Genomic DNA, 57671 nt, shown 5'->3' with positions numbered 1-57671 from the left:
TCTTTTGTTCTGATGAGGGGTATAAATATTTAGAACAATTTTTAATCCTACAAGCGCAAATGGAATCAAAGAAAAATAAAATATTGATTACTTCAGACACAAAAAAAGAAAAATTACTAAGTGAAATTTATTCAGTATTTTTAAGACAACAAGAAGGTTTGATTTCATCTGAACAAGCAGCTGAAGAACTACAGATTAATGTGGGATCTTATTACAAATTTGCACAGCAATTAAATACCTAAAGTAAAAAAGTATAGAGGAGATGCATACAATGCTTACCTTCAGTGTTAATGACTGTTTAGATTACGAAACAAAAGAAGAAGTTCTAAGGAAAATTGATGAGAACAGAAATATTAAAACACCGGAAGTAATGTTAGCTTTAAGTGAAATGTATATAAAAAGTGTTGAAGGTAAATTAGAAAGTACTGAAAATATTGCAGCTTTTGGTAAAGCCATAGAAAGAAATAATCGACTTGCTAAGCAGAAAAGAGAGATTTCAATTCTTACAGAAGAGGATTTAAAACAAGGGTTCTCAGGTATTTCTGAAGCAGCTTTAGTTGCAGAGGTAGATTACACAAAAATTGAAGAAGATATAGACATAGTAGATGAAATTGTACAGTTTAGAGAAGTAGTGCAAAACCTTCTTATAATAGAAGGGGTAAATCTTAATAAAATTATTCAATTATCTTTAACCTGTGATTTTGTAGCCCAAGATAGACTTAAAGATATAATATCAAAGTTCGAACTTCATGAACTGGTTAAGGCTATCTTAAGAAATGTTGAAGCTGTTGAAATTCTGGGACTTAATAAACTTGTAAAACAAGAAGCAAAAACCAATCAAGAAATTTATGGTTTATACGATTTATCAGAACGAGAAATAACAGCAAAGTATGAAAATATGAGATGTGAGAATTACGCATAATCAATCGAACTCAAAATTTAAAACAATAGAGCTGAACTTTTCATAAAAACCAAAAATCAGATTGGGAGGAATAACAATGGAATTACAATCAATCAATATTTCAAACGCAGCATCTATCAAACAAAACATTCAAGATATTCGTAATATGGAAGTTTCAGAAAATTGGTCACTAAAGGAAAAAGATATGCATGTTCTAGCTGTAAATGGTACAGAAATCTTTTCTGGGATAGTAAGAACGAAACATCCAGACTTCCCTTATATTCTGTTTGTCGATGTAATGAATAGCGGTGATGTATTTTGGTACAATACAAAAAAATATGAAGAGCGTATTATAGATAATAAAATAGAACTTAAATTAAAAAATTGTGATAATTGGGTAACTGTATGCAAAGATAATAAGTTTATTCCACATTACGGAAGATATTTATTAAATGGGTATTCATACGTAGGTAAGGATTATTTAAGATATCCTGCAGTTAAATTTAATAGAATTGGAAGGCCAACATTTATTCCAAGAGTGCATCAATTAGTCTCATTGTTTGGTTTTGGAATTGAGACATTCAAATGCTTAGGAAAAAATAGAACACTTGAAATCAACCATATGAATCCAATTATAAAAGATGAGAAAATACAAACCCAAGGACTTGGTCAACTAGAAATCATAACAATTCAAGGAAATAGAGAGCATCGTGACATGTATCGCTATAGAAATATTCTAATTAAAAAACATGGGAAAATCGTATTCAATATTTAATGAATTTAATCTAAAAAAAGGGGTAAGGAGTTTAATTCCTTCCCTTTTTTGGAGGAGGAATTATAATGTTACAGCAAATTAGTAACGAACATTATAAAAAATTATTAACAATATATGAAGCAATTACAAAAACAACATCAAACAGTATACATACGACCAGACGGAGTTATAGGTTGGAAAGCCCTAGAAGATTACTACGAGCCTAATCAAATAAAACCCATAGGAACAAGATGGTATTTCGAATTTGAAGATGGCTTACAGTTTACATGGTTAGATGATAAAGAGTTAGGACTTTGTTAAAAGAGTTTTAATTTAAATTGATATAAAATATCTTAAATTTAATCTTATTGTTTAGATACTGTTTTGGATATTTATGTTAATATTTTAAATAGTAGATGAAAAGTTAAGTAAGGTATAACAAAAGGAGTTGGAATATTGAAGTCCGTTACTAGTAATGTAGATTTTACACATAATGAAGAAGTAATTCATGGTTTTATTCGTATTTATACACAAACAAATGGATATTCCCTGCATTTTACTTACAAAGGTATACCTGTAGGAATAACCTATGATGATGATGAAACAACATATACTATAGTTGGTCAAAAAAACTGTGAATTAATTGATTTATTGGGTGCTGAAAGATTTAAAACTTATCGAAAATATGAGGATGAATTAAAATCACTTGAGAAATATAATATCGTTGTTGCCGACCAAGTATATGGATTTTTCCATACAGAGATTAGTGGAGTTCATATATTAAGAATTAAAATGACAGATGGAACTTCATTAGATGGAGATGGATCAACAATATTCTATGAAGAGACTCGTAGAAGCAAATCTAAGTCCTTACATTACTTAAGAAGTAGAGTTTTGGAACATTATAAACAAACAGGTGCTACTCCAGAACCTGAATTTTTAAAAGCAGATGAAACAGAACTATATCAATCAATGAAAAAATGGTTAGAAGAAAACTCGAAATAGAAATTGGAAATGATTTAAAAGAACAACCAAAAGTCAAAATTCCAAACAAATTTGAAATATCAATTTACATTTTCAAAAGTGATATGGATGTACTATATGATTTTGTATGTATGGTCATTACATGGATAGAAGCCGAGAATAGATTAAAAAAGTATACAATTTTAAATGTTATATTACTGTTAGTAAGAAGAAAATTAACGAAGGAAGATTAAAAATTCCACTCATAAACCATTAACCTTCAAGAGATATTCATTGATGATACAGAATAATTAATGTCGTATTTCAAAGTTATAATTGCGAGATGCTAAAGCAGCATCTCGCAATTTTTTTATAAAATAAAAAGATGAGTTGATATATGTATAAAATTTCAGACTATTAATATAGATTAGCGAGTAAATAATTAGTGCCCATATCATAAATGACAATTTAAGAACGTACAAAAATGCTCGTTTAACCATGTACATTTTTGAACCCCAGTGTATATTACAACTTTACATGGAGGGGCGAGCATGATAGCCTTGTTGGGTCAGCCAGCTCTTGTAATTGCTGGCTTTTGGCTACCGAATCATGCGAGTAGAGGTCTCCATGTCAAGTTGTAATTATTCATGCACATGTATAGAGAAGCACAATTTAAGCGAAAGTGTACATGCTTAGACAAGCAAAAATGTACATTTTGATACGGACATTTATACCCATATCATAAAGTAGATTTTTAGACTGTAGAACTAAGAAGTTAAAGCTGTTTCACATTACTGTTGTTTATGTATTAGAAAACAAGTTTTAATAACTGTTGAAACAGTAGTTCTAGCAGAACAAAAGGATACTTATACAATCTATTTGTTTACAAAAAGCGTTACTTTAATCGGTAGTTTTATAAATTATTAAATCTAATTTTTAAGAGTGGGTTAAATCTATTTATATAATTTCAAGAAAACGTTACATAACATTTTAATTTTTATTAAACAATGTTAATAAATGAAATTATTTTATAAAAGATGAAATAAGTAAAGTTAGATTTATTAAAGAAGGCATTTTTAATATAAAACACTGTTACAGATTACATAATTTTTTATAATAAACCCAATATTCCAACCTTCTTTTATTAAAATTCCTTACAGAACCTTATCTTTATTTATAAAATAGTTAACAACTTTTTAATTCAATTTCAATACAGTTAATTCATCTTCAATAGTGTTATTATCAATAATTACTTAAGAGAATTATGATTATCTTCTTTTGATCCCTCTGTAAAATCTCAACTGGTCGATTATGCTGATTACTAGCGCTTTATACTAAATACCTCCAAGATAAATGCAATTTAGATAGAGACGTCTTTTAAATAACAAAGTAGCATTTAGAACCAGAGCAATCTTTCAAATTGAATCTATTCAGAAATGTTGATTAGTTTTCACTACGTATTTATCCACTTGAAAAAAGCATTTGAAATTCCCAACACTTAAACTAAAAATTATTTATTTTTTTCGAATTAAATTGAATCTAAAAATGACAAATTAATTTTAATTTAGCAGTAGCAACTAGATAAATTTTATAAAGCTGAGGATTTAATACGGGATTAATTTAGCTTTTCTAATCTTATTATTAGGTTTATGGCTTTCCTGTCCTTCTTCCTTCTTACTAAAATACTCTACATCCTAAAAAATATATGGGATTTCGGTAAATAAAAAGAAAGGCCAGATATGGGAGTTCCTTATTCCTAATTCTAATTAAATTAAATCCTCATATTTAGAAAAGGAGGCTTTTAGCAATGAGTTTAGATACTGAAGAAAAATCGCAAAATAGTAATAATGTTAAAAGCAAAAGAGTTTGGAAGAAAGTATATGATTTTATTACTTTATTAGACAGAAAGATAAAAACAGGGGAGTTAGTACTAGAAGAAAAGTTACTATTAAAATCTAAGATTCAAGCATACTTTGAAATTTACCGTTTCATTGAACTCTACCCACTCTGGTCAAAGACACCAAAATCTGCTGAAGAAAAACTAAAACTTTGGTTAAATCAATCATCTCGTAAAACTACGATATCAAAAAAAGAAAAAACTGCTATTCGAGTATCAAATTATCGCTTAAATGAAGAAATGACACAAAAAATTGGAGTTACGACTCTAGATGCTATTAATAATTGCGAGTCTCTTGATGAATTAAAAGAAATTATGGATAAATTCAGAAATTGTTCAGGTATTCGAAATCTTAAAAAGAGTTACCTCATAGATTTATTAGCTTTTTGTAAAAGTGGTTTGACTTCAAAGAGCAGTAATCAACATTACTTAGTAGAGTTGTTCTCTAAACTTGTACCAAATAATCAAGGTATACCACTAGTAAAATTATTTTACCTATACCAAGTGAATCAAGATAGATTTAGTAACCAATACGGTCAAGAAGATAAAGTTAAGAAATCATTATTAGAAGGGGTATTGTATGATATTGATGAAAAGTTCCGAACAGTCCAAGAAGCTTTCGAATTGTTTTTCAAAGAAGGACTTGAATTCGAGATTGTACTTGCAGCAGTCGAAACAACATTAAAAGAGCTTGAGGAGGGACAGTAACATGGTTTTTAAAGAACTAAAGGAATCTATTAGAAATATAAGTCTAACAATAGCATCTAACAACCTAGACTCGATGTATCTGGATTTAGAGGTAAAGAAACTAGAAGCATTACGACAGATTAAACAATATATCCAAAGTATGGATTGGTTATCTCAGAGTAGAACAAAAGAAAGAATTAGAATGTACTTAATATATGATTGTGACGCGGAAAGAACTGCTCAACACTACAAAATTAAACGCAATACAATGGATGTAGCAGTTAGCTATGCATCCAAAAAGTTAATAGAGCATATTGGTGAGAAAACAATTGAACAAATTACAAATGCTGTAGATGAAAATGAAATCGAAAAAGCGATTGAACGATTTAACATTGGCACACAAAAAATACAAGAAGAAAATTTTTTTCTTACAGGGGTAAAAAAATTATTTCCAAAACCAAAGAGAAATAAGTTCATGTTATTGGCTGAATGTGAACAAGAATTGATTTTATTATTGAGTCTATCAAATTTCACAATTGAACATCAAATATCTAAAGTCGATAAAGAGAAGTTATCCCACCTTCTTAGCTTTTTAGAAAGTAATTCCCCTTCACATGAAAAGGATGTGTTGAATTATTTATTAAGAGGAGAATTGGTAAATCGAGAAGAAGGGATAGTTAATATTAAATCTCAGGTAACCAAGGCATTAGAAGTATTGAACAGTGGGAATTTCTATAAGGAGGGGTAATAGTGTCGAGTGTAGAACAATTTCATTTTCTTGAAGATCAAATCCAACAACTAGATATAACTGAACTTTTAAGAGTTGCATCCCAGCCTTATTCAGATAGTAACTGGGTTCATCTAGTTTATTCAGCTGTTTGTTCGACACTTCACTCAGATATTGGTGAATTTTATGACAGTAGGTTCAACCAAACTAATAGTGAGGAACTAAATAAACATATAAAGGTTGTAAAATGTTGTTTTTCCCCCACTTCTTTTAAAAGTAGGGGAATAGTTATCGATTCAAAAGAATTTAGGTTTTTATTTAGAGATAGATTTTTAGAAGGTATTGGGGTGTATACAGTTTTTCTTGAAAAAGACTGTTATGAGATTACAAAGAGTCTAACCATAAAAAGGATTATAGAGCATTCAATAATAGCGAATCCTTGTAATAAGATATTTTTAGCACTTGTACCCCCATCCCAACAAAATTGGGAGTTAGTTCATATAGAGTTAAAGAAACCAACTATATATCCATCGCACCTACCACATTTTCTCAAAGCAAAAGCCCAAATTTTTAATAATCCACAAAGATTAATCCAATCAATAATTAGTGGTAGGAAAATAACTAGTATTGACCACATCGAATTTACAACAAGAATAGCATTGTAAAAATAAAGTCGTAACCTTTGATAAACTAAGCATTATTTTATGTTATTTTAATTAGACTTTATATAATTAACTGCCAGATAAATAACATAAATCGATACACCAGCAATATGTATTCAAAATTTAATATGTAGAAAATAGTTAGGAGTAGGTTGTTTAAAAAGCAACTTACTCTTTTAATTTTCTGATTAATTTTCAAAATCTATCAAATCCCTTTTATTTTTACACTATTTTGCTGAATAAGTTTATTACAAGTGTGAAGGGAGGCACACTGAATGGAACATAGTTATAAAGACTTTACAATAGGGGTTGAAATAGAATTCACAGGGGTGACTAGGGAAACAGCAGCAAAATTAGTAGAAGAATACTTTGAAACAACAAAAGTACATCTTGGTGGAAGTTATGATACTTATAGAATTTTCGATACAAAAGGGAGACCGTGGAAAATAGTAAGAGATTCGTCGATAATACCTCAAAATAACCAAAATGGTGAAATAGATGGAGAATTTCAATGTGAATTAGTCAGTCCAATTCTTAAATATGAAGATATTAAAACTCTTCAAAGATTATATACACACTTAAGATACAGAGGGGGTGTGTATTGCATAATAAAAGTGCAGACTAGTGCAACGAATTTGTACAGAGTCTAGCACTTTTTTAGTGCAAAAAAATAGACTTGCCAGCCACCCCAAGTCACTCTACTGTTAAAGTGTCGAATTTTACCAGTGGAGGTTTGAAAGGATGCTAGCAATGTCTGAAATTAATTGTATCAAAACTTTAAGAAATGAAAAAGGATTGTCTATTTCTAAAATTGCAGAAACTATGAATGTAAATTGGCGTACCGCCAAAAAGTATGGTGATGGCAATCAGTTACCTCAAGAAAAAAAGCATATTAAAAAAGGGATGATGTACGAAGAAAAATGGGGAGAAATCGTTATAGACTGGCTTGAAGAAGATCTCAAACTAAAGAAAAAACTACGTCGAACAAATAAAAAAATAGTTGCGGATTTAAAAAGGATGGGGTTTAAAGGATCGTATCGAACGGTCTGTAACTTTATTCAAGAATGGCGTGCGACAGAAGATGATGAAGTAAGTAAAGGGCATGAGCGATTACAACATCCAGAAGGTGAAGCGCAACTAGATTTTGGCGTAATGGAGGCTGTTCAAGACGGAGAGATTGTCGATGTTCATGTTTTAGTTATGACGTTCCCAGCTAGTAATACTGGTTTTGCGATACCGATGCCTGGAGAAAATTTGGAGTGTTTCCTAGGTGGGTTACAAGAGCTGTTTAAGCAAGCTGGTGGAGTGCCAATTAGTATTCGAATTGACAATTTAACACCTGCGGTCAAAAAAGTACGCAAAGGTGATACAGAAGCTGAATTAACAGAAGCATTTCGCCATTTCCAAAACTATTATGGCTTTAAAGTGCAAGTGTGCAATCCATCCAGAGGTAATGAAAAAGGAAATGTGGAAAATAAAGTAGGCTATGTACGATATAACTTCTTTAGCTTACCACCAGTCATAAAAGACTTTGAAGATTTAACGGAACAATTAAAGCAACAACTGAAGGAAGATCGTGACCGACCACATTATGAAAAAGAAGAACTCATTGAGGATTTATGGCAGCAAGAGCAAAAGCAATTAATAAAATTACCAGAAGATCCGTATCCAGTATTTAAGCAGTTTCCGATTAAGTTTAATAAGTATAATGAGTTTAAGTTAGACAAGCATTTTATTCATGTGCCTAGAGCGCGTAACTATGTGCAGTTATATTGCATTACGTATTGGGATTCATTCAAAGTGATTACAAATGAGGGAGAAATTTTATTATCAGATGCAAGACCTTATATGAAGAAACGACGTTTCATTCCATGGAAAGATATTTTAAAAGATTGGTTAAAAAAGCCTCGTGTTATTGGGCATTCACGTTATACCCCTTATTTACCGACTCGTATAAAGGAGTATTTAACAGTTCCATCCTTGGCATTAAGGAAACAGCGTCTAAATGAATTACTCACTCTTTTAGTGACTCATGATATGAAAGAAATTGACCAGAATTTTTATGAACTTATTGGAAAAAATAGCGATGATCAAGAACATCCTTACGGTGTAAAATGGACTGATTATGATGCGCTATCTCCTAAAGGAATGGAGGCTTCAAGTCATGAATAATGCCATTTTACAATTGTGTAAGCAATTGCGGTTAGCTCATATCGCTGAAGCAATACATGATGTTCCATTTACAACACCTGAAGAATATATTTACCAACTTTTATTAAAAGAACAAGATGGTCGGGAACAAGCAAGGATCGCAAGAAACTTAAAGAATGCCCGATTTATCGATACGAAAACATTAGAGGGCTACGAATGGCACAAAGATATTTGTTTACCTAGTCATCTATCGAAAGAAGAACTAGTGCAGCTCGATTTTATTCGAAGAAAAGAGAATGTAATTCTAGTAGGGGCGCCTGGAACTGGTAAAACACATTTAGCTTCAGCACTGGGTAGAAAAGCTTGTGAGCAAGGTTTTGAAGTACGTTTTTATCGAGTTTCGCATTTAGTAGAAGAATTGGAACAGGCTTTACATGTGGGGAAATTAAAGCAATTTCGAAATAAATTAGAGAAAATTGATTTAATGATATTGGATGAAATGGGTTATCTTCCATTTGGTAAAGAAGGAGCGGAGTTACTTTTTCAAATCATTTCTGAATTTTACGAACAGAAGAGTTTGATTATCACGTCAAATTTAGAATTTAGTCAGTGGAATCGTATTTTTTCAGATTCACGTTTAACGGCAGCTCTGGTGGATCGTTTGATTCACCATGCCCATATTATTTCTTATACGGGACAGAGCTTCCGTTTAGCCAATGCGTTGTCGAGAAAACAGTAAAAATATTGGGTGGCAACACTCTGTATTTTTCATTGCAATTCTCTGCATTTTTATCTTGCAAAATACAGGGGGAATACACATTAATGCTTCAACAGGATTTCATGTACATGTTGGAGCGGAAAAGCTGAATGCAAATAATTTGAGAAATCTATGCAACATGATTTACTCCAAACAATATCTATTGGAAAAAGCCTTACTTTATACACCAAGAAAAGAGTACTGCAACAATTTTTCTAAAGGATTTATTGAAGAGTTGAATCAAAAGAAACCGAAAGATTTTGAGGAATTTGCTGAGGTATGGTATGGGATGCCAAACGTATGGAAGAGCGTTACTAATCGTTATCATGATAGCAAATATAAAATAATAAATCTACATCCATTGCTAAGTGGAAGAATGGAAACAGTAGAATTTAGACTTTTTAACGGGGTATTAGATGAAAAAGAACTGAAGGCATATATACAATTCTGTACATTAATAATGGCTCAAACATTAAAGCAAAAGAAAGTATTTTATAAACCTTGTATACCCTTTAACGAAAAATATACATTCAGAATTTGGCTACTTAAGATGGGAGCGATTGGTGATGAATTTAAAGATATGCGTTCTATTTTACTAAGAAATTTAGAAGGAAACATAGCTTGGAAATATGCTCCCAATTTTTTAAAGGAGGAAGTATATATAAATCAAGTACATAGTAATAATGATTCTTATAGTAATGTTGATGAAACAGATGAGTATATTGACATATTTTAATAAGTTTAAATAATTACCGAAAGGAGTCATCGGTTTATGAAAATAAAAAAGATTTTATATGGAGCTTATGGTAACAATATGAACATTGATGAAATGAAAGTCCGATGTAAGAATGCAACAGTTTATGGTCAAGGGTATATAAAGAATTATGAATTAAACTTTAATGAATACGCTACAATCGTTGCCTCTAAGGATAAATTAGTTCCAGTTGTTTTATGGTTAATTTCTGATGAAGATAAAAAGCGTCTAGATGTATATGAAGGGGTAAAACAAGGAATTTATCGTAAAGAAATATTACCAGTTAAGGTTACAAAAATTGTAGAAAATAATAGATTAATTGATATTTCTAATGGAGAAGTTGAAGTAATAGCACTTATTTATATTATGACGGAAAAATATGTTTTAAAGTTTGCAAATAAAGTTCCTAATGAAGAATATTTTAAATCTATATTAGAGGGGTACAGGAAAAATGGAATTGAAACTAGTTCCTTAGGTATTGCTTTACTTGAAATGAAGTTAGAATAATGAAATTAAAAATCAATACGGCAATAGTTTCTTCATATTTATAAAGGAAATTTCAGTTACTTAAATTTTTTAAATTTTTTAGGAAAAAAAATGGACATTTTAATTTGTTTTAAATCATTTGACCAAGTTATCTACATAAATTCCTAGATTTATTAATTACGAATAAGGAGGTTATGTAGATGAAACCTGAACTAATGAAGATAGCATTTATGATTGTACTTGTATACTTCACTTTAGGTTATATAATTGGATACTTTATATTTTAAAACTAGATTAAAGAAGAAAAACGGACCATTGATACTCTACAAATATAAAAGGGATGTATAACGAAATCACTAAGAATTTGTTATCCATTCCTTTTTATCTACTCCAAAGAAAGGATGTATGAATTTGATGTTACAAAGACTTTTTTGGTGAACATGATGTAAATTACACCATAATGAAATATTTGATTCTGCAGTGAAAGTAACATGACACTGCAGTTAGACAAAAAAAAGAGGAAAATGAAAAGTTTTTATGGTCTTTTTAAAAATTTTTGGGGTCTTTTTTAAAATTTAGAGTGTGAATCAATCAAATTCTGCAGTGAGAACTGCAGTTGAACTTATAAATTTGCTAAGGCGTTAATGGGATTATTCCGTAGGTTAATATTAGGCTATATTCCAATAAAAATAAGGTAAAAAAATACATTTTATTAAAAAGCAAACGTACATTCTGTTTTGGGATACATCTTAGTGGTATCATATTAACCTACATATCCTAATTAAACCTTAAGCCTATTTATAAGGTGGTTATTAATATGGAAAAAAAATCAAAGGAAACAGGAAAAACAGTGGGACATATTCCGGTGATTTTAAGAGGAAACCCACAAACCGAAAAAATTTACAAGGAATCGCTAGTTGAATTCACTGCAGAAGATAATGGTATTCCGAGTATGGATTGGCACGTGACTCTATTAAAAAAGAAAGTATTTGATGAAAACTCATCATTTTATGTTAGAGTTGAATCATTAATAAATGAAGGCTTTTCACTTACTTATCCTTTACCTGACTTCTTTATGACAAAAAGAGTTTTAGAAGTACAAGAGAAACTGTTAAAACACGGAGGTATATTGGTTAAAGGGTTTAAAGAAATCCAGGATTACGTAGAAGAGTTGTTACATGAAAAAAAATGGGTGGAAGTAGATTATATCGAAGGTGAAGAAATTTATGATGCTTTAGATGTTCAAGCTCACAAGGCTTATCAGCATTTATATGAATTTATTACGGAAAATAAAAACTTCTTTCCTCTAAGTAGCATTAACAAAAATTTACAAGAGGGAAGAGGAAAAGTATCTGAATATGGGTATATACAAGGGGTATCAAAAGGGGTCAAAGTAGACGATGCTGTAGGATTAAAAAAATACGGACCAGATACATTTGCGGTCATCCCTAATTATTTTAAGGAAATTATCGGAATTGAAGGAAATATGCCTAAAGCATTAGTAGAACGGATGCGTACATTTGGGTATTTGAAATCAACAGAGAGTAAACGAGTCGATGTACTTTATTCGCTTGCAGATAACTCTACGGAGAATCCTAGAAGTTATATTGTGTTAATTAATGAAGACTTACTTAAGTATAGTAAAAAGGAGGTTCGTTAAAATGTGTTCATTAAGAAAAAGCAGTAGCAAGCAACCAAACATGATACCAGAATCCTATATACCTCCTAGTTTAGTAAAGCCATTATATGTGAAAAAATCACTTGTAACTCCAAGCTCAATTGGTAACAATTTAAAATTAGGGACTCCAACTATAGGGGGGAAAAGTAGACTATTGAATATTCTATTAAAAATCATGATGTTCGCAATTCGCAAGTATGACATTACTGGGACGGTTGAAGCATTTGGAGGAGGAAACAAGTTCATTACAAATTTAACCCCAAGACTTGAGTATAAAATTTTCAATGAAATGGATTGGGGGTTTGCAAGCATAGCAGCTTGTACAACAGATGAACAGATGCTAAACCAAATGATTAAACGAGCATTTGAGTTACAATTCTCCATCCAAACAAAAGAAGCATTTAACGAAGCAAAAGAGAAAAGACGTCAAATCGAAACACCGATAGTCGAAGCAGCAGCTTTAACCATTGTAGTTCAAGCGTTTAGTCGAGCAGCAGACCGACAAAATTTTGATAAACAAAAAGTTGAGAATGGAATCTCACTTAGCTATCTTAACAAATATAAACGGATGCATTATATGATGAAGGGTACACAAGTAACAAGCATGGATTATGTCGATGCAATCAAACCTTTCCTTCAATCTGAAAATTTACTATTATATCTTGACCCTCCTTACTACGGAACAAAGTCATATGAAGATGATTTCCCTGATTGGCGACATGGTGAACTTGCAGAATTAGTTCTCCATTCTAAGATGAAAATAATGATTAGCAACTTCGAAAACCCATATTACGAGGATATCCTTGAAAATAACGGTTGGCATAAAATCTTTCTAGGGGAAATCCCTAAATCTAGTGCAGCTAAGGCAGATGAAAAACAGGAAGAATGGCTATGGACAAACTTCACTATACCGAGTTATTTACAACCAAAGAAAAATAGTTAAGAAGTACAACGACAATTAAAAAAAATCCATTCAACCAAACAAATCAAACTAACCATAATTTTAAGAGTAAAAAATATTCATTGAGTGTTTAATCTGACCTACAATATAAACTATTAAAAAAATGTAGTACTCTTTTTCAGAGAGTACTGCATTTTTTTTTAATAGTCTGTATGAGATTTTTCGTATTCAGCACCTATCAGATGATAACTTTTATAGAAGTAGCAAGTAATAATATGATTTTTATGACTAATGAGGAGGGGTAAGAATGAATGCAGATGAATTTATAAAACAAAATTAAAAGATGGTGAAAGACATATAGAGGGTTGGGATAAATATATGTACGGTTTTCAAGAGGAAAGTCCGATATTTCTTAGATGGTAATTAGGTTAAATAGAAAATAAAATTGAGACTGCTTAATAGTAAAGTTAGTAACCATGTTTGAATATATAGTGCAGAATCTCTATGGAGGTACTGCACTATTATTTTCCTCTACACTCTTCGTAACATCTCCATATTAATTTATGAATTAATCTTCTAAACTTCAACTACATAAATTTATAATCTTCATCGATATTAATAGAATTTCAAGAGTTCCTTTCCGACATGTTTTATAGTAAGTAGCACTTAAAATAATGTTCTAATTACGAAGGAGCGTGTTAGAAATGAAAAGCAAATCAACAGGCTTAAAGAGTACAGTATCATGTGCTTTAGCAATGACATTAGTATTGAATTCTCCACTCTCAGAGGTAAGTGCAGAAACTACAGAAGATTTAGAAACACAAGAAATTTCTATGGGGAATTTAGAACAGGAAAGTACTGATTTTATTAAAGAAAGTGAGGATATAGGGGGTAGTGAAGAAGAAGCTGAAACACCTCAAGAAGTTGAAACAGAAGAGGAGAGTTCAGAACATCAAGAAACAACGATATCTGAAGGAACAGAAGAAACATCAGAGCAGGCAGAATTAATGAGTCCCGAAATAGAAACTTTAGAAACTAAATCAACTACAAGTGATTCTATAAATTTCAATGAAATAGTAGAACCTACCACTGAAAATAACGAAAACACGGAAATAGAAGCACCTATAGAAGATGTTAACATAGAAGAAGAAAGTGTTCGAGAGGATGTTATTCAATCTGAAGAACTCTCTAAAGATGGACAAGCCCCAGTAGAGCAAGTTCCAGTAATTGAAACGAACCTTCAAGATGGTATGTCCAAGGATTTACAAGGACAAACAGTAGAAGAAATTGTAGTTGAAGGAAGTAATGTAGTAATATGCAGTTCTAATGGAATAGGGGTAATCGAAACTTTAACAATCAATCCAAACGTAACTTCATTAACTCTTGAAAATGTAAGGGTTGAAGAAGCAATTATCAATGCTGGTAGAGCAAACTCCATTAACTTAGAAAAAGGAGCATCGATTGTAGGAGATACAACAATTAGTGACTCAGAAGATGTAACTTTCCGTTCAAATGATGGAACAGGTACTGTGACGGGTTATATAACCATCAACACTACAAGTAAAGTAACGTTCAAAGATGGTATTACATTCATTCCTTCCAAGGTTACATTTAAAGAAAATGCGACTTTAGAGTTAGCAAGTGGAACTAATATTAGCTTAATAGAATTTGAAAAGCAAAATTTATTAACAAACTCTACAGTTCTTATTGAAGGAAATGAACAATTAATATCTTATTCTCTGATTGAAAGTTCATTGGTGGATGAATATACGGAACCCAATCATATGGTGGCTACAGAATACACAAAAATTACTGTGTCTAATTCGTTACCTACTGATTCTACTACATCAGGTGATTATATTTTCTTAACTAGAAAAACTGATGGTAGTGGGGTAATCATGAAAGATACACCTGAAATTCCAACAACTGTTGAAGAAGTAAAATCATTAATTGAAAGAAAACCTAACACACACACAGGTTGGAGTGCCCAAGTGGAGGTCTGTGTTCGAAATGAAGATAACTCCTATTCATGGGTAGTTAATCCCGACTATGATTACGGAACAAGTGATGGAAATAAAACCGGTTCTTTAGTTGAGTACGCTGACCAATTGAATGAATTGTACGGAGATGAATTAGGTATTGATTTTTCAAACGCTGAAGGGGAACTTTGGGGAGTAGCTTACAAAAGTATTTACAGTAATTTATCAGATACATCACCTTGTGGTGAAACTACATTAGGTAAAGAACGCTTCTTTTATAATAATAATGAAATTGTTATGGAAGGTGCAGTATTAAAAGATTCGGTAATTCTAAAAGAGGGGTATGAATTAACCACAATGGCAAAAATACTCCCTTATGAAGGTGACCCTAATAATGATAATTACGTTGCTTATCCACCAGAAATAATAGGAGTTAATTCTACAACTTGGATACAAGGCAAAGGAAATATAAACTATCATAAAAACGAAATGGCACAAATTACAGCTTTACCACATCCCTCTGCAAATGACTATGAATTTGTAAAATGGGAAATTTACAAAGATAATAACGATGGTGGTAATATACTGGATGTTTTAGAGGAAGAGTTATATACTCCCAATATCTCTTTTCAAATGGATTCTAATAAAGTGGCTAGAGCAATATTCCAAAAACTGGAACCTACAGTTGAACTTACAACTTCCAAATTAGGTAAAGGGGTATTAAATTTTGAAGGTACTAAGGATGTAAAATTAGGTTCTGAAATAGAACTTTCAGCAACACCAGCAGAGGGGTATATTTTCTCGCACTGGAATGTTTATTCCATAGATACTTTAGGAAACAAAAGTTCACCGACTGAATATAAATTACAGAACATTACAATCAACGTGGAGGAAGAGGATATCTTAGCAGAAGCGGTATTTGAGGAAATGTTAGATTTAAACTTAACTGTGATTGGTGATGGCAGTATAGACATAACTCACTATAGTCCTTCATATGAAATGACCGAATATAAAAATCAGCTAACAAAAAATTATAATTTTGAAGGCGGTTCGACAGTAAATTTAAATGCAAATGACTACCTTAATTTTTTATATTGGATTGTTAACGGAGATATTGATTACTCACCATCAACATCTTTAGGGGGTATTGAAGGGTTTACGCAAGACTATACAGTTGAAGCACACTTTAAACAATCAGAATCAGAGCCAGAAATAGAACCTGAACCCGAGTATTACTCACTAACAGTCAACGCACATGGTAATGGTAGTACATTTGTTCTAATCGAAGATACAATGGTGAATTATAATGAATTAGTGGGTACAATTTCTGAAATTACTAAGGGGATGACAGTATCTCTAACTCCAAAACCGAGAGAAGGAAGCAAATTTGTAAAATGGATAGTGGGTGATATGGAATATACAGCTTACAATATTCGTTTACAAATGGATAGCGATAAAATTGTTGAAGTATATTATGAAGATGAACCACTCATTGAACCAAAACCAGAACCAAAACCAGAACCAGAACCAGAACCAAAACCAGAACCACAACCAGAACCACAACCAAAACCAGAACCACAACCAAAACCAGAACCAAAACCAGAACCAAAACCAGAACCAAAACCGGAGCCACAACCAGAGCCAAAACCAGAACCAAAACCAGAACCAAAACCAGAACCACAACCAGAACCACAACCAGAACCACAACCAGAACCAAAACCAGAACCACAACCAGAACCACAACCAGAACCAAAACCAGAGCCAAAACCAGAACCAAAACCAGAGCCAAAACCAGAACCACAACCACAATCAAAACCAGAACCAGAGCCAGAGCCACAACCAGAGCCAAAAGCAGAACCAGAACCAAAACCAGAACCGAAGCCAGAGTCAAAACCAGAACCAAAACCACAGTCAGTAACAAAAGAGGCTCATGATTTCCAAGATAAATCACGAATAGAAACAGAACCCAAACAAACTATTGAAATAGTTACAGAATCTAAAGCATTACAACCAAAAACTACAAAGTCACTTGATAAACTTTTAGTTATTGCAATTGATGGAGAAACAGAACAAGTATTAAAACAAACTGAAATTACTGATGTATCCCTAGGTGAACACATCGAATACGCTCCTTTTATTGAGGGGTATAATTTAGATGATGAATACATGAAAACAGTTACTATCAAACAAAATGGTGAAGAAATAGTAGTGCATTTCAAGTATCAAAAATCCACAGAAGATAATCATATAGAAGAATCAGTAAAAGCAACAATTGAACCAAGTCAAGAAAAAAACGCTCAGAATAAAAATGGTTCTGAAAAAGATATAATCGTAGAAAAGAAATTTCCTTTTATACCAATTGCAGCGTCAATTTCGACTATTTTCTTATTTATAGTAGGGTTCTTTAGAAGAAAGAATGTACAGGTATTGGATGCAGAAGGTAATTTAATTCGAAAGATAAAAGTTAATGCGAAGCCTATAACAACAATCAAGATTACTGGGGTAAGCGAAGAAATGTTCATTCTTAAATTTAAAAATCCGACTAAATTCAGGAACGTAGATTTAGTGATTGAATATAAAGGTAAGAAATATCACATTGAATTAGAAGAAGACTGTATCATATTTCAACCTACAATAGAATAAGTAGTAAAAAAGAAATTCCCTTCTCTAGTAGGGGATTTCTTTTTTGCTATTTCTAAGTAATTCTGTTTTTAAAATAAAAATAAATTTTGCAGTTAGTTTCTATAAGGTGGTGTTTTACTAACCTAATTTAACAAATTTAACTAAAATATATGCATTTTAAGGCATTTGTATCAATAAAAACATAACATTTTTATCTCTAAAGTAAGAGTAATTCTCAATTTAAAGACAATCTGGGTGACAAAATTTATAACAAATGAGGAGGTAGAAAGCATGGAAACAATAACATTTGAAAACAAATTAAGTAATAAAGAACAAATTCAAACTATTAATGATGTAGATAAATCTGACATTGCTAAATCGGAAGAAGAAGTAGATATTCCTTTCACCATATTTAACCTTGGTGAAGAAACTGTAGATTTAGGATTGGGTGTAAATGTTAGAGTTGCTGATTATATTGATAAAGCAAAAAATGAAGTAGTAAATTCTGAGGTACTTTTAGACGAAGAGCCGAAAATCACTAACAATCCAAAAGTAATAAAAGAAACTATAGAAATAAATAAACAAGATTGTTTGAAAGTTGATACGCCTAAAGAAGAATTAAAGGAGGATAAATTTACCCCGGGTTTATATATTAATGATGAAGAAGTACACTTTAATGAAGAAGTAAATACGGAAATGACAAATATTAATGAATATAAAAAGAGAATCCAAGAAATTAATGTATTTGAAAAAGAAATAGTTACCCCTGATATAGAAATAACTATAGAAAAATCGAATTTAGAGTTAGTAGAAGTTCAGAATGAAAACCTTGATTTTAAAAACTTTGAACAACTAGAAAGAGCATATGAAGAAGCTACAGCAATTGTTAAAGAGAAGATAGTTGAAGTAGATAAAATTACATTTGCAGATAGAGTTGGAAAAGTAATTAATTGGTTTTCTCAGAATTTCATAATCTACCCAATAAAAGGGGTATTAAAAATGGCTTACGCACTTATATTTAATGTTTTAAGTTCTTTAGAAAATTTATTAAAGATATTGCTTCTATCTATAGTATTTACGACTGTACTGTATGTATTATTAACATATATTAATCCAGAGTTTTCAGCACAAAAGTCTGCAATCACAACTTGGGATACAATGAAAGAATTAATAATAACAATCATAGGAGATGTAAAAGGATTATTAAACTAAATTTAATAGGAGAATTTATAAACTTTATAGGGGTAACAAAAGACAAGCATCTTTTCGATACTTGTCTTTTTTATACTAAGGATTTGTTTGTTTGAATTTATCATAGTTACGTAAGAACGATACAATGTGCGCTCGTTTTAATGGGTCATTTACTCCAAAATTTTCATACGTTTTGTTATTGGAGTCGTACCCCGTAGAGATTTTTGCATTGTACATAAACGTTACTGCATCACGTTGAGATACTACTTTATGGTTGTAGAAGGTTGCTAGAATTTGAGCTACACGACCACGTGTGATTGTATCGTTTGCTCCAGTGAACGCTCCTACTTTACCTTTCGTCGGTAAATTATAATCTTTTGCTAATTGATACACTACATCCATTGTTGCTCCTTTACTTGCTACATAACTTGGCATCGAATAGCGGAAGAACATAACTAAGAACTGATACTCTGTTAATGGTGCGTTCGGCTTTAATAAGTTTTCATACTTACCCGTTTTTGTGTTCTTGACGTTTTTATAACCTTGAATTAATTTGTTTTCAATCGCCCATAACATGTCATTCGCCCAATATTGGTCTGGTTTGAAGTCAGCGTAGTCTTTACCTGTTACGGTTGGTGCGGTAGGTGTAGTCGGTTTACTCGGTCCGTATACGTCTTCCTCTGTTGGTGGTCCGATTACGTTTCCACTACCCTTATTACCTCCGTTGTTATTGTTAGATGGTGGTGGAGTATTGTTTGAATCTTGGTCTGTGTGTAAACTACCGTCACCTGTGGTGAATGACCATGTTTTGTTTACATCTTTCCCAGTAGACAAATTAGTATATGAGATATTAGCAGTATACTTTGTATTTGTTTTTAGGTAATCCTTTGGGAAGAAATATAAAGTTGCTCCAAAAGTATTTGTCTCTTCAAAAACAGGTACAATGTTTCCTTGGTTGTCCTTTAAAGTGAATTTTATGTTTTTAAAGTTGGAAATGCGAATTTTTCCTTGTTCATCTACTTTTACTTCAGGAGTGTAAGAAATAACGTAACCTGAATAACGTATACCGAATTGTTTTAAAGGGTTAGGCTCCTCATCGCCTAAGAACTTTGTGCCTACATTAATCTGCCCATCATATGGGTACATTGCTTCTTTTGTACCGCTAGAAGATGTTATTTTACCATCACTTTCAGTAGTTATAACTAAACTGCTTCCTGAATACCCTACTCCTATTGTATCTAAATCTTGTTTTAAAAGAATAGTTCTGTGGTAAGGGGCATAAAGTAAACTATCTACACCGATTTTTAATGTTATAGCCGAAGGAGAAATTGCTTCCCCAGTTACACCACTAGGATTGTACCCTACTGCTTTTAATCTATCTGAAGGAGTACTCCCAGTGAAGCCTGAGTGTCCTTTTACTTCATCGTGCCCAAAAGCAGTACCATTTGTTTTTAAATAATTCGCGTGGTTCTGTGCTGCTTCCGATAAGAATGGGTCTAGTGTTAATTGTGATAAACCCATCTCTTTACGGATTGAATTGATGTAGGTTAAAGCTTCTTGTTGGTCTTGGGTGTATGTGAACCCCGATGCTTCTGCTTGTAGTGCTTCAAAACCTTGTGATGGGGAGTACGATGGTGCCGTTACCCCTATTAGCATCGATAGAGCTACCATGACTGCTAAGTGCTTTTTCATAAGTTTATTCCCTCCTGTTATTTAGTTATCTTTGAATATAACCTTTTATCCTGATTTTACTAAAACTTTTCTTCCTTTATCTTTTTATGCCAAATACCCCCTTCTTTACCTGCTTTTTGCATATTCCTCCCTACAAATATGTAATAATTACCAACAATAATACTTTATCATAAAAATTGCGATAGTTTAAAACTAATATAAAAATTAAGAGGTTTATATACAATAGAAGAAACTCAAAATATCCTGATTATTTTTTCATACTAGTCTATAAAACTATAGGTTATGATACTCTCCTTCAATGTGGTATTTGGCGTTTCAAAAAGTCCTTAAAATTTTTTTGTGACGTACCAATAAACTTGTTGACCTTCTGGTTCACTAGAGCTAAAATCACACAAACTATAGAAGGAAGGTTTGAGTAAAATGCCAAAAACGGTATCGTATATTCGTGTTTCAAGTAAAGAACAAAATCTAGCTCGCCAAATCGATGAAATGAAGAAACTGGGCATCGAAGAAAAATACATATATGAAGATAAAGCCAGTGGAAAAGATATGGATAGAATTGGTTACCAGTATATGAAAAAATCATTAGAAAAAAGTGATTTGCTAGTCGTAAAATCAATTGACCGTATTGGTAGAAATAGTAGGGAAATTATGAAGGAGTGGCAAGAAATTACTCATGAACTTGGTGCGGATATCAAAGTAATTGATATGCCATTATTAGATACCACTCAGCATAAAGATTTGTTGGGAACCTTTGTAAGTGATATTGTCCTTCAAATTTTAGCCTTTGTATCGGAAAACGAGAGAATAAATATTCGCAAACGCCAAGCAGAAGGAATTGCAGCAGCTAAGGCAAGGGGTAAGCACTTAGGAAGACCCAGAAAAAAAATCCCCAATGACTTCCCTGTCCTATATTGGAAGTGGAAGAATGGTGAAATCATGGCGGTCGAATTTATGGAAATCGTCAATATGACTAAAGGAACCTTTTACCGAAAAGTAAAGGAATTCGAAGAATCGTTACAAGTTAAGTAACAAGCCCTTTTTAACTGGCAAAAATAATAGTATTACTCGAAGTGTCAATAACTTTTTTCTACATAAGGGGTTTGAGAGAAGTTTTATGTATGTTCCCATAAAAATGATAATTATAGACATGTAAAGCGAGTTAAGTTATATAGATGAACCTAATTTTAAAGAACATTCCACTTCTGAAGATTAAGAATCCAAGGTTTTTTATAAGCATTAATATCAACTGTATCGATGAAAATAACTATTTTGATTACTAATGTTGAAAGGATTTGATTAAATGGAACGATTAGGAGTAGACCTTATTTATATGAGTGAAGAGCTAGAGGAAGAATTATTTAAAAAGTTTCCTTGGTTTGTTACCAATGATGGTGAAATCGTCTTTTGTAATGTAGGAGTTGGTTGGTATTACCTATTAGTAGGTATGCTCACTGAGATTGAAGAGCATTTTAAATTAATGAATAAATCAATTGATAGATTAAGTTTTTCTGAGATTAAAGAAAAACATGGTCTACTTAGAGTTTATACAAATAATTCTATTTCAGGCTTACAACAAATATTGAGGAAATATGAGTTTCTATCTGAGCATGTATGTGAAATTTGTGGTAATAAAGGTGAGTTAAGAGATAGAAGTTGGTCGGTTGTACTTTGTGATAGATGTTTATTAAATGGTTATTAATAAATAAGTAATAGTATGTTTATTGAAAACAGGAAGTACGAGAGGGAAGATAATCATGTTAGGAGAAGAAAATATAAATGAAATAAAAGAACTCCTACTTAAAGTTGTTGATAAACAAGAAGAACTCCTTTTAGTAGCAAATGAAAAATCGAACTATCGTCACGAAACAAATTTAACCTATATAAAGAACTGCATCAGTAAAATACAAACTGAGGAAGAGTTAAAGGCATATGTAAACAGTCATCAATATAAGATAATTTCTGAACAAGTTAAATTGTGCGGTAATGTTTGCTGTAAATATGTATACCCTTATCCATCGTTTACTAGAGAATATGCTTGTAACCTTTGTCCATTTTTAAAATTTGAGGAAATGTATTTATAATTTAGAGGGGGTACAATACATGAATATATCACCTATACAAAAACCAGATAAACTATTAGTAGGAATAGTCTTTAACAAAGGAACTGGTTGTCATGTACAAACGCTAATCGGTAATTATAGTGAATTTCTTACGGTAATTGACTTATTAGATAAGAAACAAGCTTATCAGGTGGTTATAGAAACGGAAAATTATCTAATGGTTTGCCTAAATAATTGTGTAAAGACCCAACAAGAATTTAATAAAGTATTCGACAAATATTTCTTATCTAGTGGTTACAAAATAGATTTAAATAAAACCTTTAAGACAATAGATATCTTTCTCAATGGATACACCTTTACAGGTATTACATATGAAATACCTAGTAAACAAGAGTTCAGCAGAATTAAACGTGAAGCCATAAAAATAAAATATAAACTACAATCTTATTACAAGGGGTATAGAAATAAAGTTACTAATATTTCTCTTCCACTCATGAACCCAGTTTTAGAAGTGGGTGAATATTTAAAATTTGTTTATAATAATGAACGATTCAGTCGTTTTGTAAATAATTAATGCAAAAAGAATGGTGATGTCTTGAGTCACCGTTCTTTTTTATTTTCTCATACTTATAAATACTTCAAGCTGATATTAGAGGGAAAATTCCCCTTTTGTCGAAATACATTAAAGTACGTAAAGAACAATAGTACATTAAATTATAGTGGTGGGTTCGATCAAAAATGATCAAACTTAAATAAAAAGAACAGTTAGTAAGGACTTCTAAATATACTGATTTCTAAATTATAAAAGAGGGGTATATCTATGAGTAATTAAATTAAGATGGTGGATAACGATTTGGACTTTATATTAAAGTCGTTAAAAACAATTGAAAAGTCGGATGAAGAATTAAAATACTCATTAATAAATCTACATGCAGGTATTCAATTACTTTTAAAGAAGCTACTTTACTATAGAAGTATCATATTTTAGTTTTTTCTTGAATTAAGAAAAAATGTAATTATATCCTATATTTAGATATAATTAATTTAAGAAAATGTTTAGAGGTGAAGAAATATTTTGGAACGTAATCTGACCTTATTAAAGGCTGACTATAAAGAGGATAAAATAGTACCGTTTATCGGAGCAGGATTGTCAAAACCCTTTGGAGTTCCTACGTGGAAAGAATTAATAGAACACATTGCAGATGTGTATTCCACAGGAAGCCTCCTAGTTTTAAAACAAACAGTTAATTTGTATTTAGAAAGATTTGATTACTGGGGTGCGATTAAGCTTTTAAAAGATTTGACACCTATTGTAGATCAAGATATACAAAAAGAAATTGTAAGGCTGATGAGAGAAAAGCCTATAGAGTTAGAAGATGATAGTTTGCATAATTATTCTGACCTTTGTAGACTAAACTTTAATTTATATTTAACAACGAATTACGAACACTTATTATCTAAGTATCTAGAAAGTGATTATGTTCCAATTGAATTACAAAGTACTAATTTTAGTACTCAAGATTTATTTAATGAAAAAAGAATTTGTCATCTTCATGGACATATATCAAATCCGGGGAATATTGTTATTAGTCAAGAAAGTTACGAAAGGTTATATAATGATAAAAAATATGATAACTTACTAAAATTAGTAACGGGAACAAAGAAACTCCTGTTTTTAGGATTTTCGTTTGATGACCAATTTATTCGAACATTAATCCAAAATCACAAAGAATATTTTAATGGAAATCACTATATTCTTGTTAATAATCCAACACCGGAAAAAATGAAGGAATTTCGAGAAGATTATGGGCTTATTACAATCGGATATAATGCTGAAAGTTCTTCCCATGAAGAAGAAATTAGAAAAATTTTAAGTTTCTTGGAAGAGGATGAAGAAAATCTATCTGCAACTGAAATGACAGCAGCAACTAGTTTAGGAGAAACGATAATTCTAGGAGCTACCATAATGGACACTGATCGAAATTTGCAAGGTAATTTATTTTATAAAAAATTAGTTTTGGAAAACATTGAACCTACACTAATTGAACTAAGTTCATTATTTTATGTTGCAGCGGAAATATACATTCGAGATTTGAAAAAGAGTGGAATGAATATTGAGGTTATTAATGCAATACTATTTAACGTATTAATGGAGTATCAAGAAGAATATGCTAATACGTATAAGAAATATGGTAATAGTCAACAGTTTTTAGAAGTCGTTCATTCGAGTTTGGAAAATATAGATTTTGGTAGATTAAAAGCTGCATTTAAGGAACACAATAAATCAAATGAAAAAGAAAATAAGGGTTTTATACACATTTTAGCAGATGATAGTACGAAAAAAATTTGGTGGGGGGAGAAGAGATTATGAATTCTGAAATAGAAATTAGAAAATCGCTAGTACCACCATCTATTGAACTTTTATTTAATAATGAACAACTTGAACTAATTAAAACCCTTTGTTTACTTTACGCTTTTTATTTGAAAAGTAATAGAAAGTTCAATAAAATATCTGACATTGTATTTTACTATAGCCTTATTAATTTTGATTTAATTAGAATATTTGATGGTAATAAAAATAATACGATAAAGTTGGAGAGAAACTTACCTTTTAGGTTTCAGACAAAAATTAATAATATATTGTTAGAATTATCAAATTTAAATTATGTAGTAGTGAAAGGTGAGCTATCTTACAAAATTAATGAAATTAGTGTAAAACTTACTTCAGAGGGGATCGATTTTGTTAATGAAATCAACATACCATTTATAACGGAATTAATAGAAAAATATAGTTTTGCTATTAATAACATTGAGAGTACCTCTGCAAACAAAAACACCATTGTAGGAGGGGTATTATGAGTCAAATGATAATACAAAAACTTATTATTTTAGGTCCAAGATATAAAAGAACATTAGAATTTGATACGGGCTTAAATATAATTAGAGGGGATAGAACTTCTGGTAAGTCCTTAGTTTTAAATTTAATAGATTATTGCTTAGGGAAAAGCTCGAAAATTAATTTAGAAGTTCAAAAAGAATTAAATAAACATTGTGACCGGGTATTTATTGAAATAAAAATTGATAATGAAATACTTACTCTATTTAGATTGTTAAAAGAAAAACAAACAAAAATAGGGATTTACTTTTGTTCATTTAGTGAAATAAATGATTATATACCTAAAAGAGTAGAAATCAAAGAAGCTATGCAGCTAGTAATGCGAAAGCTGAATATAAATGAATATAAACGTTCCAAATATAAAGCGCATAGTAATGAACAAGAAATAGAGACTATTTCGTTTAGAGATATTTTCAGATATGTATATATAAAACAACATGCATTAGGTACTGATGACTTTTTAGAAAACAAATCGGTTTTTATAAAAAACAAGAACCCCTATGCATTTGAAATGATTTTTAACTTAACTGAGCCTGATAAGAATCAAATACAAGAAGAAATAGTAAATATAAAAAACAAAATTATTAACCTAAATAAAGATATAGAAGGGTACACCACTTATTTAAGAGTTAAAGAAGCAGAAGATTTTAGTGAATTAACTTCAAAAGCGAATAAAATTAATGAGAAGATAGATGAACAAGTTGCTACAAAAGAATCAATTATTCGGCAAAATGGAAGTAATACAATTAGTGAAAATAATATGTACATAAAACTGAAAAATAGATTACTGAAAATCACTAATGAATTGAATGAAATGCAAAATTTAAGAGGTAATTTGCAAACATCTTTAGCTTCTAAGAACTTATTAATAGAAGAATATGAAAAAGAAAAATCTGAAATTGATACAACGCTTGAAATAAACTATAAATTAGTTGTACCAGAGCAAAATATTGAATGTCCTCTTTGTCATTCAACAGTTAAAAGTCATATTCATAATATTAATAGACCGGATAATATATTAAGTAAGATTCAAAAAGAAATTGAAAGTAAAATCAAATTAGTTAAAAGTATTATTGAAAAAGAGGAGAATAAAATTATTGAATTAGATGATTCAATATCAAGACTTCTCAAAGAACAATTTATACTGGAAACCGCTATTCAAGAATTTGCAAAAGAGACTTCTGTGCCTTTTCTTTCTACAATTGATAGTATTAATAGCTTTATAAATAATTACAACAAAGAAAAAGAAATTATTAATGAGTGTATTAGAATACATCATAAAATTGATGAAACAAAGATTTTAATTACCGACTTAGATAGAGAGAAAGTAAGGTTAGAAAAAGAGTTAGAAAAATTAAAGATTAGTGAAGATAATAAAAAACAAATATTCAAGTTTTTAAATGATGAATATAAAAATTATATGAGAAGACTCAAATATAGTGTTGGTGAAGACACTTATATTAATTATGATAAATACATCCCATATCATGAAGGAGCCAGTGTTTTCGAGCATGAGAGTGGTGGATTGTTAGAATGTATGCAAATTGCATATTTAGCTTCCATTTTATTAAGTAAAAAAGAAAATTATGCTGTAGGTCATCCAGGGGTATTATTATTAGATACTTTAAGTAAGTATTTAGGAACTATTAAATCCGATACGGGAGAAATCCAAAGTGAAGAAAGAATAAATGACCCAGATGTTTATGAGGAGATTTACAAAATTCTGATTGAGTTAGGGCAAGATTATCAAATAATTGTTGTTGATAACACGCCACCTGAATCAATTTCTTCTTATACAAAATATACCTTCTTCGATTTGAATGGTGAAAAAGGATTAATAAATCTTAGTCTGAATGAAATTGAAGATGTTGAACTATAGTTATATATAACAAAGAAAGAATTGAATGCAATTTTAATAATTCACTTATAATGACATCCACTATTGAAGTGGATGTTTTTTTTTACCAATATTACGCTCTATTTGGAATTTATTTAGAAATTTAATTAATTCTCATTGATAAAAGCTTTAAAATTCTGGACAATTTTCGATTTTAAGAAAATTTTCAAGAGCCTTTTTATAAATCTGAGAGCTTATTATTGCTCTCTGCAATATGAAATTTATAAAAGGAGAGTACCACTATGGACAAAAATCAGACAAAGAAAGTAATCAAATTTCCAACAAGAAGCCACATACTTGCTAAGCAAATTATGCAAACATTAGGCATGAGAAAGGATATTATTGAACAATTTGTAACTGGTTCAGTCTTAAAGACGAATTATTTTAACCTTTATCAAATCTTTCAAGCAGAGTTAACGGAAAAGGATAATAAAGTGATTGAGAAATTAAAGAAAGACGGAAAGTTAGTTTACCACATACTCGTGGCACAAGGCATGGATGAAACATCTTTAGAAATAGAAGGTGATTATCCAATTAGTACATTTGAACGGATAGTAGTAAAAACAAGTTATTTGTATGTTCCGTTAGACCTTTACAAAGAAGCGATATTGGATTCTGACCTAGATGAAGAAGTAGACATTGGAGAATTATATAGTTCTAGAAGTTTTATTGAAGAAGTTATTGATCATACAATGCTTTCGGTTCAAGAAGGTATTGTTTGTGCATATACAGTAGATGAATTTAAGCAATCAGGTAAGTTTAATAACATCGAAGTATACAAAGTAGAAGACAACATCGTTTGGGTTTTTTAAAAATAAGGGGTAATAGGAACTCTTAAAGATTATAACACTTAATATAAATTATTTTGACCTTTCCTGCACTAACAACAATTTAGAAGTGAAAAAATTAAAAAGAAACCTTTGATTTTCAGATAAAATTTATGAAATAAAAACAGATATAAATTATTAATAGTACAGCAGATAGAAAAAAGTAAAAGTCCATTCATATTGGAGAGGATGAAAATAAATGACACAGGCAACATATACAATTCAAAATTTCATATCCCAACTAAGATATCGACAAATTCACCCAAATTTATCAATTGCAACCATAAAAGGTATGCAATACAAGAATTACACACATAGGCCTATTAAACCAAAAAAAAATAATTCCTGCCAAAAAAAAACTCTAACAACGGTCAAAATTAATGAAAGGAAGTGAACTGTATGTTAATAAAAACAATTTCGACGGACTTCTTAACTTATATTGCACAGCAACAGCGAACAAAAAAACTTTTTTTAGATACGAAAAGTGAGCTTTATCAGTATATACAGTGGTTAAGGCTTCGAGAGTCATCATTCCTATTCAGCGAGGATGAATCACGAATTTATATCTTAGTTTATACAGGATCGGAAACTATTTCAAAATTAAGAGACAGTCGTAAAATTAAAGTTAAGCATAAGAGACTTCTAATCTACTTTGAAAAGTCAATAACAGAAGGGGTTCATATCTTATTAGAACTTGATAATACCTTTGCTCATATTCCTTTATTTTTAAAAGATTGGGAAATAGAGACTGGTGAAAAGAGGTTAATAAACGAAGTCAATCAATCTTACTACGACCAGCTAACACAAGAGAAACCAGTAACTTTGATATGTTTTAACGAATTATACAGCATAGCATTTGATATTGATGATGGCTTTCTTGAACCAATAGAACCAAAAGAAATAGATTTGTGTTTAGATGAACAGTATGGCCTTGATAATAGTAACCTATGTTTTACATTCTCACAGCCATTAAAAATATCGCAACAATGGGGAACTACAGGTGTATCTAAAACACTGGTAAATTTAAACCCATCTACAATTCTTGAAAAATATTATCCAAATGAAGGAAAGAAAGTATAGTAAGTCTTAGGGGGTAAAGAACAGGCGGTTATTTTATCGCCTGTATTTTTTATGGAGTTAAAGAAAGTTAATTGATTTGTAATTTTTTCCATATTATAATTATATTAAAGAAAATTATAGGGAAGTATTTCAGTATGGATATGAGAACTTTTCGTACTTTGAATCAACCAAAGAAAGATTTAAAAGAGATTCAGGATTATGTAGTACTCATCGAAAATTACCAACCTCAAGATTTTCAACAACAAGTAATTATTACATATTGCTTATACGGTAATGTTAATAAGACTGCAGAAACTATAACAAATAAGGGCTATTTGATTGATGCTCGAATAATAGAACCTGCTGATATTTCAAATATTATTAAGGGGAAATCACATAATGATGATTTGCTACATAAAAAAGTTAAAAGCTTATATTTGAAGAAAAAAAGACCAAATAGAGTAACATACTCAAGATAATGGAATAAGAAACTGAAGAGCAGTTCAATATATAATTTACTGAGAAAATAATGAATTAATTGAAACTTTTAACAGTGATTTTTCGTATTGAATAAAAACATATATGAAAGGAGGATATTGAATGTTTGATACAATAAACTTTCCTGAAGTATTCTTTGGTACAATGTTTGATATTTGGAGAGCTATTTTTAAATCAATCATTTCGCAACCAGAGATACTTCTTTTACTTATATTTTTAGTTATATGTGGAGTTATAAAGGGTGAATTAAGTAAATAAACCAGCTAGCATTAACTAGCTGGTTTTAATTATCTTAAAAATAACTAACAAAACTTATTCTGGCTTTATTTTATGGAATAGTTTAGTAGCTAGAGATAAATACCTTTAAATATTATTTTTATAAAAAAGGAGGAATTATTTTGGAAGCAGATGTTAATAATATCATCTTTGGTATTGATGATGATTATTTGGTTGAATTTCAAAAATCATCTACAGACGGCTATATTACTTCTTATTTATTGGGGGTTAGTTTTTTTGATGAACTAGAATCGATTGGTGAACTTCATATTACCTTTGATGTAATTGGATATGGATTAAAGGGTTTTGAAGGTGGAATTGATGTCTCATATCAAATTATGTATTTTTTAGATCCAACAGATAAAAAAGAATACTTAGATGATGATGAAGCCTTAATTTTTATATTTACAAATTTCGGAAAAGACATTATGAGTATAATTGATTTAGCTTATAATGCATTAGATGACTTTTATGAAAAGGGTATTCCTCTTGAAGAATTAAAAAAAACACTTCTAAGATAATAATCAGTAAAAGAAAATAACAGTTTTAAACTTGAGGCTCGTTCTTCAAAAAGTCAAATTTATAAGGCTTGGTTCTAATATTTTAGAGCCAAGCTTATTTTTTTAAACTTTCAAAAGTTACATCAATTTAACACAATCTATCACCAGCTAATACATTTATTCAACATGAAATTTTTTACCGAATGTTCTAAAAGGGAAACGAAATAAAAATACGATGGTATACTTAAAATTAGGTCAATAATAAAGATAATAAACTTAGTAAGTTTTTAAATAGAAGGGGTAAGCATGAATAAGACAATCGAAATATTAGATAAAGAACGTGTAGATTTAAATAACATTCTGAAGAATAAAGCAGAGTATAGTCAGTATCTAACTCCTATTTCAATAGCTCGATTTATGGCTTCTCTTTTTGAAAGGGATAAACTTGAAAATCCGAAAATCTTAGATGCAGGTGCAGGAATTGGAACCCTGACCGCAGCTTTGTTAGAAAGGTTTTCAACTGAAAACAATCAATCGCTTATAGATTGTACCTTTGTAGAAATTGATGACATCCTTGGAAGTCGGATTGAGAATACCTTAAAGCCATTTAAAGATGAGTTAAGTCTTAAAGTACAAGTAGTAGCAGAAGATTTTATTAAGTGGGGGGTAAACCGAGTTAACGACCAGTTAAATCTATTCAATGATAATAACTTAGAGGGGTATTCTCACGCAATTTTAAATCCACCATATAAAAAAATGAGAAGTAATTCAATACACAGAAAATTATTGAGTAGCATAGGTATAGAAACAGTAAATTTATATTCAGCATTTGTTGCACTTACAATCAAGACATTATCACGAGAGGGACAGCTGGTAGCCATCATTCCACGCAGTTTCTGTAATGGACCTTACTACAAGTCTTTCAGAAAACTTATTTTAGAAGAGACAGCAATAAAACAACTTCATCTTTTTAAATCTCGTGATAAAGCTTTTAAGGATGATGAAGTACTTCAAGAAATGGTAATTATGATGCTTGAGCGTGGTGGAATACAGGGTGAAGTGAAAATATCGACTGCAACTGATGATAGTTTTTCGGACTATAATGAAGAAATGATACCTTTTGATAAAGTTGTTTTAGAAGGAGATGATGAAAAGTTCTTCCACATTCCTACAACTGATGAAGAAAATATTCTACCTTCATCAATTCAATTCACTTTAGCTAATTTAGGTATCAATGTATCAACTGGACCGGTTGTAGGTTTTCGAAAAAAGGAACACCTTCGTATGATGCCTGAGGAAGGAACAGTACCATTACTTTATCCTACACATATAGAATCACAAGGGATTCACTGGGTTAAACCAGACCCTAAGAAAGCTAATGCAATATTATTAAACGAGGAAACAAAGAAACTTTTATATCCAAATGGATATTACACCATCATTCGTAGATTTTCTGCTAAAGAAGAGAAAAAACGTATAATCTCTGGTGTAACTATTCCAGAAGCATTAGATAATGCTCCATCTCTTGGTTTTGATAATGGGTTAAATATTCTTCATCAAAACAAGCAAGGGTTACCGAAAGAATTAGCTTTTGGTTTACACATATATTTGAGCTCGACCTTAGTTGATAAGTATTTCAGAACTTTTAATGGACATACACAAGTGAATGCAACTGACTTAAGAGTCATGTTATTCCCATCTACTGACATTTTAATTCTCCTTGGAGAGTGGTATTTAAAATCCAAAAATGTTATAACCTTAGTAGATATTGACAGTAAGTTGGAGGCGGTCTTGTAGTGGAAGAAACTCATTCAAATATTACTCAAGCTATTGAAATTATAGAAGCACTTGGTCTACCTAAAGCGCAACAAAATGAAAGGTCAGCATTATGCTTGTTAGCCCTATTAAACATTGGACCAGAAGATACTTGGCAACAGGCTCAACAAAGATTAATTGGCATTACACCAATGATGGAATTCAGTAAAGAGAAATATGGGAAAGAGTACGCTCCAAATACCCGAGAAATATTTAGAAGACAAACAATGCATCAATTCGTTGATGCGGGGATTGCATTATATAACCCAGATAATCCAAACAGACCTGTAAACAGTCCTAAGGCTGTATACCAAATTGAATCAGAAACTTTAAATCAAATTAAAAAATATGGAACACAGGTATGGGAAGATTCACTCGAATATTATCTAAATGAAAGACAAACTCTTGTTGAGAGGTATGCTAAGGAACGAGACCAAAATAAAATCCCTGTAAAACTTTCAAATGGCAAGCATTTACATCTAACTCAAGGTGAACATAGTCAATTAATAAAGGATATTATTGAAGAATTTGGAGCTCGATTTGTTCCAGGGGGTATCTTATTATACGCAGGAGATACTGGTGAAAAATTAGGTTATTTCGATGAAGAGTTTTTAAAAGAACTTGGTATTGAAGTGGATTCGCATGGGAAAATGCCAGATGTTGTATTATATTATCCTGAAAAGAAATGGCTTATATTAATTGAAGCAGTAACAAGTCATGGACCAGTTGACGGAAAAAGACATGCGGAATTGGAGAAACTTTTCAAAGGTTCAAAAGTAGGTATTGTGTATGTAACAGCATTTCCGAGTCGTTCATTAATGGCTAGATATTTAAGTGATATAGCATGGGAGACTGAAGTATGGGTAGCTGATGCACCATCTCATCTTATCCACTTCAATGGAACACGGTTTTTAGGACCTTATTAATTTAATAAATTAGTTGTACCAAATACAAAAAAAAACACTTAAGGTTTTGAACCTGAATCTTTGTTCGATAAAAATCCCTTAAGTGTAGTTTTTTTTACCTTTAAATGCAAGTTGAGAATCTTAATATGTTGCACATAAGAGTCATGGCTAAGTAGGAAGTTCCGTTCGGCATTAGTTGAACGGTTTTTTTTTGTTTACATCCACAATATCTACTCTCAAATAAAAATCATAACTCTAGAATTACTTACATAGAATTTCCAATTTTAGTATAATAGGTTCAAAAGAAAAAGAAGTAAAAGGAACAAAAGTAGCAATATGTTCGAAAGAGAATCTGAAGTATATTATTACAGCACCTTTTAAATAAGGAGAAATAATATGGAAGATATAAACTTAAAAATGGTTGATAATGGATTAGATTTTATATTAAAATCCCTAGACACAATTGATAAGTCTGATGAAGATCTAAAGTATTCACTTCTAAATTTACATGCAGGAATTCAATTAATGTTAAAAGAGATACTTTATCAGAAGGATTGGTCACTTATTTTTCAAAGGATAGAGGATGCTGACTTTGAAAAGTTAAGAACAGGGGATTTTAGTAGTGTAAATTATAAAACATTAATTAAAAGGTTAAAAGAAGAATATGATTTAGACCTTGATAAGAAATTAAGTGATAAATTAAGGTGGCTTAAAAAAGAAAGAAACAAAGCAGAGCATTATCAATTTGTGGTTTCCTCGGATGTAATCAAATCCAATATTGTACAGTTATTAACATATCTAATACCATTCCTAAAAGAAAATATGATTGAGAAAGGATATTTCACCGCTGACGACGATAGGTTTACCCAAATTAAAGAGTATCTACATACATTTGATGCTTATGTAAATGAACGACTCATATTAGTTGAAGATGTGGTAGATAAGATTGATGTTCCTATGAAATGTCCTGAATGTTTTCAAGAAACAGTAGAATTTACTGATGAGACTGGTGCCTTCTGTTATTTCTGTAATGAATATATCGATAATTTTTCGGATAATTATATTTATCATTTTGTAGATAGATACAGTGCTATAAAAGATGGTGGACATGACCCTTTAATGGAGTGTCCTAGTTGTGATTATGAAACTTTTATATGTATTGATGATTATCAGTATGTATGCCTATCTTGTGGGGTAAAACCGACTCAAGATGAGTTAACAACCTGTCACGGTCCAGTGTGTGCAGAAAAGATTGTATATAGAAGATATACTGACGATGGTGGTTATGAACCTAATTTTTGTAACCTTTGTTTGGATTATTTTAAACATGCTTAGTATTCAAAAAAGTAAATATAAGAAATTCTATGATATTTTTAACTAGGAGTGATATTTTGAAAAAGCAGCTAATATTTGATATGACAACTTGTGGAAGTACTCTTAAATCACTTTCCAAATTATTAAATATAGATGATTCCGAAATAGTGAAGTATATTGTCACTAGAAAAGGTGAATATTCTGTGGAAGAGTTTCTAGAAGTGTTTGATGTCGATGAAAATGTGGTAGCTGATAAGGAATTATTGTTAACATCACTACATGTTACAACCAATAATGATAATTGTGAATCTATAAAAGAGTTAGGGATAACAAACCTACAAAAGGCAGTAACTTTGAATACTCCTTTAAAAAGATATTTAAAGGAACAAGGTGTTGAAATAAATGTAGAAAAGAAGGAAATATTCTATAAGGGTAAAAATTATGATATCAGTAAGGAGTATAATGGAATAAATATTGGTAGCAAAGATGAGCAACTAAACTGGATTATCTACAAATTATATAAGGATTACCAAATAAATGCTTTTTTCTATGATAAGAATGTACTGAATTATGGTGGCGACATAAGGAGAAGACCAGAATTTCTTAAAAACCTCGCAGCCTTTTTAAAGTCCAGTAATATAGAGAATAATTGGAAAATGAGTTCTGAGTATCAATGTCATGTAATTAAATTCTTTGCACCTATTTCCCAATTTACCAATTACACATTCAATGTAGAAGACATGTACTATTTAGAAGAACAGGAATTTTACTTAGAGAAGATTAAATGGGTTATAAAACAATCGCTAAGGCACTTACATGACGATAAATTTAATGACGGTGCTGAAAATTGTTATGCATATTTAAGATTTGATGAGACCATTCCTTATTCAAATATCATTAGTATTTTAACTGATGTAGAGTATCTAAAAAGTATAAACTAAGAGAATACTAAAGGGTTAGATTCAAACAGGGTGAAAAGTTTTATCTAAAATTTACGTTACACATATTTTACACATTACTCCATTAAGCCCTTATTAAATCAATACTTTGACCGTTATTTCGACCCCGACCACCGGTATCTTAAACAACAAGAAACGTTGTCATATTAAACTTCACAGTATATTCTGTGGAGTTTTTTTATTGTATAAATGAAAACCCCCTGCTATGCAGGGGGTTCCGGAAAGCTTATAGCTATGGACATAAAAAAAACTCCAGTCGTACAATAAAGTCAGGTCTGGTCAACCGACTTCGTACGAAAGGAGCTCCAAAATGGATAAGAAAAGTTTAGCACATACAACGTGGAATTGTAAGTATCACATTGTGTTTGCACCGAAATATAGAAGACAAGTGATTTATGGTCAAATAAAGGCAGATATAGGAAGAATCCTGCGACAATTGTGTGAAAGAAAAGGCGTGGAAATCATAGAAGCAAGTGCATGTCCCGATCATATTCATATGTTAGTAAGTATTCCACCAAAGTTAAGTGTTTCAGGATTTGTAGGTTATTTAAAAGGGAAGAGTAGTACCCTTTCACAGGAGAAGAAATCAATCGAAGAAAGAAATAAAAAAGCCGCTTTAGCGGCAAAGTGAGGAAGCGAAGTGCGGTTGGCGGACCTTTCAGAATGTCTTTAGACAGGAGCCAGTAACCCAGCGTTTCACGCGAAGAGCAAACCACCAGTTATACTGGTGGTTTTGACTTGTTAAGAAATTAGATAATTTCTCAATATGGATATCATTTGAAAAAGTATATTCTACCTCTAGATTCAGTGCACAGCCCCTCGTGAAGATCAGCACCTTGAATACTTCTCAGGTCCTGCAAGCAGTTGTCTGAGTTAAGTATGACGCTTTGAGCATTTGTTCTTTTTCTTTCGTACGGCAGAATATTTATAAATAGTGTGCAGGGGCATTGTTCAACGAAAAGAAGAAGAAAATTAATAGGGAGATAAAACAAAAGACTATCCCAACTTCCAGTAAGCAGAAGCTGAAGTAGTCTTGAAAGATTGTTTTCGTGTATTTTTAAAATAATGATGTTTGTCCAAATATCTATATGTTCGTTTTCTTAAGAGTTCTTACGAGGTTTCTGAATTTGATTTGCTTGTTTATAATAAACATAATAATAAAGCAATCCAACAAAAATAGCTCCGCCAACAACATTTCCAAGGAAGGTCGGAATAATATTTCTAATAAAATCAATCCAAGTAAGCTCTCCTGCAAAAATTGCTGCTGGTATTATAAACATATTTGCAACAACGTGTTGGAAGCCAATCGCTACAAACGCCATAATTGGGAACCAAATGCCGGCGATTTTTCCAATAAAGTCATCTGCTCCATAAGCTAACCAAATCGCTAGACATACAAGCCAGTTACAACCAATCGCCGATACGAAGGTTTGTAAGAACGATGAATCTACTTTTGATTGTGCAACCGAAACCGTTTTATCCAGATAATGCCCTGTTTCGGTTAAACCAACTACATGTCCAAAGAAATATGCTACAAAAAGTGCTCCAACTAAATTTGTTAAAGTGATCCAAAACCAATTATGAACTAGATTCCCTAGAGAAACTTTCTTTGCAAAATACGCCATGGATACCGACATTATATTTCCCGTAATTAGTTCTGCCCCGGCAAGGACAATTAAAATAAGGCCAACAGGGAATACGGCACCTCCAAGTAAATTTGCAAGACTTCCCCATTCTGCTGGTAAGTCACCAATGACACGAATATCCAATAAATAGCCCAAAGCTATAAATGCTCCCCCTAAAAACCCAAGCAACAACAGATGTGAAAAAGGAAGCTTTGTCTTCGTCACCCCTGTTTCTATCGTTAATTCTGCAATTTTTTGTGGTTTATGAAATGCCATAACCATTCCTCCTATTTGTCATTAAAAAAAGGTAGCACCTTAAAAACCCTTTTTACCAAAAGGTTTTTGAGATGCTACCTAATAACTTTGCACTCGATACAAAGAAATCAACCATCATAATTTTTATACTAAATAGAAAGCATATAAAAGCAAATAAGCAGGTCTTACCTAATCACCATTTTATGTTTTCACAATGTTTTATATTATAACGTATCACATCAATCACTGCAAGTTTTATTTTAGGGCATCTCTTTTTCAGTAGTATTAAAACCTTTTCAATATATTATTGTTCCTTCTGTAATTCTTCTTTAATTGGTTATTTAATATCCGACCTAAATAGTTATGCCCCGACACCAGTTGCTAATACTCCTTTGGTGATTGAAAATTTCCATAGTTGCTTCAATCATTTTATCCAATATAAGAAACTCGAGATCTTTAGTTAAGGCCAAAAAAAGATGTCCCACGTTCTTTAAGTGATTAGTGTTAATAAAAGAACAAAATAATCTTCACCACCACCAATTAGCAAATCCTTCATTTTAGAAACTGAAATGGAAAAGATATCCAATAAGGCTCCATTCTTTAATTACTATTATCGAAGGAAATGTACAACCTAAATTATATTCCATATTTAATTGTGGAATACTCTTGATACTTAAGATAGCAGTTGTTTAGGAGGAGCTTTATGGATGAACTAAAAAAGGAAAGTCGTCAGTTAGAGAAATTAAGTCCATTTGAAATAAAAGATGAGCTCATCGATCTTGCAAAAGGGAAAATGAGAATTACTAGAACAATGCTGGATGCAGGGCGTGGAAATCCAAATTGGATTGCTGCATCACCTCGAGAAGCGTTTTTTGCACTCGGGCAATTCGCTGTTGCAGAATCCAGGCTCGTATGGGATGAAGGCGATTTAGCTGGCATGCCAAGTCGTATAGGAATTACAGAGCGATTTAATAAGTATGTTAAGGAAAACCAGCATGTTCCAGGAATTCAATTATTGAAAGAAATTATTGATTATGGAATCAAAATTAAACAGTTTGAACCAGACGAATGGGTTTATGAATTAGTAGATGGAATCATTGGGGATAACTATCCTAATCCGGATCGTATGCTTGTTAAAATTGAACAAGTTGTACATGATTTTTTATCTAAAGAGTTGTGTGGTCAGGATACATCATCTGGCACTTTTGATTTATTTGCTGTTGAAGGAGCAACAGCAGCAATGTGCTATATATTTGAAACATTATATAAAAACCATTTACTTCCTAGAGGCTCTAAAATAGCGGTGATGGTGCCGATCTTTCCACCGTACATAGAAATTCCAGAGCTTCCTAACATTACTTATGATATTGTGAAAATTAATGCCACTGAATTAGATGATGAAGGGAACCATACATGGCAATACCCAGATGAGGAATTGGATAAGTTAAGGGATAAGGATATCAAGGCACTGTTTTTAGTTAATCCGAGTAATCCTCCATCTGTTGCAATAAAAAAAGAATCCATAGAATATATCATCCGAATTGTAAAACAAAATAATCCAGATCTTATGATTATTTCCGATGATGTGTATGGCACTTTTGTTGAAGGGTTTCGTTCTATTATGGTGGATTTACCTTTCAATACAATTGGAGTGTATTCATTTTCAAAATATTTTGGTGTGACGGGTTGGCGATTAGGTACAATTGCCATAAACCAAACTAATGTCTTTGATAAATTGATTAAAAAGTTACCAGAAAGCGAGAAAGAAATTCTAAATAGAAGGTATGCTTCTCTTACACAGGATCCTGAAAACCTTAAATTTATAGATCGAATTGTTGCAGATAGTAGGGATGTTGCAATGAGACATACAGCGGGATTATCCACACCGCAGCAAGTACAAATGGCGTTATTTTCGATTTTTGCATTACTCGATAATAAAAATGAGTATAAGAGAAAAACAATGGGAATTTTACATCGAAGAATGAATCTTTTATACGAAGGGTTAGGCTTACCAAAAAAACATTTGCCAAACGACGCAGACTATTATACAGAGATTGACTTGGAAATTTGGTGTAACCATCATTATGAAAAGGGATTCACTGATTACTTAAAAAAGAATTATAAACCTATAGATATTTTATACCGTCTTGCTGAGAAGTCATCGATTGTATTGTTAGGTGGTGAAGGATTTTTAGCACCAGAATGGTCTATTCGCGTATCCCTTGCTAATCTGAATGATGAAGCCTACGCACGTATAGGCAAGGAACTAAAAAGTATATTAGACGATTATTTAGAAGAATGGAAAGAAGTAAAAGGATAAACTAATTATAAAAAAGTATATAATCGCGCTTTTTGTATCCAGAATCATTTTTGATGATTCTGCCAAACATTAATAGGACTATTATAGGGTTGAAATGTCTAAGTAAAAAAGTAGGAAAGTTAGTTTGAAAAAACGCCAAACTTGCTATAAACAAGTTCACAAGGATTAAGTTGCTAATGCGGATAGCTTATATCGGGGAGTGCATAATATAAAAGTAAAAAATATTTAGGAGGCTGTACATCATGGCATTAACACCTTATGATCCATTTAGACAGTTAGCAAATGTCAGAAAGGATTTGGACCGTTTTTTCTCTAATTTCCCTTTTGATTTTAATCATGATAACCATTTCGGACATATTAGGGTTGATGTTCACGAAACAGAAAATGAAGTTGTAGCCACTTGTGATATTCCAGGAATTGAAAAGAAGGAAGACATAAATATTAATGTTGAGAACAATGTGTTAACAATAAGTGGCACTTTAAATAAAACAAGTGAAGTTAAGGGAGAGAATATGTTTAGACAGGAACGCTATACAGGTAGTTTCCATAGATCTATTTCATTACCAAGTGCTGTTTTCAATGAGGGAGTAAAGGCAGCTTATAAGAATGGCGTACTTGAAGTTAGAATGCCTAAAATAACAAATAACGATAAAAAGAAAATTGATATAGACTTTATGTAAAAAGCTTGTTGAAGATTTAACTTAAATATTGTTGTCTTCTCGTATATAACTTGTTTTTATAACGAAACAAAAAAGTGGTCAATCCTGTTACTAGGTTTGACCACTTTTTTCGTCATTATTTACTGTTCTGCACTACCAGAAATTTCACTCGTTTTAACATTAGTACCGACATCAACCTTTTCGCCTTCAACAGTTTCAACAAGGAATTTTTTGCCTTGCAACTGTCCTTTTTCAACAGATGCATATCTTCTTGCCGCTTTTTTATCGGTGCTATATTCATCTGGTTCAGTACTTACAACAATTTTGACAACATTATCATCCAGTATTTGTAATGCCTTGATTTCTAATTCATGATCAATATACTTAGGATCATTTACTTGAACAAGCAATAAATCATTTAATTCCCAATCAATTGTGTCTTCGTATCCAGATGGAATTGTTTCAGATGTATAAACCCAAATACCTCCATTCGGCTGACGGTCAGGGCTGCCGAAGAACCAGTTAATATTTTGGAAGGGAATCTCTGGGTAAACTTGTTCTGTTTCAACTGCTTCGATTAATTCAGATTCATCATAAGATTCATCTTTCGACTCTTCTTGATTTTTTTCGGAACTTATATCAGTCTCTTTCTCTTCTTTTTCAGTTTCAATATCGGTTTGGTCAACGTTTTCACTTTGTTCATCTTTTTCATTAGATGAACATCCCGATAATACGAGAAGCGCTAAAGATACATAAAAAATTGATAATAAATATTTCATTTTAAAACTGTTCCTCCTAATTGCTTTTTATTTCTGTAGAGGTAAAATCCATCACCACAAAAAGTTCTCCCAATTTATATTAACTGCTAAAGCTGTAAAAAAAAAACAGTAAAAAGGCATTGTTTGAACAAAAATTTTATAGTTAAAAATAACTACTATTCCATGCTTATATTTTCGCCCAAAATTTATGCCATGAAATGTAACACTTTTCCATAAAATTCGACTAATACAAGAGAATTAGAGTGGAGGGGTTATGTGAATAGGATAGCTTATTTATTATTATTATTTGCATTATTCATTACAGGCTGTGACTCAAATGAAGTATCAAAAGAATCTAGTAAAGTTGTTATGCCCGCAAAAATGCCAAGTGACTTTGACTTTAAAATTCAGTTTGGGGTTATGAAAAATAATGAAATTAATACTTTTGAAAATACAGTAACTAAGGATTTAATTGCGGATGGAACTGTTAAAGTAAATCTAACATTTACAACGGAAGAAATGACAAAGATTTATGAGAAAATGAAAGAGGTAAATATAACAGAAAAAAAGGATTTAATTCCTAAAACAGATTGTATGCAAGAGCCGTTTAGTGAAGATGAATGGATGATTACCATTAATGGTGAAAGCATCAATCATTATGTTTCTGAGCAATACTGTGATACTACTGACGATGCAAAGCAATTAATTGAGTTGCGAAATTATATATTTACTCTAGTTAAAAGTAAAGAAGAATATAAAAACCTTCCAGAAGCTAATGGTTGGTATGAATAAAATATTTATCAATAGAATGCCCTAGAGAGTGAGGATTTGCGCTTTTAATACTAACTTATTTGAAGACTCCCTTCTTCTTTTCCAACTATTTATAGAAAATCACTAATTAATCATTATACCTTTTATAACTTGAAATTCATTAAAAACATATTAAGTATGGGAGACCTAAATTGAGGTTTCCCATTTTTTTTTACGAGTTTAGACAAATAGCTGAATGATTAAATCAGTTCCTTAATGTCAATAATTAATATAGTTTTAATCTTCGGAAAGTATTGAGGTGTTTTAATTGGAAAAAATATATATTACCAAGATACAAGCCTTAATGCTAGGAATCACCAGTATTACAGTAACAGGGCATCTTTTATATATCTCTGTAATTATAAATCATAGTGGACGAGATAGTTGGATTGCACTGCTATTAGCCATATTTCCAGCTATCCTCATAGGATTTACAGTTGCGTTACTATCACAGCGATACCAAGGCTACTCGTTGGTTGAATATTGTCAATTAATCCTTGGGAAAGCGCTTGGAAAATTCGTTGTGATTTTATTTTTAATTTACTTCTTACATGAAGTAAGCCTATCTATTAGAGGGTTTGGAGAGTTTTATACATCTGCTGTTACGCTTCGAACGCCTATTTCGATCTTTTTAATAGCAATACTTATACTCGCAGGTTACGCGGTACGATGTGGACTTGAAGTAATTGCCAGAACGAATCAAACGATTCTAATAATGCTTATACCAATAGGGATATTGGCATCAATTCTTACACATAAGGATAAGGATTACCGCAACTTTCTCCCAATATTAGACAACTCGATGGGACCTGTATTGGATGGAACTTTGGCAATTACTTCACTATACAGCTCTATATTTGTTTTAAGTATGATATTTCCATTTGTTAATAGCACGAAACAACTAAAAAGGTATTCAATTCTAACAATGATCATACTGATTATTATGTTTATTGGTCCTGTAACTGGAGTTCTTGCAATTTATGGAGAAGAGAGAGCAACGGGCCTTTACTTTCCTACGTTCTTGACTTTAAGGGATATCCAAATAGGTGCATTACAAAGGTTAGATATTTTAGGGATTTTGCTTTGGTCACTAGGCTCCTTCGCTAAAGTTGCTTTATTTCTCTATGCCATTGTTCTAGGAACAGGTCAGTTATTTAAATTAGATGATTACAAAGTTTTGGTAGTACCTATAGCAGCATTAATTTCCATCATTTCCATCATAAACAGTGAGGATTTTATAGGAATTGCTCGCTTTTTAAATAATTACTATCCTTATTATGCTACATTTGTCGGATTAATTTTGCCTCTTGTCTTGCTAATTATTAGTCAATTTAGGAAACCAGGTGGAAAGAGAGAAGGGCGGAAAAAAGATGTCTAAAGAAGAGAAAGAAAAAGAGCAAACATCATCTGAAGGCAAAAATGGCGAGGATCAACAAGTAATACTAAATGAACTTGATGAGAATGTTAAAAGATATGAAGAAATATTCGGCAAGGACTCTGATCTTTCCGTAAGATATTTGCAAAGTGATCATTGTAAAATGGGCATTTTATTTATAGACAGCTTAGTAGAAAAGGAAATTTTAGACCAACATGTTATCCGCGTTTTAAATAATCAATTAGAGAATACAGTTAATTTTGATAAATTTATCTTATCTACCAATAAGATAAAGGAACTTACCAAACATGAAGAAGTATTAGAGCACCTATTGCAAGGTTTTTCAATCATTTTCATGGATGGGCAAACAACAGCTTTTGCTGCAGAAACTTCTGGTGGGGATAGAAGACCGGTTACTGAATCGTCAGTAGAAACGGTCGTTCGCGGACCTCGTGAAGCCTTTAATGAATCCATAATGACAAACATTGGATTAATTCGGAGAAGAGTCCACACACCTAAATTACAAGTTTATAAAAAGTCCATTGGGAAGGAGAGCAAGACTTCAGTAGCAGTCCTGTTTATAGATGGAATAGCTAAAGAGAAAGTTGTCAAAGAAGTTATTTCTCGAATCGATAAGATTAATATCGATGGTATCCTAGATTCCCTTTATATTGAGGAGATAATTGAAGACCCTAAAAGATATTCTCCTTTTCCAACGATTTTTAACTCAGAACGACCAGATAGAATTGCAGCGGGTTTACTAGAAGGAAGAATAGCTATTGTTGTTGACGGTACACCAGTTGCCCTTATGGTGCCAGCAACTATCGGTTTATTTTTAACATCCAATGAAGATTATTATCAACGATACGATATTTCCAGCTTTATGAAAATTTTAAGAGGGTTTACTTTTGTACTTTCTATAATATTGCCAGGTTTGTATGTAGCTTTACTTACCTATCATCAAGAAATGATACCGACTCCATTAATAATTGCGATTACAGGACAACGGGAAGGAGTTCCTTTTGGTACTGCAATTGAAGTTGCACTTATGGAAATTACTTTTGAAATTTTGCGGGAAGCAGGTATTAGATTGCCTAAAACGATTGGTGCCGCAATTTCCATTGTCGGTGGTTTAGTACTGGGACAAGCAGCTGTTGATGCAGGATTGGTTGCACAAGGAACCGTAATCGTAGTAGCGCTGACAGCTATCAGTTCTTTTACCACTCCTTCCTACAATATTGCCATTACTGCAAGACTTTTAAGATTTGTATTATTATTCCTATCTTCGTTTTTAGGGGCATTTGGTCTGATTTTTGGATTACTTCTAATATTAGTTCATTTAAATTCCATACGTTCATTTGGTGTTCCTTATTTAACTCCTATAGTGCCATTTCATAAAGATGATTGGAGAGATTTATTTATTCGAGTGTCTTGGCGGGATATGAAGCAACGACCTGAAGAAATTTCTAACGAAAACCAAAATAGGATGCTTAAGACTAGAAAAAATCGTCCTATTAATAGGAGAAATTAGTAATATGAAATTAAAACGATGCTGTTTAATCATAGTACTTTCCCTTCTTTTAGGAGGATGTTGGGATCAAAAGGAATTAAATGAAATTGCTGTAGTAATGGGGGTAGGTATAGATAAAGTGGAAGAAGGGTATAAAATTACAGCCCAAGTGATTAAACCCCCAACAAAAGAAAATGGCGGCGGCGGAGGCTCTGAGTTGCCAACCTGGAGTGTGACGGCTACAGGAAAAACTATATTAGGAGCAATTCGAAGTCTAAATGAATTATCGCCACGTCGTTTATATTGGGCGCATTTACAAATTATTATTTTTGGTGATGAACTGGCAAGAGATGGAATAACACCGGCTACTACATGGTTTGAAAGAGATAGAGATAGCCGTGCTGGAGCACTTATTGTCGTTACTCCTGGAACTGCGGAAGATTTATTAAACAGTAAAATTGAGCTGGGGGATGTTCCAGCTAAATCAATGGCGGATCTTATTGAAGGTAGGGAAATGAGACAAATTAGTGCACGGAAAGTGAAGTTAAGAGATTTAATGACCATAATTTCTACTCCCGGAATAGAGCTTTCACTCGATGTCATTAGACCAAAGGAAATTAGAGGAAAAGTTGAAACATTTGAAATAAATGGAGTTGCTATATTCAGCAAAGGGAAATTACAAGGTTATATTTATGGACCAGAAACAACAGGAACCCAGATTATGGACAACAAACTAAACTATACTATCATTGAAGGCAGCTGTCCCGAAAATCCAGACGAGTTCTTCGCCTTTCAAATTACCGGTTTTCAAAGTACTGTGAAACCTAAGTTAGTAGGTGAAACAATTAATGTCAAAGTAGATGTCATATTAGAGGGAAATTTACTTGACCAGACTTGTGCATTGGATTTATTGGAGCCTAAACACTTAAAATCCGTAGAAAAGGAAGTTAGCGAGTTTATAAAAAGGAATGTTGTAAACGAGTTTCAAATAGCGAAGGAAATGAACTCAGATATATATGGAATAGGTAGAGAAGTCAGAAGATATTATCCTGAGCATTGGGACAAAATAAGTAATTCATCAGCCTACTTAGACCAAGTTAAATTTGATTTTAAAGTGAAGTCGAATGTAAGAAGATCAGGATTAATTATTGACACAACTCAAGAAAAAAGTAAGGAAGTGAATGATTAATGAACACTTTCTTATTAATTATCTTATTTGTTGCAATTTCCTTTTTTGATTATCGACATATGGTAAAGACGAAAGATAAGAAAGCATTAGCCATCTACACAACAATCTTAGTTTTTGCTTTTGTTATAACACAATTGCACATACTTGGAATTAAGATTATAGGCTTAAACCAAATTGTTTCTTTTATCATTAATTTATTTATATAATCAAATCTTGTTTTATTTAAAAGGAGTATTGTTCAGCTTTAATCGTTTACGTAAAAAGGCTCTAACGTTATGTTGGAGTCTTTTTATTCTTTACAAGTAAAAATCTTTAATATATAGTTAGTTAGGAATACTAACTATTTTGGAGGTTTAAATGAATCTTTTTACGACAATATACCGTTTCAATAAATTGTATGTTTTGAAGCTTCAAGAAATTTGTTCACCTTTTGGCATCACCCCTGTACAGTGGCTAGTTATACATCATATTTACAACAACGAAGGTTGTACAAGTATGGATATTGTTAAAGAATGGTCAGTTGAAAAACCGACAGTATCTTCTTTAGTGAAAAAGTTGCATGAACAAGGTCTAATACAGTTCAAAAGTGGAGCAGATAAGCGACAAAAATATTTATCCTTGTCACAGGAAGGACAAGTTCTTTGCGGTAAGGTAAAAGAAAAAGTGATGAATCTCCAATCATTCGTAACAGAGCCATTCTCCGAAGAAATGGTGAATGAATGGTCACAACAGTTAGCAATTTTGGAGGAGAGAATGTTGAATTATGAAGGATAGAATATGGACAAAAAATTTTATTGTCATTTCATTAATTAATTTTTTATCAATTTTAATGTTTTACTTATTAATTGTCACAATTGCTAGTTATGCAATTGAAACATATCAAGTATCCACAAGTATTGCGGGTCTCGTTTCTAGTATTTATGTAATTGGCGCACTTATAGGGCGGCTGCTTACAGGCCGCATAATAGGGAAGGTTGGACCTTCAAAAATATTAAGATATGGTGTTGTATTATTTTTCGTGAGTGCATGTTTGTATTTTATTGAAATACATATTGCATTTTTATTATTTAACCGGTTTATACAAGGTATTTTCGTTGGAGTTATTGGGACAGCGGCTGGAACGATTATCGCACATATACTTCCTGCATCTCGAAAGGGAGAAGGCATTGGCTACTACAGCTTAAGTGTTATCCTTGCATCGGCTATTGGGCCTTTTATTGGAATATTCTTAATGAAATTTGATAATGGCAACTTCTATATTTTTGGTTTAAATGTACTCTTATCACTCATTATGATTATCGTATTGGCGTTTATTCGTTTGGATAAGCAGATGTTCAGTTCAAGTCATGAGGAAGTTAAGGAAGAGTCCTTTATTTCAAAATTTATGGAGCCAAAATCAATTCCTATTTCATTCGTTGCACTATTAATGGGCTTTGTTTATTCAGGTGTTATGTCCTTTTTATCCTTCTATGCAGAGGAAATCAACTTAGTAGATGCTGCTAGTGTATTCTTTATTGTATATGCTCTTGCTACTATTTTCACGCGTCCTTATTGTGGGAAGCTTATGGATAAAAAAGGGCCAAATTTAATTGTCTACCCTTGTTTAGTTTTGTTTGCATTAGGCATGTTTCTGTTTGGCAATGCAAGCAGTAGTTGGATTTTATTAGTGTCTGCAGCTTTAATTGGACTTGGATTTGGCAACTTTAATTCTATTGCCCAAACAATTGCTGTTAAAGTGACAGAGCCGCATCGATTCGGCTTGGCAACATCAACATATTATATTTTTTATGATATGGGGTTGGGATTCGGTCCTTATTTGTTAGGTTTAATCGTTCCATTGGTAGGATACCGTTCAATTTTTTTATGGATGGTTCCGATCATCATAATTAGTATTCCACTATATTTCGTTTTACATGGCAGAAAAGCAAAATTGTATGTTTAAGGAGGAATAATAATGGATTTTAAAAATATTACAGTAGCAGGCAGCGGTGTATTAGGAAGTCAAATTGCATTTCAAACAGCATTTAAAGGATTTAATGTAACGATTTATGATATTAATGAGGCAGCCATTGAAAAGGCAAAAGAACGCATCGCTAATTTAGAAAACACATATGTAGATTATTTTAAAGAAGAGCAAGAGGCTGCAAGATCAGCTCAATCTCGCATTCAGTATTCTACAAGTTTAAAAGAATCAGCAGTAAATGCAGATCTTGTAATCGAGGCGATCCCTGAGCTAAAAGAGATTAAAGAAAAATTCTATACAGAGCTAGGGAATGTGGCACCTGCACATACAATTTTCGCAACAAACTCTTCTACAATGCTTCCAAGTCAATTTGCTGAATTTACAGGACGCCCTGAGAAATTTTTAGCGTTGCATTTTGCAAATCGTATTTGGATGAACAATACGGGAGAAGTAATGGAACATCCAGGAACAGATAAAGAAGTGGTAGAACAAGTATTACAATTTGCATCTGCGATTGGCATGGTACCATTGCATATTAAAAAAGAACAACCGGGTTATATTTTAAATAGTTTACTAGTTCCACTATTAGATGCGGCACAACATTTATGGGGAACAGGTGTAGCTGATCCATACACAATCGATAAAACATGGATGATTGCAACAGGTGCTCCAATGGGACCATTTGGTATTATTGATGTTGTAGGATTACAAACCGTTTATAACATCGTAAGCACGAAAGCGGATAAACATCCTACTCCAGAACAAAATGAATTTAGAGATATTGCAAACTTAGTTAAAAGTGAATATATAGATAAAGGAAAAATGGGTATGCAATCAGGAGAAGGATTCTATAAATATCCAAATCCAGCTTATAATGAAAAAGAATTTTTACAACCGTAATAGGCAAATCAAAAGATGATATTTAATTAATGATTAATCAGGAACGTAAGGAGCCAACCGATATAACTTTTCGGTTGGCTCCATTTTTACTTTTTGTATAGAAATCGACAGCTTAAATATATTCGTTAATAGGTCTGGTTGCCCAGTATAATATTTTTCGAAACTAGTTAAATAGAATATTAAACAAAATTTCAATTGCTTTCCAATTTACTATCAATTAAAATATTAAATATTCCGAATATTATACCAATAGGAATTTATTTTTCAGAAAAAAGATTCATGTTCATGTATTATTGCTAAAATAATATTTCTGAATCAATTTTTTTATTTAGAAAATTCTATATGAATTTTCTCCTTTTATGTAATTATGCTTTCTATCAATGGGGGGTGTTTGTTTGGATTCCGAATGCCAAAAAGGAAGTGGTGTAATGACGGAAAATGAAGAACCTTTAATTTCTCTTACTACTGTTTCAACTAAAAAAATTAAAGTTTTTCCTTATTATTTTAAACATCAAATTCCAGGATCAATAAATGATTGTTTTTTAAGGGAGGGGGTTGTTTCCAAATTATTGTTGGTTGCTGATAACCTTCCAGAAGACCATTATCTAGTTATTTTAGACGGATGGCGTTCATTTGAAACACAAACTGCTTTGTATGAAATGATTAAAAGACAATTTGAAACACAGTTTGACAATGAGGCAGAAGTCCTGCAGCACTTGTCTCAGTTTGTTGCGACACCTTCTAAAGATCCATTAACACCTCCTCCACACTACACCGGTGGGGCAGTGGATTTAACGATTGGAACTAGCAATGGATGGTTAAATATGGGGACAAGCTTTGATGAATTTACTGAAAAAGCGCACTCATTATACTTTGAAGAAAAAGAACAGTTAACGGAAGAAGAATTACAAATACGTGAAAATCGCCGTTTACTAAGGTCTTTAATGGAAAGTGTAGGGTTTCGTTCGAATCCTGAGGAATGGTGGCATTTTGATTACGGAAATGCTCGCTGGGCTGAAGGGACGAGTAGAACGGTTATCTATTTTGGTATTGAACTTAATTTTAAAGGAGAGAATTAAATGATAAAAAAGTTTAGCTATGTGTTACTGATTATTGTTACTGCAATACTTCTTACAGCATGTAAAGAAAATGCAAACGCTCCTGTCTCCTCAGAATCAACACCAAGTGAATCTACTTCAAACGAAACGGAAACAACTACAGCTTCAAATCCAGATCAATTAGTTATAGCGATTCCGGCTGATGTAACTTCATTAGATCCGGCAATTACAATGGACAATACTACATGGAAAATTATCTACAACGCTTATGAAAGATTAGTAGACTATGATGGTGCTACAACTAATATTAAACCGGGTGTTGCGGAAAGATGGGAAGTTAGCGAAGACGGAAAAACATGGACATTCTTTTTAGAAGAAGGACATGTATTCTCTGATGGTACCCCTGTTGATGCACAAGCAGTAAAAGCAAGTTTCGATAGAACTTTGAAAATTGCTAATGGACCTGCAGGAGTATACAGTATGGTATCGGAAATTCGAGTAGACGATCCAATGACGGTTACATTTGTGCTGTCAGAAAACTTCCCTCCATTCCTATCTACTTTAGCAGCAAACTATGGAAATATTGTAAGTCCAACAGTAATGGAGCACGAAGTAAATGGAGATTTAGGACAAGCTTATTTAGCAGAAAATACATTGGGAAGCGGCCCATATAAGTTAACGGAGTGGAAAAAAGGAGATTCATTAAAACTAGAAGTAAATGAACACGCAAAAGTAAAACCTACTCTACAATCAATATTATTTAGAATCGTAGGAGATCCTTCGGTACAACGCATGCAATTAGAAAAAGGTGAAATCGATATTGCAGAAGGTATTCCTGTCGATCAAATTGATTCAATTAAAGGGCTGGAAAATGTCGAGTTGATTCAAGAACCAAGCTTGTTGGTTGATTACATTTATATTAATACAAGTAAAGGCAATCCAGCATTGCAGGACGAAAGAATTCGCCAAGCATTAAATTATGCGATAGATTATGAGAGTTTAGTAAGTGCAGTTCAACTGGGCTATGCTACGCAAATGCGCGGGCCGATTCCTGATGGGATATGGGGTCATGATGAAACAGTACATCAATATAATTATGATGTAGAAAAAGCAAAAGCATTATTAGCTGAAGCAGGTGCTGAAAATTTAACCCTTGATTTATTATACTCTGATAATAAAACATGGTGGGAAACAGAAGCCTTAGCTATTCAATCAAATTTAGCTGATATCGGTGTAACAGTAAACTTAAATAAAGTCGCATATGCTACTTCCCGTGAAATGATGGATAAGGGCGAATTTGATTTAGCATTAGGGGTATGGAGTCCAGACTTTGGTGATCCTTTCGCCTTCATGAATTACTGGTTCGATTCAGCGAACCATGGATTAGCAGGAAACCGTGCATTTTATACAAATAGCGAAGTTGATCAATTGTTAAAAGAAGCAGCTACGAATAATGATCAAACTGCACGCCAAGAAATTTACAAGCAAATTCAAGATATTGTAATGGAAGAGGCGCCATATATTCTTTTATATCAAAAGGATTATATTTTACCGATGAGCAAGGATGTTAAAGGCTTTATATATAATCCGATGTTGGAAGGCATCTATTTTTTAAATGAAATGTCTAAATAAACAACTGGAGTGACGAACCATGATAAAAATGATTGTTAAGAGATTAGGCCTTCTAATATTCGTCGTTTTTGGGGTGACATTGGTGACATTCTTTATGTCCCATGTCATTCCCGGCGACCCTGCAAGTATGATAGCTGGACAAAGGGCAAGTGAAGAAACTTTACAATCAATTCGTCAACAATTGGGTCTGGACAAGCCAGTCTGGATCCAATACTTTCACTACATAGGTGATTTATTAACAGGAGACTTAGGTACTTCCATTCGTACACAACGTCCAGTGTTAGATGAACTGATTACCTTTTTTCCAGCAACACTTGAATTAGCTATTGCAGCATTTGCAATTGCCATCGTATTGGGAATTCCTTTAGGTGTACTTGCAGCATTAAAGAAAAATACTTTTTGGGACAATTTAAGCCGAGTATTTTCTATTAGTGGTGTATCTATTCCTGTCTTTTTTAGCGGTCTAATTGTTATTCTCATTTTTTACGGAAATTTAGGTTGGTTTCCTTCAAATGGTAGAATTTCGCTTGATATTAATCCACCAACACACATTACTGGTTTTTATATTTTAGATAGTATTTTCACTGGAGATATGGTTGCTTTAAAAAGCAGCTTAGAGCATATTTTCCTGCCTGCTTTAGTATTATCCTATGCACAGTTGGCTGTCATTACAAGGCAGGTCCGGGCAAGTATGCTTGAAGTGATGAGCCAGGAATATATTAGAACAGCAGTTGCCAATGGTATAAAAGGGCGGTTATTAATCATCTCTTATGCATTGAAAAATGCTTTAATTCCCACTGTAACAGTAATTGGTGTAGCATTTGGCTCCCTACTTGGTGGAGCAGTAGTAACAGAGACTATTTTCGGATGGCCTGGAATGGGGAAATTTGTTGTTGATTCAATTTCCTATTTAGACTTCCCAGCGATGATGGGCTTTACAATTATTATTAGTATTGGCTATGTATTGATTAATTTAATTGTAGATATTATTTATGGATTATTAAATCCGCAAATGAAGCAATAGGGGGAAGGGTATGCAAATTAATCTACATTCAAAATCATTAAAAAATAACCCTATCTGGTATAAATTAAAACAAAATAAAATGACTTGGGTAGGGTTGGTAATTCTTGGATTGATAGTATTACTTTCATTAGCAGCCCCTCTTATTTCCCCTTTTGATCCTAATAAAATTGATTTAGTCAATAAATTTCAGCCTCCTTCATCTGAACATTGGTTCGGTACAGATGAAGTAGGAAGAGATATTTTTACGAGGATTTTATTTGGCGCTAGGCTTTCTCTTGGGGTAGGGATATTAATCATTATAATCGCTGCAGTAATCGGAATTGTAATAGGAACTATTTCAGGTTATATTGGCGGAATTGTAGATACAGTTATTATGCGATTTGTCGATATGATTTTAGCGTTCCCAAATTTGATTTTAGCAATGGCATTAGCAGCAGTTTTAGGACCGAATCTCCAAAATGCGATGATTGCGATAGCTATTGTAAAAATTCCAGTCTATATTCGACTAGCTCGTGGTGAAGCAATGGTATTGAAAGAAAAACTTTTTGTAAAATCAGCTGAGTCATTTGGATTAAACAAGGCGGTCATCATTGTTAAACATATTATTCCTAATGCTATTTCCCCCGTCATTATTCAGGCAACTTTAGATGTTGGGGATACGATTCTATTAATTGCAACTTTAGGCTTCTTAGGATTAGGTGCTCAACCTCCAACCCCTGAGTGGGGAGCAATGATTAGTGTTGGATGGACATATCTTCTAACCTATTGGTGGTACCCTGTGTTTCCAGGATTATTTTTATTTTTAGCTTCAGGTGCACTTAATTTAATTGGTGATGGAATTCGGGATGTTTTAGATCCAAAATCAGCACGTTAAGGGGGAGAAAATGATGCTGCTAGAAATAAAAAATTTGCATGTTGATTTTGAAGGATTGCGTGGCAAAACAGAGGCTTTGAAAAATATGAATCTCTCTCTTAACAACGGTGAGATATTGGGGATTGTTGGTGAATCGGGTTCAGGTAAATCAATTACCGCTTTATCGATTTTAGGGCTTTTAGAGGAAAATGCCATTATTTCAAAGGGAAAAATCATTTATAATGGCGTAAATTTACTTGAATTAAGCAAAAAGGACATACAAGCATTAAGAGGAAAAGAAATCGGTATGGTTTTTCAGGAACCAATGACCGCATTGCAGCCTACGATGAAAATTGGAAAACAGCTTTTTAATGTAATTAAGCAGCATCGCCGTTTATCAACAAAGGAAACAAAAGAAGCTGTGCTCCATGCTTTAAGGGAAGTTCATATTGATCAGCCAGAACTTGTCGCGAGGAAGTATCCATTTGAGCTGAGCGGTGGAATGAGGCAAAGGATTGTAATTGCACTTGCAATGGCGGCTCCACCTAATTTACTTATTGCTGATGAACCGACAACAGCTTTGGATGTAACCATCCAATATGAAATTATTAATCTTATTAAAGAATTAAATGACAAGAGAGGAACCTCTGTTTTACTGATAACGCATGATTTAGGAGTTGTAGCAAATGTATGTGATCGAATTCTCGTAATGTATGCAGGTGAGGTAGTGGAAAGTGGGAGTACGAAACAAGTATTAAATAATCCAATTCATCCATATACAAAATCTCTCCTAGCTGCTTTACCAGATTCAGTTGAACCACATCAACCATTGCAAGCGATAGAAGGTGAACCTCCAAATTTACTTAAACGACCAAAAGGATGTGCTTTTTCTGAGCGATGTCACTATGTTATGGATATTTGCAAAGAGGAGCATCCCGAATTAAAAGATGGTAAATCGAATCATCAAGTATCCTGTTGGTTAGAAAAGGTGATTGTATGATTGAAATTTCACAACTTGAGAAAATTTATAGTACCGGAAAAGATAGTATGATAGCTGTAAAATCAACGAATTTAACTATTAAAGAAGGCGAAATATTGGGAATTGTTGGAGAATCTGGTTCGGGAAAAAGTACGCTGGGAAAAATGATTATTGGCTTGGAAGAACCTTCTAAAGGGAGCATTACTTATAAAGGACAGCAACTTTGGAACAAGCAAAAATATAATCGTGTCCAAGCAGGAGAAATACAAACTGTTTTTCAAGATCCGCAAAGCTCACTTGATCCAAGAATGACTGTAAAAGATATTATTTTAGAGCCGTTATTAGCCCTTCCTAAATTAGAAAGAAAAACTAAAGGAAATAAGGAACGGTTACTACAACTGATAAAGCGAGTAGGTTTAAAGGAAGAGCATCTGGATCGCTATCCACATGAATTTAGTGGTGGACAAAGACAAAGAATTGCTATTGCGCGGGCATTGATTACAGATCCCTCATTTATTGTACTGGATGAGCCTACCTCTGCCTTGGACGTATCCGTACAGGCACAAGTGTTAAATTTACTGAAGGAGTTGCAAAAAGAAAGAAATTTAACCTATTTATTTATTTCCCACAACATGTCGGTAATTCGTTATATGTGTGAAAGAGTGGCTGTAATGTTTAAAGGGGAGATGGTGGAAATTGGAGATACTAAGGAACTATTTGAAAATCCACAACATCCATATACACAAAAGCTATTATCATCAGTGTTAACTATCCAAAAAGATGAAGACAAGCAATCAATCGTTTTATAGATAAACAAACCGTTTCTTATATAGTGGAAACGGTTTTAATTTTGAAAGAAATAAAATGACAATTTTTTGAGCATACTTTTTTAATGACTTTACTATTTCTAAGTTTTATTTAGCTTAGATCACTTTACAATGAGTACAAAACAAAAAAATTGATTTTGTATATTAATTATGATGTAATTTAAATACAATTAGTTTTTATATCATTTAGTATAAAAATGTGAAATAAATAGTTTTCTAATCTTTTAGCTATTTCTTGAACAAAAAGTTCAGTCCTAATTGTTTTTAAGTAATGAGAAATCTTTCAGTTCAACGTGGTTTAAATAAAATTTCCAAATTAAGGAGCTGCTTATGGATACTCAAAAAGTAATTGATATAACAATTATCGGTGGCGGACCAACAGGTTTGTTTTCTACATTTTATGCTGGTATGCGTAATATGAGTGTGAAAATTATTGACAGCCTAGGTCAATTAGGAGGGCAGGTTGCTGAGCTTTATCCGGATAAATATATATACGATATTGGAGGTTTTCCAAAGATATTAGGTAAGGATCTAATCACTAATCTCGTGGATCAAGCAATGTATGCAAAGCCGGAAATATGTTTAAATGAAACAGTTTTAGAGCTTGAGAAAACGAACGATGTTTTTAAATTAACGACAAATAAGGGTTCACATTATACAAAAACAGTTTTAATAACAAGCGGTATTGGGGCATTTCAGCCTAGAAAATTATCGCTTGAAAATGCACAGTACTACGAGAATAAAAACCTGCATTATTCTGTTAAAAATATTAACGATTTTAAAGGTTCAAAAGTATTAGTTTGTGGTGGTGGAGATTCTGCTTTGGATTGGACATTAATGTTAAATGATATCGCAGAGGAAGTAACATTATGTCATAGAAGAGCAGAATTTAAAGCACATGAAAGCAGTGTAGATAAATTATACAATTCAAAGGTACAAGTAAAAATTCCTTACGTTGTAAAAGAGCTTATCGGCAATGAAGAGCGAATTGAAAAAGTTGCGATCGTCTCTAAAGACGGAACTGAAGAAACCGTGGAAGTAGATCATGTAATTGTAAACTACGGAAACATCACTTCACTTGGACCTATTAAAAATTGGGGTCTTGAAATGGAGAAAAATTCAATTATTGTGAATTCAAAAATGGAAACAAATATTGAAGGTGTCTATGCTGCAGGTGATATTGCTACTTATGAAGGAAAGGTAAAGTTAATTGCGGTAGGATTAGGTGAAGCACCTATTGCTGTGAATTATGCTAAAAATTATACAGATCCAACATCCAGAGTTCAACCTTTGCACAGTACAAGCATTTTTAAATAAAAGTCGTTTTTTTCTGAAAGGATGCATTTTTACTCTTACTGTATTCTAGAATATTAAAAGAGGAGCAACTCATTTAATGGGGGTGTATGGCGTGGATATTTTAGAAGCTATAAAAACAAGAAGAAGTATTGGGTTGGTATCAGATGAACCTGTCTCAAAAGAATTAATTGATAAGATTTTAGAAGCGGGAACATGGGCACCAAGTCATTACAGAACAGAACCGTGGAAGTTTTTCGTATTAATAGGAGATAGCCGACTACGATTAGGGAAAACACTTGCTAAAATTGAAGAAAAGAATATGGATGATCCTTTAAGTGAATCAAACCAGAAAAAACTTACCAAAATTATTGAAAAGCCTTTTCGTGCTCCCCTTATCATAGCTGTAGCAGTTGAACCTAGTGATAATCCAAAAGCAATTATCCAGGAAGAATATGGGGCTGTTTATGCAGCAATTCAAAACATGCTGTTAGCTGCCCATGGGCTTGGGCTTGGAGGCTATTGGAGAACTGGGAAACCTACTTATGATCCATTAATGAAAGAGCTTTTTAAGATATCTGAAGATGGTGAAATATTAGGCTTTCTTTATTTTGGTCATCCTAAAAGAGCAGTTCCAGAAGGAAAAAGAAGAGATTTAAATGAAGTGACGACATGGCTATCAAGCGAAAATGATTTTGATAAGCTAGTTTAATAGTCAGTTCTGTAAAAAAATTAAGGCTTACTTCTAAAGGGTAATTTACTTAGAAGTAAGCCTTTTTGTTTATGAAATTGTTTTCAGTAGTCTAATTGATAAAAAATAAAAAGAAGAA

Annotated in this window: 56 protein-coding genes (1 of these 56 cut by a window edge); 53 read left to right on the top strand and 3 right to left on the bottom strand. The window is 32.2% G+C overall.

All coding sequences use genetic code 11. The features are described from left to right. From MKY04_RS18200 to MKY04_RS18120, 17 genes are all read left to right on the top strand, one after another. Positions 1 to 242, top strand: the 3' end of a protein-coding gene (locus MKY04_RS18200; protein ID WP_346234908.1) for a hypothetical protein. The gene continues 301 nt to the left of window position 1, outside the view; only the last 242 of its 543 coding nucleotides appear in the window; its start codon lies off the left edge, out of view; its stop codon occupies positions 240 to 242. A gap of 29 nt (positions 243 to 271) precedes the next feature. Next, positions 272 to 922 (top strand): hypothetical protein, encoded by a 651-nt coding sequence (locus MKY04_RS18195; protein WP_346234907.1) that lies wholly within the window; start codon positions 272 to 274, stop codon positions 920 to 922. Positions 923 to 998: 76 nt separating this feature from the next. Then, positions 999 to 1676, top strand: coding sequence for a hypothetical protein (locus tag MKY04_RS18190; RefSeq protein ID WP_346234906.1), 678 nt, complete (start codon positions 999 to 1001; stop codon positions 1674 to 1676). Positions 1677 to 1790: 114 nt separating this feature from the next. Further along, the gene (locus MKY04_RS18185) at positions 1791 to 1976 is read left to right on the top strand and encodes a hypothetical protein (protein WP_346234905.1); all 186 of its coding nucleotides are present in this window, start codon (positions 1791 to 1793) and stop codon (positions 1974 to 1976) included. 135 nt (positions 1977 to 2111) lie between these two features. Further along, a complete protein-coding gene (locus MKY04_RS18180) occupies positions 2112 to 2660 on the top strand; it encodes a hypothetical protein (protein WP_346234904.1) in 549 nt (182 codons plus the stop codon). A gap of 1765 nt (positions 2661 to 4425) precedes the next feature. Further along, positions 4426 to 5223, top strand: a complete 798-nt coding sequence (locus MKY04_RS18175) for a hypothetical protein (protein WP_346234903.1) — start codon at positions 4426 to 4428, stop codon at positions 5221 to 5223. Position 5224: 1 nt separating this feature from the next. After that, on the top strand, positions 5225 to 5950 hold the full coding sequence (locus MKY04_RS18170) for a hypothetical protein (RefSeq protein WP_346234902.1): 726 nt from the start codon (positions 5225 to 5227) through the stop codon (positions 5948 to 5950). Positions 5951 to 5952: 2 nt separating this feature from the next. After that, positions 5953 to 6594 carry a hypothetical protein gene (locus tag MKY04_RS18165; RefSeq protein WP_346234901.1) on the top strand — a complete coding sequence of 214 codons (642 nt, stop codon included), beginning with the start codon at positions 5953 to 5955 and terminating at the stop codon, positions 6592 to 6594. A 272-nt stretch (positions 6595 to 6866) separates the two neighbouring features. After that, the gene (locus tag MKY04_RS18160; protein WP_346234900.1) at positions 6867 to 7241 is read left to right on the top strand and encodes an amidoligase family protein; all 375 of its coding nucleotides are present in this window, start codon (positions 6867 to 6869) and stop codon (positions 7239 to 7241) included. Between the two features lie 91 nt (positions 7242 to 7332). After that, positions 7333 to 8763 carry an IS21 family transposase gene (gene istA / locus MKY04_RS18155; protein WP_346234451.1) on the top strand — a complete coding sequence of 477 codons (1431 nt, stop codon included), beginning with the start codon at positions 7333 to 7335 and terminating at the stop codon, positions 8761 to 8763. After that, on the top strand, positions 8756 to 9481 hold the full coding sequence (gene istB, locus MKY04_RS18150; RefSeq protein WP_036180664.1) for an IS21-like element helper ATPase IstB: 726 nt from the start codon (positions 8756 to 8758) through the stop codon (positions 9479 to 9481). The genes istA and istB overlap by 8 nt, the downstream gene beginning before the upstream one ends. Beyond that, positions 9459 to 10235: an amidoligase family protein gene (locus MKY04_RS18145; RefSeq protein WP_346234899.1), complete on the top strand. Its 777-nt coding sequence runs from the start codon at positions 9459 to 9461 to the stop codon at positions 10233 to 10235. The genes istB and MKY04_RS18145 overlap by 23 nt, the downstream gene beginning before the upstream one ends. Positions 10236 to 10271: 36 nt before the next feature. Then, positions 10272 to 10760, top strand: coding sequence for a gamma-glutamylcyclotransferase family protein (locus MKY04_RS18140; protein ID WP_346234898.1), 489 nt, complete (start codon positions 10272 to 10274; stop codon positions 10758 to 10760). A 796-nt stretch (positions 10761 to 11556) separates the two neighbouring features. Next, positions 11557 to 12399 (top strand): hypothetical protein, encoded by an 843-nt coding sequence (locus tag MKY04_RS18135; protein WP_346234897.1) that lies wholly within the window; start codon positions 11557 to 11559, stop codon positions 12397 to 12399. Between the two features lies 1 nt (position 12400). After that, a complete protein-coding gene (locus tag MKY04_RS18130; protein ID WP_346234896.1) occupies positions 12401 to 13360 on the top strand; it encodes a DNA adenine methylase in 960 nt (319 codons plus the stop codon). A 662-nt stretch (positions 13361 to 14022) separates the two neighbouring features. Next, positions 14023 to 17940, top strand: coding sequence for an InlB B-repeat-containing protein (locus MKY04_RS18125; protein ID WP_346234895.1), 3918 nt, complete (start codon positions 14023 to 14025; stop codon positions 17938 to 17940). Positions 17941 to 18210: 270 nt separating this feature from the next. After that, entirely contained in the window at positions 18211 to 19131 is a 921-nt protein-coding gene (locus MKY04_RS18120) for a hypothetical protein (RefSeq protein ID WP_346234894.1), read from the top strand. 75 nt (positions 19132 to 19206) lie between these two features. Here MKY04_RS18120 and MKY04_RS18115 read toward each other — a convergent pair whose 3' ends face one another. Further along, positions 19207 to 20802 carry a CAP domain-containing protein gene (locus tag MKY04_RS18115; RefSeq protein ID WP_346234893.1) on the bottom strand — a complete coding sequence of 532 codons (1596 nt, stop codon included), beginning with the start codon at positions 20800 to 20802 and terminating at the stop codon, positions 19207 to 19209. 420 nt (positions 20803 to 21222) lie between these two features. Between MKY04_RS18115 and MKY04_RS18110 the strand changes: the two genes are divergently transcribed. The 18 genes from MKY04_RS18110 (at position 21223) to tnpA (ending at position 36442) form a co-directional block, all read left to right on the top strand. Beyond that, positions 21223 to 21834 (top strand): recombinase family protein, encoded by a 612-nt coding sequence (locus MKY04_RS18110; protein ID WP_346235889.1) that lies wholly within the window; start codon positions 21223 to 21225, stop codon positions 21832 to 21834. A 271-nt stretch (positions 21835 to 22105) separates the two neighbouring features. Then, positions 22106 to 22504, top strand: a complete 399-nt coding sequence (locus tag MKY04_RS18105) for a hypothetical protein (RefSeq protein ID WP_346234892.1) — start codon at positions 22106 to 22108, stop codon at positions 22502 to 22504. Between the two features lie 55 nt (positions 22505 to 22559). Continuing rightward, complete coding sequence (locus tag MKY04_RS18100) at positions 22560 to 22886, top strand: hypothetical protein (RefSeq protein WP_346234891.1); 327 nt, start codon at positions 22560 to 22562, stop codon at positions 22884 to 22886. Between the two features lie 19 nt (positions 22887 to 22905). After that, positions 22906 to 23439 carry a hypothetical protein gene (locus tag MKY04_RS18095; RefSeq protein ID WP_346234890.1) on the top strand — a complete coding sequence of 178 codons (534 nt, stop codon included), beginning with the start codon at positions 22906 to 22908 and terminating at the stop codon, positions 23437 to 23439. 279 nt (positions 23440 to 23718) lie between these two features. Then, positions 23719 to 23853, top strand: a complete 135-nt coding sequence (locus MKY04_RS18090; protein ID WP_346234889.1) for a hypothetical protein — start codon at positions 23719 to 23721, stop codon at positions 23851 to 23853. A gap of 87 nt (positions 23854 to 23940) precedes the next feature. Continuing rightward, entirely contained in the window at positions 23941 to 25236 is a 1296-nt protein-coding gene (locus tag MKY04_RS18085) for an ABC-three component system protein (protein WP_346234888.1), read from the top strand. Next, positions 25233 to 25724 carry a hypothetical protein gene (locus tag MKY04_RS18080; RefSeq protein ID WP_346234887.1) on the top strand — a complete coding sequence of 164 codons (492 nt, stop codon included), beginning with the start codon at positions 25233 to 25235 and terminating at the stop codon, positions 25722 to 25724. The genes MKY04_RS18085 and MKY04_RS18080 overlap by 4 nt, the downstream gene beginning before the upstream one ends. Then, the gene (locus MKY04_RS18075) at positions 25721 to 27640 is read left to right on the top strand and encodes a hypothetical protein (protein ID WP_346234886.1); all 1920 of its coding nucleotides are present in this window, start codon (positions 25721 to 25723) and stop codon (positions 27638 to 27640) included. The genes MKY04_RS18080 and MKY04_RS18075 overlap by 4 nt, the downstream gene beginning before the upstream one ends. Before the next feature lie 260 nt (positions 27641 to 27900). Continuing rightward, a complete protein-coding gene (locus MKY04_RS18070; RefSeq protein WP_346234885.1) occupies positions 27901 to 28470 on the top strand; it encodes a hypothetical protein in 570 nt (189 codons plus the stop codon). Positions 28471 to 28884: 414 nt separating this feature from the next. Next, positions 28885 to 29565, top strand: coding sequence for a hypothetical protein (locus MKY04_RS18065; protein ID WP_346234884.1), 681 nt, complete (start codon positions 28885 to 28887; stop codon positions 29563 to 29565). Positions 29566 to 29699: 134 nt separating this feature from the next. Beyond that, positions 29700 to 30023 carry a hypothetical protein gene (locus MKY04_RS18060; RefSeq protein WP_346234883.1) on the top strand — a complete coding sequence of 108 codons (324 nt, stop codon included), beginning with the start codon at positions 29700 to 29702 and terminating at the stop codon, positions 30021 to 30023. A 121-nt stretch (positions 30024 to 30144) separates the two neighbouring features. Beyond that, positions 30145 to 30300, top strand: coding sequence for a hypothetical protein (locus tag MKY04_RS18055; RefSeq protein WP_346234882.1), 156 nt, complete (start codon positions 30145 to 30147; stop codon positions 30298 to 30300). Positions 30301 to 30440: 140 nt separating this feature from the next. Beyond that, on the top strand, positions 30441 to 30839 hold the full coding sequence (locus tag MKY04_RS18050) for a hypothetical protein (protein ID WP_346234881.1): 399 nt from the start codon (positions 30441 to 30443) through the stop codon (positions 30837 to 30839). Positions 30840 to 31124: 285 nt separating this feature from the next. Next, positions 31125 to 32615, top strand: a complete 1491-nt coding sequence (locus MKY04_RS18045; RefSeq protein ID WP_346234880.1) for an Eco57I restriction-modification methylase domain-containing protein — start codon at positions 31125 to 31127, stop codon at positions 32613 to 32615. After that, positions 32615 to 33559, top strand: coding sequence for a BsuBI/PstI family type II restriction endonuclease (locus tag MKY04_RS18040; RefSeq protein ID WP_346234879.1), 945 nt, complete (start codon positions 32615 to 32617; stop codon positions 33557 to 33559). Before MKY04_RS18045 ends, MKY04_RS18040 begins: the two co-directional genes overlap by 1 nt. A 375-nt stretch (positions 33560 to 33934) precedes the next feature. After that, the gene (locus MKY04_RS18035; RefSeq protein WP_346234878.1) at positions 33935 to 34873 is read left to right on the top strand and encodes a hypothetical protein; all 939 of its coding nucleotides are present in this window, start codon (positions 33935 to 33937) and stop codon (positions 34871 to 34873) included. Positions 34874 to 34929: 56 nt separating this feature from the next. Further along, positions 34930 to 35793: a hypothetical protein gene (locus tag MKY04_RS18030; protein ID WP_346234877.1), complete on the top strand. Its 864-nt coding sequence runs from the start codon at positions 34930 to 34932 to the stop codon at positions 35791 to 35793. A 328-nt stretch (positions 35794 to 36121) separates the two neighbouring features. After that, positions 36122 to 36442 (top strand): IS200/IS605 family transposase, encoded by a 321-nt coding sequence (tnpA, locus tag MKY04_RS18025; RefSeq protein ID WP_428833888.1) that lies wholly within the window; start codon positions 36122 to 36124, stop codon positions 36440 to 36442. Between the two features lie 469 nt (positions 36443 to 36911). Here the strand turns inward: tnpA and MKY04_RS18020 are convergent, their stop codons facing one another. Continuing rightward, positions 36912 to 37712 carry a formate/nitrite transporter family protein gene (locus MKY04_RS18020; RefSeq protein ID WP_126293497.1) on the bottom strand — a complete coding sequence of 267 codons (801 nt, stop codon included), beginning with the start codon at positions 37710 to 37712 and terminating at the stop codon, positions 36912 to 36914. Positions 37713 to 38394: 682 nt separating this feature from the next. On the opposite strand from MKY04_RS18020, the gene aspD reads away from it, so the two are divergent. Both aspD and MKY04_RS18010 read left to right on the top strand, forming a co-directional pair. Then, positions 38395 to 40011, top strand: a complete 1617-nt coding sequence (aspD, locus tag MKY04_RS18015; RefSeq protein ID WP_126293496.1) for an aspartate 4-decarboxylase — start codon at positions 38395 to 38397, stop codon at positions 40009 to 40011. A gap of 242 nt (positions 40012 to 40253) precedes the next feature. Further along, positions 40254 to 40691 (top strand): Hsp20/alpha crystallin family protein, encoded by a 438-nt coding sequence (locus MKY04_RS18010; protein ID WP_126293495.1) that lies wholly within the window; start codon positions 40254 to 40256, stop codon positions 40689 to 40691. Between the two features lie 119 nt (positions 40692 to 40810). Here MKY04_RS18010 and MKY04_RS18005 read toward each other — a convergent pair whose 3' ends face one another. Next, the gene (locus MKY04_RS18005) at positions 40811 to 41449 is read right to left on the bottom strand and encodes a hypothetical protein (RefSeq protein WP_126293494.1); all 639 of its coding nucleotides are present in this window, start codon (positions 41447 to 41449) and stop codon (positions 40811 to 40813) included. Positions 41450 to 41704: 255 nt separating this feature from the next. On the opposite strand from MKY04_RS18005, the gene MKY04_RS18000 reads away from it, so the two are divergent. The 16 genes from MKY04_RS18000 to MKY04_RS17925 all read left to right on the top strand — a co-directional run bounded on the left by MKY04_RS18000 (position 41705) and on the right by MKY04_RS17925 (position 57553). Next, complete coding sequence (locus MKY04_RS18000; protein ID WP_126293493.1) at positions 41705 to 42220, top strand: hypothetical protein; 516 nt, start codon at positions 41705 to 41707, stop codon at positions 42218 to 42220. A gap of 286 nt (positions 42221 to 42506) precedes the next feature. Continuing rightward, complete coding sequence (locus MKY04_RS17995) at positions 42507 to 43616, top strand: GerAB/ArcD/ProY family transporter (protein WP_126293492.1); 1110 nt, start codon at positions 42507 to 42509, stop codon at positions 43614 to 43616. Continuing rightward, on the top strand, positions 43609 to 45144 hold the full coding sequence (locus MKY04_RS17990) for a spore germination protein (RefSeq protein WP_126293491.1): 1536 nt from the start codon (positions 43609 to 43611) through the stop codon (positions 45142 to 45144). The genes MKY04_RS17995 and MKY04_RS17990 overlap by 8 nt, the downstream gene beginning before the upstream one ends. A 4-nt stretch (positions 45145 to 45148) precedes the next feature. Further along, positions 45149 to 46312 carry a Ger(x)C family spore germination protein gene (locus MKY04_RS17985; protein WP_126293490.1) on the top strand — a complete coding sequence of 388 codons (1164 nt, stop codon included), beginning with the start codon at positions 45149 to 45151 and terminating at the stop codon, positions 46310 to 46312. Continuing rightward, a complete protein-coding gene (locus MKY04_RS17980; RefSeq protein WP_126293489.1) occupies positions 46312 to 46518 on the top strand; it encodes a hypothetical protein in 207 nt (68 codons plus the stop codon). The genes MKY04_RS17985 and MKY04_RS17980 overlap by 1 nt, the downstream gene beginning before the upstream one ends. A 151-nt stretch (positions 46519 to 46669) precedes the next feature. Continuing rightward, on the top strand, positions 46670 to 47086 hold the full coding sequence (locus MKY04_RS17975) for a MarR family winged helix-turn-helix transcriptional regulator (protein WP_126293488.1): 417 nt from the start codon (positions 46670 to 46672) through the stop codon (positions 47084 to 47086). After that, entirely contained in the window at positions 47073 to 48254 is a 1182-nt protein-coding gene (locus MKY04_RS17970) for an MFS transporter (RefSeq protein WP_346235888.1), read from the top strand. The genes MKY04_RS17975 and MKY04_RS17970 overlap by 14 nt, the downstream gene beginning before the upstream one ends. A 12-nt stretch (positions 48255 to 48266) precedes the next feature. Beyond that, positions 48267 to 49175 (top strand): 3-hydroxyacyl-CoA dehydrogenase, encoded by a 909-nt coding sequence (locus MKY04_RS17965; RefSeq protein WP_126293486.1) that lies wholly within the window; start codon positions 48267 to 48269, stop codon positions 49173 to 49175. Positions 49176 to 49570: 395 nt separating this feature from the next. Then, entirely contained in the window at positions 49571 to 50254 is a 684-nt protein-coding gene (locus tag MKY04_RS17960; protein WP_185807653.1) for a M15 family metallopeptidase, read from the top strand. Then, positions 50255 to 51865, top strand: a complete 1611-nt coding sequence (locus MKY04_RS17955; protein WP_346234876.1) for an ABC transporter substrate-binding protein — start codon at positions 50255 to 50257, stop codon at positions 51863 to 51865. Positions 51866 to 51884: 19 nt separating this feature from the next. Further along, the gene (locus MKY04_RS17950; RefSeq protein WP_126293484.1) at positions 51885 to 52889 is read left to right on the top strand and encodes an ABC transporter permease; all 1005 of its coding nucleotides are present in this window, start codon (positions 51885 to 51887) and stop codon (positions 52887 to 52889) included. Positions 52890 to 52899: 10 nt separating this feature from the next. Then, the gene (locus MKY04_RS17945; protein ID WP_346234875.1) at positions 52900 to 53763 is read left to right on the top strand and encodes an ABC transporter permease; all 864 of its coding nucleotides are present in this window, start codon (positions 52900 to 52902) and stop codon (positions 53761 to 53763) included. A 13-nt stretch (positions 53764 to 53776) separates the two neighbouring features. Continuing rightward, positions 53777 to 54742, top strand: a complete 966-nt coding sequence (locus MKY04_RS17940) for an ABC transporter ATP-binding protein (protein WP_346234874.1) — start codon at positions 53777 to 53779, stop codon at positions 54740 to 54742. Next, the gene (locus tag MKY04_RS17935) at positions 54739 to 55530 is read left to right on the top strand and encodes an ATP-binding cassette domain-containing protein (RefSeq protein ID WP_346234873.1); all 792 of its coding nucleotides are present in this window, start codon (positions 54739 to 54741) and stop codon (positions 55528 to 55530) included. The genes MKY04_RS17940 and MKY04_RS17935 overlap by 4 nt, the downstream gene beginning before the upstream one ends. A gap of 348 nt (positions 55531 to 55878) precedes the next feature. Beyond that, positions 55879 to 56865, top strand: a complete 987-nt coding sequence (locus MKY04_RS17930; RefSeq protein WP_346234872.1) for an NAD(P)/FAD-dependent oxidoreductase — start codon at positions 55879 to 55881, stop codon at positions 56863 to 56865. A gap of 91 nt (positions 56866 to 56956) precedes the next feature. After that, positions 56957 to 57553 (top strand): nitroreductase, encoded by a 597-nt coding sequence (locus tag MKY04_RS17925; RefSeq protein WP_346234871.1) that lies wholly within the window; start codon positions 56957 to 56959, stop codon positions 57551 to 57553. The last annotated feature ends 118 nt before the right edge of the window (positions 57554 to 57671 follow it).

The organism is Lysinibacillus telephonicus, assembly GCF_039654155.1.
Lineage (GTDB): Bacteria > Bacillota > Bacilli > Bacillales_A > Planococcaceae > Ureibacillus > Ureibacillus telephonicus.
This window is presented reverse-complemented; position numbering and strand designations above follow the sequence as displayed.

What these genes read in the sequence shown, in the direction of transcription:
- MKY04_RS18140 (WP_346234898.1), top strand. Translation starts at nt 10,272, where the DNA reads ATGAAAATAAAAAAGATTTTATATGGAGCTTATGGTAACAATATGAAC.
- MKY04_RS18080 (WP_346234887.1), top strand. Translation starts at nt 25,233, where the DNA reads ATGAATTCTGAAATAGAAATTAGAAAATCGCTAGTACCACCATCTATT.
- MKY04_RS18070 (WP_346234885.1), top strand. Translation starts at nt 27,901, where the DNA reads ATGGACAAAAATCAGACAAAGAAAGTAATCAAATTTCCAACAAGAAGC.
- MKY04_RS18110 (WP_346235889.1), top strand. Translation starts at nt 21,223, where the DNA reads ATGCCAAAAACGGTATCGTATATTCGTGTTTCAAGTAAAGAACAAAAT.
- MKY04_RS18195 (WP_346234907.1), top strand. Translation starts at nt 272, where the DNA reads ATGCTTACCTTCAGTGTTAATGACTGTTTAGATTACGAAACAAAAGAA.
- MKY04_RS18135 (WP_346234897.1), top strand. Translation starts at nt 11,557, where the DNA reads ATGGAAAAAAAATCAAAGGAAACAGGAAAAACAGTGGGACATATTCCG.
- MKY04_RS18065 (WP_346234884.1), top strand. Translation starts at nt 28,885, where the DNA reads ATGTTAATAAAAACAATTTCGACGGACTTCTTAACTTATATTGCACAG.
- MKY04_RS18170 (WP_346234902.1), top strand. Translation starts at nt 5,225, where the DNA reads ATGGTTTTTAAAGAACTAAAGGAATCTATTAGAAATATAAGTCTAACA.
- MKY04_RS17940 (WP_346234874.1), top strand. Translation starts at nt 53,777, where the DNA reads ATGCTGCTAGAAATAAAAAATTTGCATGTTGATTTTGAAGGATTGCGT.
- MKY04_RS18175 (WP_346234903.1), top strand. Translation starts at nt 4,426, where the DNA reads ATGAGTTTAGATACTGAAGAAAAATCGCAAAATAGTAATAATGTTAAA.
- MKY04_RS18115 (WP_346234893.1), bottom strand. Translation starts at nt 20,802, where the DNA reads ATGAAAAAGCACTTAGCAGTCATGGTAGCTCTATCGATGCTAATAGGG.
- MKY04_RS18190 (WP_346234906.1), top strand. Translation starts at nt 999, where the DNA reads ATGGAATTACAATCAATCAATATTTCAAACGCAGCATCTATCAAACAA.
- MKY04_RS17990 (WP_126293491.1), top strand. Translation starts at nt 43,609, where the DNA reads ATGTCTAAAGAAGAGAAAGAAAAAGAGCAAACATCATCTGAAGGCAAA.
- MKY04_RS18060 (WP_346234883.1), top strand. Translation starts at nt 29,700, where the DNA reads ATGGATATGAGAACTTTTCGTACTTTGAATCAACCAAAGAAAGATTTA.
- MKY04_RS17975 (WP_126293488.1), top strand. Translation starts at nt 46,670, where the DNA reads ATGAATCTTTTTACGACAATATACCGTTTCAATAAATTGTATGTTTTG.
- MKY04_RS18130 (WP_346234896.1), top strand. Translation starts at nt 12,401, where the DNA reads ATGTGTTCATTAAGAAAAAGCAGTAGCAAGCAACCAAACATGATACCA.
- MKY04_RS17980 (WP_126293489.1), top strand. Translation starts at nt 46,312, where the DNA reads ATGAACACTTTCTTATTAATTATCTTATTTGTTGCAATTTCCTTTTTT.
- MKY04_RS18100 (WP_346234891.1), top strand. Translation starts at nt 22,560, where the DNA reads ATGTTAGGAGAAGAAAATATAAATGAAATAAAAGAACTCCTACTTAAA.
- istB (WP_036180664.1), top strand. Translation starts at nt 8,756, where the DNA reads ATGAATAATGCCATTTTACAATTGTGTAAGCAATTGCGGTTAGCTCAT.
- MKY04_RS18145 (WP_346234899.1), top strand. Translation starts at nt 9,459, where the DNA reads ATGCGTTGTCGAGAAAACAGTAAAAATATTGGGTGGCAACACTCTGTA.
- MKY04_RS18105 (WP_346234892.1), top strand. Translation starts at nt 22,106, where the DNA reads ATGGAACGATTAGGAGTAGACCTTATTTATATGAGTGAAGAGCTAGAG.
- MKY04_RS17945 (WP_346234875.1), top strand. Translation starts at nt 52,900, where the DNA reads ATGCAAATTAATCTACATTCAAAATCATTAAAAAATAACCCTATCTGG.
- tnpA (WP_428833888.1), top strand. Translation starts at nt 36,122, where the DNA reads ATGGATAAGAAAAGTTTAGCACATACAACGTGGAATTGTAAGTATCAC.
- MKY04_RS18125 (WP_346234895.1), top strand. Translation starts at nt 14,023, where the DNA reads ATGAAAAGCAAATCAACAGGCTTAAAGAGTACAGTATCATGTGCTTTA.
- MKY04_RS17950 (WP_126293484.1), top strand. Translation starts at nt 51,885, where the DNA reads ATGATAAAAATGATTGTTAAGAGATTAGGCCTTCTAATATTCGTCGTT.
- MKY04_RS18095 (WP_346234890.1), top strand. Translation starts at nt 22,906, where the DNA reads ATGAATATATCACCTATACAAAAACCAGATAAACTATTAGTAGGAATA.
- MKY04_RS17955 (WP_346234876.1), top strand. Translation starts at nt 50,255, where the DNA reads ATGATAAAAAAGTTTAGCTATGTGTTACTGATTATTGTTACTGCAATA.
- MKY04_RS18160 (WP_346234900.1), top strand. Translation starts at nt 6,867, where the DNA reads ATGGAACATAGTTATAAAGACTTTACAATAGGGGTTGAAATAGAATTC.
- MKY04_RS18010 (WP_126293495.1), top strand. Translation starts at nt 40,254, where the DNA reads ATGGCATTAACACCTTATGATCCATTTAGACAGTTAGCAAATGTCAGA.
- MKY04_RS17930 (WP_346234872.1), top strand. Translation starts at nt 55,879, where the DNA reads ATGGATACTCAAAAAGTAATTGATATAACAATTATCGGTGGCGGACCA.
- MKY04_RS17985 (WP_126293490.1), top strand. Translation starts at nt 45,149, where the DNA reads ATGAAATTAAAACGATGCTGTTTAATCATAGTACTTTCCCTTCTTTTA.
- MKY04_RS17965 (WP_126293486.1), top strand. Translation starts at nt 48,267, where the DNA reads ATGGATTTTAAAAATATTACAGTAGCAGGCAGCGGTGTATTAGGAAGT.
- MKY04_RS18075 (WP_346234886.1), top strand. Translation starts at nt 25,721, where the DNA reads ATGAGTCAAATGATAATACAAAAACTTATTATTTTAGGTCCAAGATAT.
- MKY04_RS18020 (WP_126293497.1), bottom strand. Translation starts at nt 37,712, where the DNA reads ATGGCATTTCATAAACCACAAAAAATTGCAGAATTAACGATAGAAACA.
- MKY04_RS18005 (WP_126293494.1), bottom strand. Translation starts at nt 41,449, where the DNA reads ATGAAATATTTATTATCAATTTTTTATGTATCTTTAGCGCTTCTCGTA.
- MKY04_RS17935 (WP_346234873.1), top strand. Translation starts at nt 54,739, where the DNA reads ATGATTGAAATTTCACAACTTGAGAAAATTTATAGTACCGGAAAAGAT.
- aspD (WP_126293496.1), top strand. Translation starts at nt 38,395, where the DNA reads ATGGATGAACTAAAAAAGGAAAGTCGTCAGTTAGAGAAATTAAGTCCA.
- MKY04_RS18120 (WP_346234894.1), top strand. Translation starts at nt 18,211, where the DNA reads ATGGAAACAATAACATTTGAAAACAAATTAAGTAATAAAGAACAAATT.
- MKY04_RS18035 (WP_346234878.1), top strand. Translation starts at nt 33,935, where the DNA reads ATGGAAGATATAAACTTAAAAATGGTTGATAATGGATTAGATTTTATA.
- MKY04_RS18055 (WP_346234882.1), top strand. Translation starts at nt 30,145, where the DNA reads ATGTTTGATACAATAAACTTTCCTGAAGTATTCTTTGGTACAATGTTT.
- MKY04_RS18185 (WP_346234905.1), top strand. Translation starts at nt 1,791, where the DNA reads ATGAAGCAATTACAAAAACAACATCAAACAGTATACATACGACCAGAC.
- istA (WP_346234451.1), top strand. Translation starts at nt 7,333, where the DNA reads ATGCTAGCAATGTCTGAAATTAATTGTATCAAAACTTTAAGAAATGAA.
- MKY04_RS18045 (WP_346234880.1), top strand. Translation starts at nt 31,125, where the DNA reads ATGAATAAGACAATCGAAATATTAGATAAAGAACGTGTAGATTTAAAT.